This window comes from Longimicrobium sp. (assembly GCF_048594345.1).
GTDB lineage: Bacteria > Gemmatimonadota > Gemmatimonadetes > Longimicrobiales > Longimicrobiaceae > Longimicrobium.
This window is the reverse complement of record NZ_JBMDXM010000251.1, coordinates 1-51,200: the sequence shown is the minus strand read 5'-3', so window position 1 is coordinate 51,200 and position 51,200 is coordinate 1. Positions and strand designations below refer to the sequence as shown.

General features: G+C 68.8%; 38 protein-coding genes and 1 tRNA gene. 29 read left to right on the top strand and 10 right to left on the bottom strand.

Annotation, left to right across the window (positions count from 1 at the left end; genetic code table 11):
• Nucleotides 1-1,149 precede the first annotated feature (1,149 nt).
• From ACOJUJ_RS26880 to ACOJUJ_RS26855, 6 genes are all read left to right on the top strand, one after another.
• Nucleotides 1,150-1,230: transfer RNA gene (locus ACOJUJ_RS26880), tRNA-Leu, on the top strand.
• Between the two features lie 40 nt (nt 1,231-1,270).
• On the top strand, nt 1,271-2,596 hold the full coding sequence (gene tig, locus ACOJUJ_RS26875) for a trigger factor (protein ID WP_420130018.1): 1,326 nt from the start codon (nt 1,271-1,273) through the stop codon (nt 2,594-2,596).
• Nucleotides 2,597-2,640: 44 nt separating this feature from the next.
• Nucleotides 2,641-3,285, top strand: a complete 645-nt coding sequence (gene clpP / locus ACOJUJ_RS26870; protein ID WP_420130017.1) for an ATP-dependent Clp endopeptidase proteolytic subunit ClpP — start codon at nt 2,641-2,643, stop codon at nt 3,283-3,285.
• Nucleotides 3,286-3,337: 52 nt separating this feature from the next.
• Nucleotides 3,338-4,579 carry an ATP-dependent Clp protease ATP-binding subunit ClpX gene (gene clpX / locus ACOJUJ_RS26865; RefSeq protein ID WP_420130016.1) on the top strand — a complete coding sequence of 414 codons (1,242 nt, stop codon included), beginning with the start codon at nt 3,338-3,340 and terminating at the stop codon, nt 4,577-4,579.
• A gap of 189 nt (nt 4,580-4,768) precedes the next feature.
• Nucleotides 4,769-5,524: a ribosome biogenesis GTP-binding protein YihA/YsxC gene (yihA, locus tag ACOJUJ_RS26860; protein WP_420130015.1), complete on the top strand. Its 756-nt coding sequence runs from the start codon at nt 4,769-4,771 to the stop codon at nt 5,522-5,524.
• A gap of 67 nt (nt 5,525-5,591) precedes the next feature.
• Complete coding sequence (locus ACOJUJ_RS26855) at nt 5,592-5,978, top strand: hypothetical protein (protein WP_420130014.1); 387 nt, start codon at nt 5,592-5,594, stop codon at nt 5,976-5,978.
• A 418-nt stretch (nt 5,979-6,396) separates the two neighbouring features.
• Here ACOJUJ_RS26855 and ACOJUJ_RS26850 read toward each other — a convergent pair whose 3' ends face one another.
• The 3 genes from ACOJUJ_RS26850 to ACOJUJ_RS26840 form a co-directional block, all read right to left on the bottom strand.
• Nucleotides 6,397-6,873 carry a DUF6174 domain-containing protein gene (locus ACOJUJ_RS26850; protein ID WP_420130013.1) on the bottom strand — a complete coding sequence of 159 codons (477 nt, stop codon included), beginning with the start codon at nt 6,871-6,873 and terminating at the stop codon, nt 6,397-6,399.
• 1,273 nt (nt 6,874-8,146) lie between these two features.
• Nucleotides 8,147-8,719, bottom strand: a complete 573-nt coding sequence (locus ACOJUJ_RS26845; protein WP_420130012.1) for a DUF402 domain-containing protein — start codon at nt 8,717-8,719, stop codon at nt 8,147-8,149.
• A complete protein-coding gene (locus ACOJUJ_RS26840) occupies nt 8,712-10,982 on the bottom strand; it encodes an NADP-dependent malic enzyme (RefSeq protein WP_420130011.1) in 2,271 nt (756 codons plus the stop codon). The genes ACOJUJ_RS26845 and ACOJUJ_RS26840 overlap by 8 nt, the downstream gene beginning before the upstream one ends.
• A gap of 846 nt (nt 10,983-11,828) precedes the next feature.
• Here ACOJUJ_RS26840 and ACOJUJ_RS26835 point away from each other — a divergent pair.
• The 22 genes from ACOJUJ_RS26835 (at nt 11,829) to ACOJUJ_RS26730 (ending at nt 40,200) form a co-directional block, all read left to right on the top strand.
• Nucleotides 11,829-13,019: a S8 family serine peptidase gene (locus tag ACOJUJ_RS26835; protein WP_420130010.1), complete on the top strand. Its 1,191-nt coding sequence runs from the start codon at nt 11,829-11,831 to the stop codon at nt 13,017-13,019.
• An 831-nt stretch (nt 13,020-13,850) separates the two neighbouring features.
• Nucleotides 13,851-15,026 (top strand): S8 family peptidase, encoded by a 1,176-nt coding sequence (locus ACOJUJ_RS26830; protein ID WP_420130009.1) that lies wholly within the window; start codon nt 13,851-13,853, stop codon nt 15,024-15,026.
• Between the two features lie 567 nt (nt 15,027-15,593).
• Nucleotides 15,594-16,784 carry a S8 family peptidase gene (locus ACOJUJ_RS26825; protein ID WP_420130008.1) on the top strand — a complete coding sequence of 397 codons (1,191 nt, stop codon included), beginning with the start codon at nt 15,594-15,596 and terminating at the stop codon, nt 16,782-16,784.
• A 564-nt stretch (nt 16,785-17,348) separates the two neighbouring features.
• Complete coding sequence (locus tag ACOJUJ_RS26820; protein ID WP_420130007.1) at nt 17,349-18,848, top strand: S8 family peptidase; 1,500 nt, start codon at nt 17,349-17,351, stop codon at nt 18,846-18,848.
• A 1,082-nt stretch (nt 18,849-19,930) separates the two neighbouring features.
• A complete protein-coding gene (locus tag ACOJUJ_RS26815) occupies nt 19,931-21,430 on the top strand; it encodes a S8 family serine peptidase (RefSeq protein ID WP_420130006.1) in 1,500 nt (499 codons plus the stop codon).
• Between the two features lie 774 nt (nt 21,431-22,204).
• Nucleotides 22,205-23,365: a S8 family peptidase gene (locus tag ACOJUJ_RS26810; protein ID WP_420130005.1), complete on the top strand. Its 1,161-nt coding sequence runs from the start codon at nt 22,205-22,207 to the stop codon at nt 23,363-23,365.
• Nucleotides 23,366-23,441: 76 nt separating this feature from the next.
• Nucleotides 23,442-24,596, top strand: a complete 1,155-nt coding sequence (locus tag ACOJUJ_RS26805; RefSeq protein WP_420130004.1) for a S8 family peptidase — start codon at nt 23,442-23,444, stop codon at nt 24,594-24,596.
• An 80-nt stretch (nt 24,597-24,676) separates the two neighbouring features.
• The gene (locus tag ACOJUJ_RS26800) at nt 24,677-25,837 is read left to right on the top strand and encodes a S8 family peptidase (RefSeq protein WP_420130003.1); all 1,161 of its coding nucleotides are present in this window, start codon (nt 24,677-24,679) and stop codon (nt 25,835-25,837) included.
• A gap of 138 nt (nt 25,838-25,975) precedes the next feature.
• Nucleotides 25,976-27,127 carry a S8 family peptidase gene (locus ACOJUJ_RS26795; RefSeq protein ID WP_420130002.1) on the top strand — a complete coding sequence of 384 codons (1,152 nt, stop codon included), beginning with the start codon at nt 25,976-25,978 and terminating at the stop codon, nt 27,125-27,127.
• 29 nt (nt 27,128-27,156) lie between these two features.
• Nucleotides 27,157-28,311: a S8 family serine peptidase gene (locus ACOJUJ_RS26790; RefSeq protein WP_420130001.1), complete on the top strand. Its 1,155-nt coding sequence runs from the start codon at nt 27,157-27,159 to the stop codon at nt 28,309-28,311.
• 79 nt (nt 28,312-28,390) lie between these two features.
• Entirely contained in the window at nt 28,391-29,548 is a 1,158-nt protein-coding gene (locus ACOJUJ_RS26785) for a S8 family peptidase (protein WP_420130000.1), read from the top strand.
• A gap of 73 nt (nt 29,549-29,621) precedes the next feature.
• The gene (locus ACOJUJ_RS26780) at nt 29,622-30,737 is read left to right on the top strand and encodes a S8 family peptidase (protein ID WP_420129999.1); all 1,116 of its coding nucleotides are present in this window, start codon (nt 29,622-29,624) and stop codon (nt 30,735-30,737) included.
• 548 nt (nt 30,738-31,285) lie between these two features.
• On the top strand, nt 31,286-32,008 hold the full coding sequence (locus ACOJUJ_RS26775) for an SDR family oxidoreductase (protein ID WP_420129998.1): 723 nt from the start codon (nt 31,286-31,288) through the stop codon (nt 32,006-32,008).
• The gene (locus ACOJUJ_RS26770) at nt 32,005-32,637 is read left to right on the top strand and encodes an HAD family acid phosphatase (RefSeq protein ID WP_420129997.1); all 633 of its coding nucleotides are present in this window, start codon (nt 32,005-32,007) and stop codon (nt 32,635-32,637) included. The genes ACOJUJ_RS26775 and ACOJUJ_RS26770 overlap by 4 nt, the downstream gene beginning before the upstream one ends.
• A gap of 187 nt (nt 32,638-32,824) precedes the next feature.
• Nucleotides 32,825-33,388: a hypothetical protein gene (locus tag ACOJUJ_RS26765; protein WP_420129996.1), complete on the top strand. Its 564-nt coding sequence runs from the start codon at nt 32,825-32,827 to the stop codon at nt 33,386-33,388.
• A 124-nt stretch (nt 33,389-33,512) separates the two neighbouring features.
• The gene (locus ACOJUJ_RS26760) at nt 33,513-33,665 is read left to right on the top strand and encodes a hypothetical protein (protein WP_420129995.1); all 153 of its coding nucleotides are present in this window, start codon (nt 33,513-33,515) and stop codon (nt 33,663-33,665) included.
• Between the two features lie 167 nt (nt 33,666-33,832).
• On the top strand, nt 33,833-35,263 hold the full coding sequence (locus ACOJUJ_RS26755) for a class II fumarate hydratase (RefSeq protein WP_420129994.1): 1,431 nt from the start codon (nt 33,833-33,835) through the stop codon (nt 35,261-35,263).
• Between the two features lie 242 nt (nt 35,264-35,505).
• On the top strand, nt 35,506-36,021 hold the full coding sequence (locus ACOJUJ_RS26750) for a hypothetical protein (RefSeq protein ID WP_420129993.1): 516 nt from the start codon (nt 35,506-35,508) through the stop codon (nt 36,019-36,021).
• A 15-nt stretch (nt 36,022-36,036) separates the two neighbouring features.
• Nucleotides 36,037-36,261 (top strand): hypothetical protein, encoded by a 225-nt coding sequence (locus ACOJUJ_RS26745; RefSeq protein ID WP_420129992.1) that lies wholly within the window; start codon nt 36,037-36,039, stop codon nt 36,259-36,261.
• 127 nt (nt 36,262-36,388) lie between these two features.
• Entirely contained in the window at nt 36,389-37,246 is an 858-nt protein-coding gene (locus ACOJUJ_RS26740) for a tryptophan 2,3-dioxygenase family protein (protein ID WP_420129991.1), read from the top strand.
• 341 nt (nt 37,247-37,587) lie between these two features.
• Nucleotides 37,588-39,369, top strand: a complete 1,782-nt coding sequence (locus tag ACOJUJ_RS26735; RefSeq protein WP_420129990.1) for a methyl-accepting chemotaxis protein — start codon at nt 37,588-37,590, stop codon at nt 39,367-39,369.
• An 87-nt stretch (nt 39,370-39,456) separates the two neighbouring features.
• A complete protein-coding gene (locus ACOJUJ_RS26730; RefSeq protein ID WP_420129989.1) occupies nt 39,457-40,200 on the top strand; it encodes an MBL fold metallo-hydrolase in 744 nt (247 codons plus the stop codon).
• A 15-nt stretch (nt 40,201-40,215) separates the two neighbouring features.
• On the opposite strand, the gene ACOJUJ_RS26725 is transcribed toward ACOJUJ_RS26730, so the two are convergent.
• The 4 genes from ACOJUJ_RS26725 to lpdA all read right to left on the bottom strand — a co-directional run bounded on the left by ACOJUJ_RS26725 (nt 40,216) and on the right by lpdA (nt 43,688).
• Nucleotides 40,216-40,824 (bottom strand): hypothetical protein, encoded by a 609-nt coding sequence (locus ACOJUJ_RS26725; protein WP_420129988.1) that lies wholly within the window; start codon nt 40,822-40,824, stop codon nt 40,216-40,218.
• Nucleotides 40,808-41,068: a hypothetical protein gene (locus ACOJUJ_RS26720; RefSeq protein ID WP_420129987.1), complete on the bottom strand. Its 261-nt coding sequence runs from the start codon at nt 41,066-41,068 to the stop codon at nt 40,808-40,810. Before ACOJUJ_RS26720 ends, ACOJUJ_RS26725 begins: the two co-directional genes overlap by 17 nt.
• 120 nt (nt 41,069-41,188) lie before the next feature.
• Entirely contained in the window at nt 41,189-42,142 is a 954-nt protein-coding gene (locus tag ACOJUJ_RS26715) for a hypothetical protein (protein ID WP_420129986.1), read from the bottom strand.
• Nucleotides 42,143-42,299: 157 nt separating this feature from the next.
• Nucleotides 42,300-43,688: a dihydrolipoyl dehydrogenase gene (gene lpdA / locus ACOJUJ_RS26710; RefSeq protein WP_420129985.1), complete on the bottom strand. Its 1,389-nt coding sequence runs from the start codon at nt 43,686-43,688 to the stop codon at nt 42,300-42,302.
• 296 nt (nt 43,689-43,984) lie between these two features.
• On the opposite strand from lpdA, the gene ACOJUJ_RS26705 reads away from it, so the two are divergent.
• Nucleotides 43,985-44,464 carry a hypothetical protein gene (locus ACOJUJ_RS26705; RefSeq protein WP_420129984.1) on the top strand — a complete coding sequence of 160 codons (480 nt, stop codon included), beginning with the start codon at nt 43,985-43,987 and terminating at the stop codon, nt 44,462-44,464.
• 400 nt (nt 44,465-44,864) lie between these two features.
• On the opposite strand, the gene odhB is transcribed toward ACOJUJ_RS26705, so the two are convergent.
• The 3 genes from odhB to ACOJUJ_RS26690 all read right to left on the bottom strand — a co-directional run.
• The gene (gene odhB, locus ACOJUJ_RS26700) at nt 44,865-46,172 is read right to left on the bottom strand and encodes a 2-oxoglutarate dehydrogenase complex dihydrolipoyllysine-residue succinyltransferase (RefSeq protein WP_420129983.1); all 1,308 of its coding nucleotides are present in this window, start codon (nt 46,170-46,172) and stop codon (nt 44,865-44,867) included.
• Between the two features lie 125 nt (nt 46,173-46,297).
• Nucleotides 46,298-49,165, bottom strand: a complete 2,868-nt coding sequence (locus ACOJUJ_RS26695; protein WP_420129982.1) for a 2-oxoglutarate dehydrogenase E1 component — start codon at nt 49,163-49,165, stop codon at nt 46,298-46,300.
• Between the two features lie 562 nt (nt 49,166-49,727).
• Nucleotides 49,728-51,200: N-acyl-D-amino-acid deacylase family protein (locus ACOJUJ_RS26690; protein WP_420129981.1), on the bottom strand; the 1,473-nt coding region annotated here is incomplete at its 5' end.

The window sequence follows — 51,200 nt, the reverse complement described above, 5'->3', positions numbered from 1 at the left end:
CGCCGAGCCAGCCTCGCGATCGCCGAGACGAGATCCTTCGGTCGCGCGTAAGCGGTTGAGTGGATTCAAGTTGAGGAGGCGCGCTCCCTCAGGAAATCAAAATATTGCGTTGTCTGAAGATCAGATTCTTAAACACACTCTGAGAGAGGCGCCGCTCTGAACCGTCGGTGACGCGCGGCAGCCCGTGCGCCGACCGAAGGATCTTCATCCGAAGCGAGACGAAGCCTGCCTTACTCCCAAGGCTCGTCAGAGCCCCCCGTCCGCCCCCGCCTGTCATCCTGAGAGAGGCGCCGCTCTGAACCGTCGGTGACACGCGGCAGCCCGTGCGCCGACCGAAGGATCTCCATCGGAAGCGAGACGAAGCCTGCCTTACCCCCAGGCTCGTCAGAGCCCCCCCCTCCGCCCCACGTGTCATCCTTGGAGGATGTTAAAAGACCTCGACCCTCCCGGTTATCGAGGGAGGCGCCGCTCCACAATCTGCTGATACAACGCTTTGATGCCGACCGAAGAACCTTGCCTGCAGAACCAGGAGCCTTGAACGGCTCCCCCGGGTCCGCGCGACCCGACAAAGATCCTTCGGTCGCGCGCAAGCTCTTGTGGACATGATGGTTCAGGCGTGCGCTCCCTCAGGATGACAGTGTACTTCTGGAGGAACAACTGAGATTACTCAACACCCTCTGAGCCTGAGCCTGAGGAAGGTGCTCACCATGAGCCCGCGGTAACGCTCCGCAGCAGCCCGTGCGCCGCCCGAAGAATCTCTTTCGGAAACGGTGGGGCCCCTCGCGCCAGGGCCAGTCGTAGCCGACGGGACGGTGCGCCCATCCGGCAGATTCTTCGGTCGGCGCACCGGGCACTGGTGCGCCGGGACAGAACCGGGAGGGCGCTTCGCTCAGAATGACAGCGATCCGCAGGATCGTGTCGGTGGGACTCGGATCCTGGATTTGTATGTCCGCGTCCGGAGGCCGGAGCCCCGGCGCGCGAACCGGCGGAACCCGGGGTGTATCAATGCCGTGAACCGCGACGCGCGGAGGGCTGGCGCGCGGGCGTTCCGACACGCAGTATGCGCCACAGACGGGATTCTTGCCGATCGATGGCAACCTTTGGTTGACCCCCCTGTGGGCACGGTCTATATTTTCCCGTTCGTCCCGCGCGAAAGTGGCGGAATGGTAGACGCGCTGGTCTTAGGAACCAGTGGCTCAGGCCGTGGGGGTTCGAATCCCCCCTTTCGCACCTCGCCAACAACAGGTTCTTTCAGCAGATAGATAGCCGGATGGCCGAGCATAGCACCGCCCCCGTGACCGAGGTCCGCGTCGACGTTCAGGAGCCCACCTCCTGGAGCCGCCGCCTGTCCATCACCGTGCCCAGCGAGCGCGTGCGCCGCGTGCGGCAGTCCGTGTCCGCCAAGATCGCGGGCAACGTCCGCCTTCCCGGCTTTCGCAAGGGCAAAACGCCCGCGTCGCTGGTCGAGCGCCAGTTTGGCCCCGCCATCGAGCAGGAGACGGTGGACCGGGTGATCCAGGAGACGTACCGCGAGGCGCTCGATTCGCACGAGTTCCGCCCCATCACGCAGGGGCAGGTAGAGTCCGTGCACTACCACGGCGACGGCGGCGACCTGCACTTCGAGGTGGAGTTCGAGGTGCAGCCCGTGCTTGACCTGGCCCGCACCGACGGCTTCGACGTGGTGCGCCCCGCCGACGCCATTGGCGACGACGAGGTGGACGCGCTGCTGGAGCGGCTGCGCGGCGAGCGCGCGCACCAGCACTCGCTCGAGGAAGGCGCAAAGCCCGACTACGGCGACACGGTGCTCGTCCACATCACCGACCTGGACGAGGCCGGCGAGGGCGAAGGTGAAGCGGCCGAGGGGAGCGAATACCGCTTCGAGCTGGGCGAGGGGCAGGCCATCCCCGACATCGAGGCCGCCATCATGACCCTGGCCCCGGGCGAAGAAGGCGAGTTCACCGTCACCTTCCCCGAAGACTTTGCCGACGAGGCCCAGCGGGGCCAGCAGCAGCGCCTGCGCATTCGCGTGGTCGAGGCGCGCCGCAAGGAGCTTCCCGCCCTGGACGACGAGTTTGCGCAGGGGCTGGGCGACTTCGAGTCGCTGGAGGCGCTGCGCACCCGCGTGCGCGCCGACCTGCAGAACGACGCCACCAAGCGCGCCGACAGCGCCCTTCGCGACGCGCTGGTGCAGCAGATCGTGGAAGCCAACCCCTTCGACGTTCCGGCGTCGATGGTGGACCGCTACCTGTCGTACATGATGGGCGAAAACCCGGACGCCGAGGGCGGCCGCCGCACGCGCAGCCCCGAGGACGAGGAACGCTTCTCGCAGCTGCGGGCCATCATGCGCCCCCAGGCCGAGGCGATGATCAAGCGGATGATGGTGGTGGAGCACATCGCGGAGCGCGAAGGGCTGCGCCCCACCGCCGACGACGTGGATGCCCGGGTAGAGGCGTTGGCCGAGCAGCACGGCCGCACCCCCAGCGAGCTGTGGGTGGAGCTGGAGCGCTCGGGCCAGATGCAGGGGCTGGAGGCCGAGATCCTGGAGGACAAGGTCTTCGAGCACCTGCAGTCGCGCAACACGGTCGCACAGGCCTGACCGGCCGCGCCGCCCAAACAGAATACGCCAGGAGACCAGCAGAGATGGCCATCTATCCGCCGTACGTGATCGAGCGTTCCAGCCGGGGAGAGCGCAGCTACGACATCTTCAGCCGCCTGCTCATGGACCGCATCGTGTTCCTGGGCAGCGCCGTGGACGACACGGTGGCCAACATCATCATCGCCCAGCTGCTGTTCCTTGACGCGGACAACCCCGACAAGGACATCTACCTGTACGTCAACTCGCCGGGCGGCGTGGTGACGGCGGGGCTGGCCATCTACGACACCATGCAGTTCATCCGCTCGCCGGTGCACACCATCTGCATCGGCAGCGCGGCCAGCATGGGCGCCATCCTGCTGGGCGCGGGCGAAAAGGGAAAGCGCAGCGCGCTTCCCAACTCGCGCATCATGCTGCACCAGCCCTCGGGCGGCAGCCAGGGCAGCGCGGCCGACATCGAGATCGCGGCCAAGGAGATCCTGGGGCTGCGCCACCGGCTCAACGAGATCCTGGCGCACCACACGGGCCAGTCGGTGGAGCAGGTAGAGGCCGACCTGGACCGCGACCGCTTCATGTCGGCGGAGGAGGCGAAGGAGTACGGCTTGATCGACGAGGTGATCTCGCACGGGGTGGGCGGCGCCAGCCTGGTGGCGGTGCGGCACGCCGAGGCTGAGACGGGGACGGGCTCCTGACCGGAGCCCCACCCTTACCCCCTCCCCTCTTTCTCAACACGCAGGCCCAGCAATGCCCAGCGACAAGCACCTACGCTGTTCGTTTTGCGGAAAGTCCAAGGACTCGGTAAAACGCTTCATCTCGGGGCCCTCGGTTTACATCTGCAACGAGTGCATCTCGCTTTGCAACGAGATTCTGGCCGAGGAGGAGATCAAGGAGGCCACCAGCGCCACCACTCCGGTGCCCACGCCCACCGAGATCAAGGAGGTGCTGGACCAGTACGTGGTGGGGCAGGAGCAGGCCAAGCGGTCGCTGGCCGTCTCCGTGTACAACCACTACAAGCGGGTGAACAACCACGGGGTGATGGACGAGGTCGAGCTCGACAAGTCCAACATCATGCTCATCGGCAGCACCGGCGTGGGCAAGACGCTGCTGGCCCAGACGCTGGCCCGCGTGCTCCACGTCCCGTTCACCATCGTCGACGCCACCACGCTCACCGAGGCCGGCTACGTGGGTGAGGACGTGGAGAACATCCTGGTCCGCCTGCTGCAGGCCGCCGACTTCAACGTGGCGGAGTGCGAGCGGGGGATCATCTACATCGACGAGATCGACAAGGTCGCCCGCAAGAGCGAAAACCCGTCCATTACCCGCGACGTGAGCGGCGAGGGCGTGCAGCAGGCGCTGCTCAAGATCCTGGAAGGCACCACGGCGTCGGTGCCGCCGCAGGGGGGCCGCAAGCACCCGCAGCAGGAGTACATCCAGATCAACACCCGCCACATCCTCTTCATCTGCGGCGGGGCGTTCGACGGGCTTGAAAAGATCATCGAGGCGCGCACGGGCAAGCGGCAGATCGGCTTTGGCGCCAAGGACGGCGGGCGTGACCTGGTCAAGCACGCGGACCCGTTCCAGAACGTGGAGCCCGAGGACCTGCTGCGCTTTGGCCTGATCCCCGAGCTGGTGGGCCGCCTTCCGGTTACGGTCACGCTGGAGAACCTGGACGAGAACGCGCTGGTGCGCATTCTGACCGAGCCCAGGAACGCGCTGGTGAAGCAGTACCAGAAGATCTTCCAGATGGACGGGGTGGGGATCACCTTCGACCCCGGCGCCATCCGCGCCATCGCGCGGCTGGCCATCGAGCGGGGCACGGGCGCCCGCGGGCTGCGCGCGGTGATCGAGTCGCTGATGCGCGACATCATGTTCGACATCCCCTCGCGTGAGGACGTGCGCGAGGTCGTCGTCACGCCCGAGTGCGTGACGGACGGCGTGCCGCCGCTGCTGGTGCTGGCGGCGGAGCCGCGGCGGAAGGAAGCGTGAGGCAGTACGAAAGTACGGGGTACGAAGGTACGGGAGATGATTCAGCGCGGGGGCGGCTTGGGTGCCGCCCCCGCGCTTCTTTGCCACGCCGGAGGCTTCGCATTGGACGATGGGCCTCTACCGTCGTAGTTTGCGCCCTTGTTGATCGTGCAGTTCCGTACCTTCGTACTTTCGTACTCTCGTACTTCCGTGAAGATCAAGTCCGTGGAATTTGCCGGGGCCATCGGGCAGCCGGGGCAGGCGGCGCCGGAGTCCGCGCGCGGCATGCCGCAGGTGGCGTTCTCCGGACGCAGCAACGTGGGCAAGTCGTCGCTCATCAACCGGCTGCTGGGACGCACGCGCACGGCCATCGCGCGCGTGTCGGCCACGCCCGGCAAAACGCAGGAGATCAACTTCTACCGCGTGCGCAGCGACCTGGGCGACTTCTTTCTCATCGACCTGCCCGGCTACGGCTTCGCCAGGGCGCCGGAGCCGGCGCGCCGCAAGTGGGAGGCGGTCATCCACGCCTTTCTCTCCACCTCGCCCGACCTGCGCGGCGTGGTGCAGCTGGTCGACATCCGCACCGGCCCCACGCCCGACGACCTGCGCTCCGTGGACTACCTGGGCGAGCTGGGGCTGCCGGTGCTCTTTGCGTTCACCAAGTCCGACAAGCTTACGCCCATGAAGCGGCAGGCGGCGTTCACAACCGCCGTCCGCGACCTGCAGATCCAGCCCGACCAGGCGATCGCCTTTTCCTCCCTCAAGGGCGACGGCCGCGAAGAGCTGCTGGATACGCTCGGCGCCCTGCTCTTTCCGGAGCCGGAGGAGGGCGAGGGTGCCGATCCGTCCGCGTCTGGGGACGACGAGGACGGCGATGCCGATCCCCCGGCTTCCGACAATGCGGAAGGGACGGGTACGGGGCCGTCGTCAGCCCCTGATGAGGGCGGCGAGGCGGCGGCGTCCTGAACGCTGCACAGGGTTTGGCACAGGTGCTGCGAGAGGCACCGGCCACACTCGATACGAGGAGAGGACCATGAGGGGAATGATGCGGACGGCGGCCGCCGCGATCGCGGCGCTGACGATGGCGGCCTGCGCGGCCAACACGGCCGGTGAGGGCAACGGAGAGGGCGGCGAAGGCGAGATGCTGCGGGTACGGGTGGAGAACAACGGAACCATCCCGTCGCACCTGCGCATCACGCTGATCCCCGAGGCCGGCGGCGCAGCGATCCGGGTGGGCACCATGTCCACGCTGGCTTCGGAAACGCTGACGGCCAGGATGGACGAGATCAACGGCACCTACCGGCTGCGCGCCGAGGGCGGCACCGGAAACGTGCTCGTTTCACCGGCGGTAAGCCTGCGGGGGAACGAGACCATCATCTGGGACATGCGGCTGAACGCCGTGCGCCAGGACACCCAGTAGGCGTTTCCGGATGAAGGAAGCCCCGCCCGCCGCTGGAGTCGGGCGGGGCTTTTTTCGTGTCTCCGAACGCCGGTCACCCGCCGCAGCTGACCACCCGGCAGCCGGGAAGCGTGAGCAGCGCGGCGAACGCCATCATGCGCAGCAGGGCACGTACCTTCATCGTCATACCATCTCCCGGATTTCGATGTGCAGTGAGGGGAACGATTTTCACGCGGAGGCGCGGAGAAAACAGAAGAGGCGCGGAGGGAACGCCAAACGCCTCCGCGCCTCATCAGTTCCTCCGCGCCTCCGCGTGACGTTTTTCCGTCGTTCCTCTGATTGCCAACGAACTGCGAGAAATGGTATCACTCCAGCGTGGCGCGGAATCGGGATCGTCGAATGGACGTCCGCTCCCGGCAAGCCGCGCGCCGGGTGCGGCTCAGGGCGTGGGCGTGAACTGGCTTACGAAAACGAGCACCTGCTCGTCTCCGCCAACCTGGTAGTCCACGTTCACGACGTTGGGAAAGCCGTACTCCTGGTCGTATCCCACCTGCAGCACGTCCGCGTCCTGGCTGATGGCCTCGGCGATCAAGGCGAACAGCTCTTCGACGGTGTCGTACGGGCCAAAGATGCTGGCCGGCGCGGGGGTACGGTCGTCGGGGTCCTCGTCCCAGTACTGCAGCGACGTCACGGCGCCGTTCTGCACCGTCACCAGCACGGGCTCCAGCTGCGACGCGGGCGCGCAGAAGCACTGCAACTCAAGGATGTACGTGTACGACGACACGTTCTTGCTGTCCCACTGCGTGCGCGCCTGGTTCAGCTTGTCGCGCTGAAAGCTGTCGTCGTCGCCCAGGCAGCCGGCAAGCGCCGACAGCAGCAGCAGGGGGACCATCATCCACCGGGTACGCGTCTTCATCTCGGTTCCTCGCTCGGGTGCGGTGTGCGCCTCACGCGCCGCACGTCAGTGTTGCTCTTCAGGCCCGCCATTACCGCCCGCCACCCATCCGGTTCCGCGAGCGCTGCGTTCGGTCACACCCGACGCCGCAGGAGCGGGGCCACGGCGCGGCGGTTCCTGGTGCAACGCGCCACCGCGCGGGGTTGTGACGAAACGGCCGGACGATGTCAGCGCGAGGCCGGGCTACGCGTTGGGCGGTTGAAGCCGCGGCTGGAAAATCACGAAGTCCGCCTGCGCGGACGGTAGCCGCGGCCGCGCGCCGTCTCCGCCGGGCCCTCTCCCCCGACCGGCCTTTTGCTCGTTCCTCGCAACGGCGGTCGACCCCTCCCCCAACTTCGAGGGAGGGGTGTGTGCGGGGCGGTTCGACGCGCATCGCTGGTCGTCGTGCGCCTGACTCTCCACGCCGCGACGGGCGTTGCCGACACGAGCGGGTGAAGCCCCGCCGGGCGAGCTCCGCGAGCCTGGGGCGGGGCTTATCGCTTTCCCAGCAGCGGATTCATCCGCTCATCACCGGGCCGCACGACATCGGCGCGCGATCCGGCTCCGGATTCGGCGGTTGAACTAGACTTTGGCACTTTGTAGGGTGAAGCTGAGGAGCGTTTCCGAGCGTTGCAGAGGGCTGAAGGATTAAACGGACGTCGGTGCTGTTGACCACGATATCCGTTTAATCGAACGAGCGCGGCCCGCCTTTCGAGACCCCTCCGCGAGCGAGGAGGATAAAGGGAAGCAGTCGCTTAACCCTTGGGTCATGTGAGGCGCCCGATCTGAACGGGGCTTGTTGGGTTCTATCGAACGATACGACCACGGCTGGGGCTAGGTCATTTGCCTTTGTTTCACAAAGTGCCAAAGTCTAGTTGAAGCCGCGGCTGTAAAATCGCGAAGTCCGCCTGCGCGGACTGTAGCCGCGGCCGCGCGCCGTTTCCGCCGGGCCCTCTCCCCCGACGGCCTTTTGCTCGTTCCTCGCAACGGCGGTCGACCCCTCCCCCAACCCCGGGGGAGGGGTTGATCATGGGGACCGATTCGACGCGCATCGCTGGTCGTCGTGCGCCTGACTCTCCACGCCGCGACGGGCGTTGCCGACACGAGCAGGTGAAGCCCCGCCGGGCGAGCTCCGCGAGCCCAGGGCGGGGCTTGTGGCCGTTCCAGCCCCCGGCTTTAACGGGGAGTGGCGGCGCGCGGCACGCCCGGTCACGTGCCTCCCCACCCCGCCTCATCCACTCGTCACGACCCCGCCTCACCGCCCATCCCGAGCCCGGCCACGCTGCGCGCGCGCCCTCGCGATGCGCAGCGTCCAGTTGTGCACGGGCCAGTCTGGCCACGCCCCGCGTGCCGCGTCGCGGGCCAGGCGCTCGGCCTCGGCCAGGGCACGCGCGGCGTTCGCGGGGTCGAGCCAGCCGGCGGCGACGGCGGCGTCGAACTCGTCGCGGTCCAGAGTCTGGACGTCGCCGTCCGCGCCCATCCACACGTCCAGAAACAGGTCCGCCGTCATCCACTCGGGGCCACTCATCTCCACCGGCGTCAGCACGTTGGCGTAGAAGCCGGTAAAGGTGCCGTCCGCCAGGTGAAAGCGCCCCACGTCGTGCCACACGCCGCCGCGGTACGTGAACCAGACGATCGGCGATCCGGGCTCCAGCACCACGCGGCCGCCGACCTCCATCGGCCGCTTCAGCGCCGCCTCGGCGAGAAAGGTGACCACGCACTGGCCGTCGTCATCCACCACCGTCTGCTCGAACACCTCCAGGCGGTCCGGAAGGCGATGGTAGTGGATGGTGACGGGGTCGCCGGACGCGTAGCGCGGCTCAGACACCGGCGTGGCGCCCGGCGTGCTCCTGCGCGTCCACCACGGCCAGCGCGGTAAGGTTCAGCACGTCGGCCGCCTCGCTGCCGCGCTGCAGCACGTGGATCGGGTGGGCCATCCCAAGGAGGATGGGGCCGAACGCCTCGGCGTTGCCCATGCGCCACATCAGCTTGTAGGCGATGTTGGCCGCGTCGAGATTGGGAAAGATCAGCACGTTGGGCTGGTTGACCAGCGTGCTGAACGGGTAGTTCTCGCGCCGGAACTCGCCCAGCAGGGCGGTGTCGGCCTGCAGCTCGCCGTCGATCTCCAGCGTGGGCGCGCGTTCCTTTACCAGCTCGGTGGCGCGGCGCACCTTGTCGCTCTGCGGGCTGCGCACCGAGCCAAAGTTGCTGAACGAGAGCATCCCCACCCGCGGCACCAGCCCCAACCGCTTGACGAAGTCCGCCGCCAGCAGCGCCGTCTCCGCCAGCGTGCCGGCGTCCGGGTCGATGTTGACCGTGGTGTCGGCAAAAAAGACGGTGTCGTGCTCCAGCACCATCATGTACAGCCCCGCCACGCGCCGCACCCCCGGCGCCGTGCCAATGACCTCCAGCGCGGGGCGGATGGTTTCGGGATAGTACATGTCTTCGCCCGCCAGCAGCCCGTCGGCGTCGCCCTGCAGCACCATCATGCAGCCAAAGAACACCGGCTCGCGCATCCGCTCGCGCGCCTGCACCAGGGTTACCCCCTTGCGCTGGCGGCGGCGAAAGAACTCCTGCGCGTACTGCTCCCGCCGCTCGGGATCCGCCCACGGGTCCACCACCTCGGCGCCTTCGATGCTCACGCCCAGCATTTCCGCCCGGTCGCGGATGACGTCCGGACGGCCCAGCAGGATCGGCCGCGCAATCCCCTCCGCCAACACCAGGGCGCAGGCGCGGATGATCCGGTCGTTCTCGCCCTCGGGGTACACGATGCGGCGCGGGTCCTTGCGCGCGCGCCGCATGATGTCGCGCATGACCTCGCGGCCGCGGCCCAGGCGCGCGATGAGTTCGGCGCGGTACTGCTCCACGTCGATCTGCACGCGCGCCACGCCCGTCTCCATGGCGGCCTGCGCCACCGCCGGCGCCACCCACAGCATGATGCGCGGGTCGAACGGCTTGGGGATCAGGTAGTCCGCGCCAAAGCGGAAGCGCTCGTTGCCGTACGCCTTTTCCACCGATTCCGGGACGTCCAGCCGCGCCAGCTCGGCCAGGGCGCGGGTGGCCGCCATCTTCATCTCGTCGTTGATGGCTCGCGCCCGCACGTCCAGCGCACCGCGAAAGATGAAGGGAAATCCCAGGACGTTGTTGATCTGGTTGGGATAATCCGTTCGCCCCGTGGCCACCATGGCGTCCGGGCGCACGGCCAGCACGTCCTCCGGCAGGATCTCGGGGTCGGGGTTGGCCAGCGCAAAGACGATGGGCGCCTGCGCCATCCCGTCCACCATCTCCCGGGTCACCGCGCCCGCCACGGACAGGCCGACGAACATGTCGGCGCCGCGCAGCGCATCCTCCAGCGTGTGGATGTCGCGCGTGGTGGCGAAGCGGCCCTTGTATCGGTCCAGGTTGCCGCGGTCGGCGCGGATGACGCCCTTGCTGTCGGTCATGGCGATGTTCTCGCGCCGCACGCCCAGCGACACGTAGTGCTCCGCCGTGGCAATGGCCGCCGCGCCCGCGCCGGAAAAGACGACGGTGAGCTCCTCGATCCGCTTGCCGCTGATCTGCAGCGCGTTGAGCAGCGCGGCGCCGCTGATCACCGCCGTGCCGTGCTGGTCGTCGTGGAACACGGGGATCTGCAGCCGCTCCTTGAGCGTTTCTTCGATGTAAAAGCACTCCGGCGCGCCAATGTCTTCGAGGTTGATGCCGCCCACGGTGGGCTCCAGCATCTCGCAGAAGCGGATCACCTCGTCGGCGTCCTTGCTGGCGACCTCGATGTCGAACACGTCGATGTCGGCGAAGCGTTTGAAGAGCACGCCCTTGCCCTCCATCACGGGCTTAGCCGCTAGGGGGCCGATGTCGCCCAGCCCCAGCACCGCGGTGCCGTTGCTGACGACGGCCACCAGGTTGCCGCGGGCGGTGTAGCGGAACACCTCTTCGGGATCGCGATGGATTTCGCGGCACGGCTCCGCCACGCCGGGGCTGTACGCCAGCGACAGGTCGCGCTGCGTGCTCGCCGGCTTGGTGGGGACCACGGCGATCTTGCCGCGCCGTCCCTGGCTGTGGTAGTCCAGCGCGTCCTGCCGCTTGTTGGACATGCTTTGATCTGCCTTGCGTTTGCGTTGGGCCGGGTGGTGCGTTGTGCGAGGGTGACAGACTGGGGCGGGGGGAGGGGGGTGTCAAGCGATGGAGGTGAACGGGTGAACGGGTGAGCGGGTGAACGGGTGAGCGGGTGAGCGGGTGAGCGGGTGAGCGGGTGAGCGGGTGAACGGGTGAACGAGTGTGAGGGTGTGAGGGTGTGAGGGTGTGAGGAGGGCGCGACCCTCGGGGGCCCTCTCCCCCGCCAGGCCTTTCGCTCGTTCCTCGCGACGGCTGGCGACCCCTCCCCAACTTCGGGGAAGGGGTGGTGGAGACAAGAAGGAGTTTCGGCGCGGGATCGACTTCTCCCCTCTCCGTGAGGAACGAACGGGGAGGGGTCGGGGGAGGGGCACCGTCGGGCGCCAGTTCGACGTCCGTCGCCGAGCCTCGATCCATCGGCAACACCAACCTCCCCCAGGTTTTTTGGGGGGAGGTGCGAGCCTGAGCGAGCGGAGGAGGCGCCGGCGGACGCCAGTTCGATCCCCTTCGCAACGCACCAAACTCCCCACTCCGCCCCTGTCCCGTTCCGCACGGCCCCGTCCGCCCTTCGTACTCTGCTACGCCAGCAGATGGGGCGCAGGTGCCCCGCAGTGTACCGGCGGTGGCGCACCTGTTACGGCATCGGGCCGCCTGCCGGGTCAGCGAACAGCCGCGTGGATGCTGGCGTTTTCAACGTCAAGCGGATGCGGAGGATGCGGCCCGCCATGTGCGGCAGGGGGGCCGCTCTCTCCGCCCGCGGCAGCCGTCCGCGGGCAGTCCGCCGCGCGCCCCCTGCACGCGTGGCCCTACTGCATTGGAGGACCCCCATGAAGCGCAGTCTCGCCCTGCTGTCTCTGCTGGCGCTGGCCGCCTGCTCCGACCACACCGACGTTCCCACGGCCGGCGCTCCCCCCGCCCCCCTGTCCTCGGCGTCGGCGGACGGCGGGTACATCGTGGTGCTGCGCGAAGGCGCCAACCCCACCTCGGTCGCGGCGGTGTCGGGGATACGGCCCACGTCCATCTACACGGCGGTGCTCAACGGCTTTGCCGCGCGGCTGAACACGGGCCAGCTGAACGCGCTGCGCCACAACCCCGCCGTGGCCTACATCGATCCCAACGCGCGCGCGGAGCTCATGGCCACGCAAACGCCGGTCACCTGGGGGCTGGACCGCATCGACCAGCGCGACCTGCCGCTGAGCAACACGTTTACCTACGACTACACGGGCAAGGGGGTGACCGCCTACGTGCTGGACACCGGCGTGAACACCAAGCACCGGGAGCTGTACCCGCGGGCCGCCTACCTCCCCAACGGCGCGTACGGCGACTTTGTGGGCGACGGGCACGGCAGCGCCGAGGACTGCCACGGCCACGGCAGCCACGTGGCGGGCACCATCGGCTCCACCACGTACGGCGTGGCCAAGCTGGTGAGCATTCAGGCGGCGCGCGTGGTGGACTGCGGCGGAAACGGCACCGCCTCGATGGTGATCAACGCCATGGAGTGGATTCGCCGCTACGGCGTGCACCCGGCGGTGGTGAACATGAGCCTGGGGTACGGCGACGTGCAGTCGGTGCGCGACGCGGCCACGCGGCTGGTGAGCTCCGGGTTCTTCGTGGCGGCGGCGGCGGGCAACGGCAACTTCGCGGGCGTGCCGCAGAACGCCTGCCTGCAGGCCCCCGCCGGCGCCCCCACGGTGATGACCGTGGGCAGCACCCGCAGCGACGACCGGGAGTCCTCGTTCAGCAACTACGGCCGCTGCGTGGACATCCTGGCGCCGGGAAGCAGCGTAACCTCGCTGTGGGTAGGCAGCTACACGGCCACCAACGTCAACAGCGGCACCTCCATGGCCACGCCGCACGTCGCTGGCGTCGCGGCGCAGTACCTGTCGTACGCGCCCGCCACCACGCCGGCCGACCTGACCACCATCCTGCTGCACTGGTCCACGTACGGCCGCATCACCCTGCACAGCGCCAGCGCATCCGGCAGCACGCCCAACAAACTGCTGTACACGCCCTTCTGACGGTCTATCGGTAGCGCACGGAGCCCCGCCGGATCTCGACCGTAATCCAGCGGGGCTCCGTCTTTTTGCTGGCTGCTCCCTGTTCCCTGCCGTCCCCGGACCGCTCCGGAGCCGGCCGGGACAACGGTACTGCTGTTGTCCCGTCCGTCTCCTCCGCGGCGGCGGTGAGCCTCCTCGGCGCGTGCGGCATCCGCGCCACCCTCCGCTTCCGTGCCCGCGCCTGCGGGGTCTCCCCGCCGGCAACGGGAGCCTCGCGCATCCGCCTCCCTGCCCCACCCTCCAACATCCACCGGCGCGAGTCTCCCGTTGCACATCTTCTGGTGGATGATTCCCCATCCGCCGATTTTCGCGCGCTTCCGCCGCATCTACGTCGATCCACCGGCTCCCGGCGCTCGCATTCTCCTCGCTGTCGCGGGACAGCCTCGCGTAAAATCAATCTTCCTAATGACTTCGACCTGCGAGTGAATTTGCGGGTGTCAAAACTGTGCACCTGGGCATCCGCCGCCCCGGGAGGTGACACAGAATGGTGCACCACCGCCCCGTCCGGTGCGAAGCCGGCGGGCGCTGAACACTGTTCGGATTCGGCTAAACCTGTTTACTGCAGTGGCTTACCAGAATACGCCAGTTTGGCCCAGGGGGTGCAAACATACGATTTCGCTCAGAACAACATCGGGCTCTCCCAGGTGGCGGAGCAGGGCGCCGTCAGGCGGGGAGCGAGTGGACGAGGCCGGCCGCGAAAGCGCATTCCGGGCCGTTGCAGAGATAGCCTGAGCCCCACGGGAGCGGCACCCCCGCCGCCCCGGACAACCATCCCTGTCGGGAGAAGTCCAGATGAAGCGCAGCCTTACCCCCCTTGCCGTGGCGGCCCTCGGTCTTGCGGCAGCCTGCTCCGACGCCGGCACCCCCACCACCGCGGCCCCCGAGGGCGGCGCCCCGCTGCTCACCGTGAGCAACGGCATCGCCAACGAGTACATCGTGGTGCTCAACCAGGGCGCCAACGCCCGCTCCGTGGCCGCCGTGGCCGGGGTGAGCCCGCGCTTCGTCTACACCACCGCCGTCAACGGATTCTCGGCCACGCTCAACGCCGGCCAGCTGAACGCGCTGCGCCACAACCCGGCGGTTGCGTACGTGGAGCAGGACCAGCCGGTGCAGGCCAGCACCCTGCAGACGGGCGCCACCTGGGGCCTGGACCGCATCGACCAGCAGAACCTGCCCCTGAGCACCACGTTCAGCTACATCAACACCGGCCTGGGCGTCCGCGCCTACATCGTCGACACGGGCATCCGCACCACCCACACCCAGTTCGCCGGCCGCGCCACCTCGGGCTTTGACGCCATCGACGGCGGCGCCGCGGACGACTGCAACGGGCACGGCACGCACGTGGCCGGCACGGTGGGCGGCACCACGGTGGGCGTCGCCAAGGCCGTGAGCCTGGTGGCCGTCCGCGTGCTGGACTGCGCGGGCAGCGGCACCAACGCCGGCGTGATCGCGGGTGTGGACTGGGTCGCCAACAACCACGTCAAGCCGGCGGTCGCCAACCTGTCGCTGGGCGGCGGCGCCAGCACCGCGCTGGACGCGTCGGTGAACAACGCCATCAACGCGGGCGTGACCTTTGTGGTCGCGGCCGGCAACGGCAACACCGGCGGCAAGGCGCAGCCCGCCTGCAACTACTCGCCGGCCCGCGTGCCCAACGCCATCACCGTAAGCGCCACCGGCAACACCGACGCCAAGGCCTCGTACGCCAACTACGGCACCTGCGTCGACATCTTTGCCCCGGGCAACAGCATCCTTTCCGCCTGGTACACCAACGACACGGCCGGCGCCACCATCAGCGGCACCTCGATGGCCAGCCCGCACGTGGCCGGCGTGGCCGCGCTGTACCTGCAGAGCAACGGCACCGCGTCGCCGGCGACGGTGACCAGCGCGCTGATCGCGGGCGCCACGCTCAACAAGGTTACCAGCGCCGGCAGCGGCTCGCCCAACCGCCTGCTGTTCACGGCGTACTGAGACGGACGGCCGGTTCGTTCGGCCAGCTGGATGAGGACGGAGCGCGGGGGCGGCTGGTTGCCGCCCCCGCGCTTTGTCGTGAACGGGTGAAGGGGTGAACGGGTGAAGGGGTGAGCGGGTGAACGGTTGAGCAGATCGGAAAAAGCCCTGCACCACAAGGCTCAAAAGGTTCGCACATCGCGACGCCACGCTGCCCCTTTTTGGTGCGTATGCACCATCCTTTCAACCTTCCATCCAATGTCCACGATGACCATGTCGTTGTGAGAAAGGCACATACGATTTACGCAACTGCGGCCTGTACATTGCTTTCTTTTGATTCCGCCACACTGGTGAGGACATCCCTGGCGCAGTCGCAACGTGCCGTACCCCTGTCTCGCGCAGGGACGCGCACCGTCTCCTTCGACCGTGCCGAAACAGGCGGATAGGGGATTTCGCGCGAGGAGATGATTACCTCGCCGGTGAGGGTGGCTGGATGGAGGAGATTGGGCATTCCGGACCGCGAGCGCGGTCCATGGCCGTGGCGCGGCACCCCCGCCCGCCCGTTTACCCCCCGATGGGAGCGTTCCGATGAAGCGCAGCCTTACCCCCCTTGCCGTGGCGGCCCTCGGGCTGGCGGCAGCCTGCTCCGACGCCGTACCCACGCAGTCCATCGCCGCGCCGGACCAGAACCTGGCCCCGCTGCTCGCGGCCGCGCCCGGAACCGGCGTGGCCGGCGAGTACATCGTGGTGCTCAAGGAAGGCGCCGCGTCGCGCGGAGTGGCCGCCGTGGCAGGTGTGAGCCCCCGGTTCGTGTACTCCGCGGCCGTCAACGGCTTTGCGGCCAGGCTCACCCCGGGACAGCTGAACGCGCTGCGCAACAACCCCGGCGTGGCGTACGTGGAGGAGAACGCGGTGGTGCAGGCCTCCGTCACGCAGACGGGCGCCACCTGGGGCCTGGACCGCATCGATCAGCAGAACCTGCCGCTCAGCACCAGCTTCAGCTACCTGAACACCGGCGTGGGCGTGCGCGCCTACATCGTCGACACGGGGATCCTGCTCACCCACTCCGACTTTGTGGGCCGCGCCAGCACCGGCTATGACGCCATCACGGCGGGCGGCACGGCGACGGACTGCAACGGACACGGCACGCACGTGGCCGGCACCGTGGGCGGCACCGTGCACGGCGTGGCCAAGGCCGTGAGCCTGGTGGCGGTGCGCGTGCTGGACTGCAACGGCAGCGGCACCAACGCGGGCGTGATCGCGGGCGTGGACTGGGTGGCCAACAACCACATCAAGCCGGCGGTGGCCAACATGTCGCTGGGCGGCGGCGCCAGCACCGCGCTGGACAACGCGGTCAAGAACGCCATCTCCAAGGGCGTGACGTTCGCCGTGGCGGCCGGCAACGGCAACTTCCTGGGCTTCGCGGCCAACGCCTGCAACTACTCGCCGGCGCGCGTTCCGGAAGCCATCACCGTGGGCGCCACGGAAAAGACGGACAAAAAGGCGTCGTACTCCAACTACGGCACCTGCGTGGACATCTTTGCCCCGGGCAGCGGCATCACCAGCGCCTGGTACACCGGCGTGACCGCCACCAACACCATCAGCGGCACCTCGATGGCCAGCCCGCACGTGGCCGGCGTGGCCGCGCTGTACCTGCAGAGCAACCCGCTGGCGACCCCCGCGGGCGTGGCCAGCGCGCTGATCGCGGGCTCCACCCCCAACAAGGTGACCTCGCCGGGCACCGGCTCGCCCAACCGCCTGCTGTTCACGGCGTACTGAGCCGCACCGGCCGCCGTCCCCGAGCTCGGACGGACGGCGCGGGAATCGGTGGATGAAAACGAAGCGTGGGGGCGTTCAGGGTGCCGCCCCCACGCTTCTTTTGATTGGGCCGATGCGAGCGGACGCGATGGCCCCTTGGTGACGACATCCTGCACCGAGGAATGCACCGAATTGGTGCGGATGCACCATCTTCTTACGCGATCCCGGAAGGTCATCTTTCGCTATGTCGTTGCTACGGGAGCAGATGCAAATCGGGTTCGCGCGGCCCGGCACCTGCTGTACAGCGCTGCCACGCACACCAGCGGGAACCGTTCGCGCGGCCGGGGCAGCATGTCTCCGGCACGCGGCGCTTCCGTCCCCCCGGATTTCCGACGGTTCCCGCGACAAGCGGCGGATAGGGAAAGCGGTTCGCGCCGACAACCCGGACTACCATGCCGGGCCGGCGCGGGGCCGCGCGGTACGCAGGTCACATTCAGGAAGGGCATTCCGGGCCGTCCACAGGCCCGTCACCCGCGGCGCGGCACCCCCGCCGCCGCCGCCACCCCACCGCGTTGGAGGAGCCTGATGAAGCGCACCCTCACCCCCCTTGGCCTTGCGGCGCTCGTCGCCGCGGCGGCCTGCTCGGACGGCGGGCAGACCCCGCTGGCCGCGCCCGATGGCGGCACCGCACCCCTGCTTTCCGCGGCGCCCGGAACCGGCGTGGACGGCGAGTACATCGTGGTCCTGAAGGAAGGCGCCAACCCGCGCTCCGTGGCCGCCATCAGCGGCGCCGGCCCGCGCCACGTCTACACCGCGGCGCTCAACGGCTTCAGCGCCTCGCTCAACCAGGGCCAGGTGAACGCGCTGCGCAACAACCCCGCGGTGGCCTACATCGAGCAGGACGCGCGGGTGCAGCTCAGCACCACGCAGACGGGCGCCACCTGGGGGCTGGACCGCATCGACCAGCGCAACCGCCCCACCGACGGCAACTACAACTACACGCCCACCGGCGCGGGCGTGCACGCGTACATCATCGACACCGGCATCCTTACCTCGCACACCCAGTTCACCGGCCGCATCGGCAACGGCTACGACGCGGTAACGTCGGGCGGCGGCGGGATTGACTGCAACGGCCACGGCACGCACGTGGCGGGCACGGTGGGCGGCACCACCTACGGCGTGGCCAAGGCGGTGACGCTGCACCCGGTGCGCGTGCTGAACTGCTCCGGCAGCGGCACCAACGCGGGCGTGATCGCGGGCATGGACTGGGTGGCCAACAACCACGTCAAGCCGGCGGTGGCCAACATGTCGCTGGGCGGCGGCGCCAGCACGGCGACCGACGACGCGGTAAACCGCATGCACAACGCCGGCGTGACGGTGGTGGTGGCGGCGGGCAACGAGAACCAGAACGCCTGCCACGTGTCGCCGGCCCGCGCGGCCAACGCCCTCACCGTCGGCAGCACCACCAACACCGACGCGCGCTCGTCGTTCAGCAACTACGGCAGCTGCGTGGACGTGTTCGCGCCGGGCAGCAGCATCACCAGCTCCTGGTACACCAGCACGTCGGCCACCAACACCATCAGCGGCACGTCGATGGCCAGCCCGCACGTGGCGGGTGTGGCCGCGCTGTACCTGCAGGGCGTTCCGGCGGCGACGCCGGCGGCGGTGGCCAACGCCATCATCACCACCGCGACCACGGGCCTGGTGACCAGCGCCGGGACGGGCTCGCCCAACCGCCTGGTGTACTCGCTGCTCACCGGCGGCGGCACCACGCCTCCGCCCACCGGCACCACCTACACGGGGTCGCTCAGCGGCACGGGCGCCAACTCGTACCAGCCCAGCACCACGGGCTACTCGGTGACGGTGTCGGGCGCGCACACGGCGACGCTCACCGGCACGGGCACGGACTTCGATCTGTACCTCCAGAAGCAGAGCAGCACCGGCTCGTGGAGCACCGTGGCCAGTTCGCTGGGCACCACGTCTTCCGAAACCGTCAACTACAGCGGCACGGCCGGCACCTACCGCTGGCGCGTGTACTCGTACAGCGGCAGCGGCACCTTTACCCTGGTGACCACCAAGCCCTGATCCGGCTTCGCCGAACGCACCACCGGCCGCCCGGCGCACCACGCGCCGGGCGGCTCCTTTTTTCGCATGGCGACGCAGGCTCCCGGACCCACCCGCCGCCCTCATGGATCCCATCCGCTCCATCCCTGACGCCACGTCCAGCCGCTTTCTCTCCCGGTCCAGCCCGCGCCAGCCTCTTCTCATTCCTCACGGTTCCTGTGCACGCGTGGCGAATCCGGGTGAACACCAGCTGCGCCTTCAGAACCGGAAATGTCACACGGGGTCAACGGGGTCAACGGTAAAGATCAAGAACCGTGACCCCGTTGACCCCGTGTGAGACAGGTCTTTTCCCATGATCCGGGGTTCGGGTGCACGATGAACAGCGATATTCGGGATCATACCGAATCCGCACATCCACTCATTATTCCCAACTGCAGGTTCTCACGCAGAGGGAGCAGAGGAAGCAGAGAAAAACGGGAATTTATCAGGCAGTTCTCTGCTTCCTCTGCTTCCTCTGCGTGCCAAATCTCTTTTGCGGATTCGGTACCAGAGATCCCGTCTTCATCATCACCATCCAGCCACGCCCCCCGCCGCCCCGTCGCCCGTTCCTCCCGCTCCGATTCTCGCGCCGCGTCCACGAGCCGTCCCCTCCTAACGCCACCGCGCGATCCAACGCGAAGGCCGATACGTAGCGGCACGGTGCACTGGTCTGGTGCACCGTAACGGTGCGAAATCACCAATCCGCCTGCCCGCACAATCCGGCCATATCCCGGCCAAGCCGTTGGCGGACAAGCAGATGTTCCCCCGCCGCTTCCACGGCCCAACCCGTGCTCTACGGGCTCACACTCACGTCAGCCGAGGCGGCCGCGCGCACCGGGTCAAGTGACCACCCGGCACGTGGCTGGCCCGTCGCACGAGAATGCATCCGTCGCGCACAAATCGTCGGATGTGGAACGCGTCCAAGTCCCCGTAAGCCAGGGGCAGCGAGGCGGCGAAGTCTGAAGTTCAGGTTGCAGAGGGCATTCCGGGCACGCGAACGCGGCCCGTCTTCGCGGCGCACGGCACCCCCGCCGGCACCGCCATCCCACCCTGCTGGAGGACTGATGAATCGTTCCCTCACCCCCCTTGCTCTTGCGGCGCTGGCCTTTGCGGCGGCCTGCTCGGACGCCGGCGAGGCGCCCCTGGCGTCGCCGGGCGGCCGCACCGCCCCCGTGCTCTCGGCTTCCCCGGGCCGGGGCATCGACGGACAGTACATCGTGGTGCTGAACGAAGGCGCGAACCCGCACACGGTGGCGGCGGTCACGGGCGCGGCGGCCGGACACGTCTACACGGCGGCGCTCAACGGCTTTAGCGCCAACCTGACGCAGGGGCAGGTCACCGCGCTGCAGCACAACCCCGCGGTGGCGTACATCCAGCAGAACGGAACGGTGCAGGCCAGCGCCACGCAGAGCAACGCCACGTGGGGCCTGGACCGCATCGACCAGCGCAACCTGCCGCTGAACAGCACCTACACCTACACGCCCACCGGCGCCGGGGTGCACGCGTACATCATCGACACGGGCATCAAGACGGGGCACACGCAGTTCACCGGGCGCATGGGCAACGGCTTTGACGCCGTGACCAGCGGCGGCACGGCCAACGACTGCAACGGCCACGGCACGCACGTGGCGGGCACGGTGGGCGGCACCACCTACGGCGTGGCCAAGGGCGTGACCCTGCACGCCGTGCGCGTGCTGGATTGCGCCGGCAGCGGAACGGACGCGGGCGTGGTGGCCGGCATGGACTGGGTGGCCAACAACCGGGTGCTTCCGGCGGTGGCCAACATGTCGCTGGGCGGCGGCGCCAGCCAGGCGATCGACGACGCGGTGAACCGCATGCACAACCGCGGCGTGACGGTGGTGGTGGCGGCGGGCAACGAGAACCAGAACGCCTGCAACGTGTCGCCGTCGCGCGCGCCCAACGCCATCACGGTGGGCAGCACGACCAACACCGACGCGCGCTCGTCGTTCAGCAACTGGGGCAGCTGCGTGGACGTGTTCGCGCCGGGCAGCAACATCACCAGCGCCTGGTACACCACCACGTCGGCCACCAACACCATCAGCGGCACCTCGATGGCCAGCCCGCACGTGGCGGGTGTGGCCGCGCTGTACCTGCAGGGCGCCACGGGCGCGCTGCCGTCGGCGGTGGCCAACGCCATCATCACCACGGCGACCACGGGCAAGGTGACCAGCGCCGGCACGGGCTCGCCCAACCGCCTGCTGTTCTCGCTGCTGACCGGCACCACCACGCCTCCGACCGGCGGCACCTTCACCTACACCGGCTCGGTCAGCGGCTCGGGCGTGAGCTCGTTCCAGCCCGGCACCAGCGGGTACGCCTCGACGGCTTCGGGCACGCACTCGGCCACGCTCACCGGCCCGTCGGGCACCGACTTCGACCTGTACCTGCAGAAGTACAACGGCTCGTCGTGGGTTGACGTGGCCTCCGGCACCACCTCCAGCAGCAGCGAGACGGTGTCGTACAGCGGGACCGCGGGCACCTACCGCTGGGAGGTGTACTCGTACAGCGGCAGCGGCTCGTACTCGATCACGACCACGCGTCCGTAAGCGAGTTTCCACCCGCTCCACGGGCCGCCCGGCGCACCACGCGCCGGGCGGCCTTGTTTCGTCCACATCCACGGCGAACCGTTCCAGGCTCGGTAAGCCGTTGCCGCACACCGCGATCATCAAACAATTGTTACCCGTCGTTTATATTGATGGCTACGCCGCGGCCGTTCTCCACAATGCATGATCCCGAATCCGCAAGTACACGCGTGATTTTCAACTGCGGATTCTCACGCAGAGGAAGCAGAGGAAGCAGAGACAGATGGTGATTTGTCTGACGAGTATCCGCGTTCTCTGCTTCCTCTGCTTCCTCTGCGTGCCCAATCTTTTACGGGATTTTGGGATAGAGATCAACAAGGAACCCACCGGGACTGCGTTCAACCAGTGGCCCTACAAAGCTCTTTTATGGACGTAGCGTTATGGGACAGGTGCCTCAATTTGGTTCCGTGCGCACCATTCTGCACCACGCGCAGCGATGTCTCTTTTGGCCACTTGCCTTACGCCGCAACGACTTACCCCTGATGCGCGGGATGGCGCGCCGCGTGCCTTGTTGTATCCCGCCTTTTCAAACGGATTTCGGGACCCGCACCCCAGCGCCGCGCGCGTCGTTTCGCGAGCGGCGACGGGCATCCCCGCCGCGCCCCCACGCGGCCGTGGACGGACCGGTATACGGGATTTCCTGCTCCCGCCGGACCGTATGCCCGCGCCCCGGATCCACACCCTGTGCGGCCCCCGCCGCGCGCGGCCTTTCTCCCCCAGGCACCCCACGAGGACGCCATGAAGGCCATTCGCCCCACCCTTTCCGCCGCGGCGCTGCTGGCGCTGGCCGCCTGCGGTGACCAGTCGCCCGTCGCCGCCCGCGCCGCCGATGCCGCACCGCTCAAGGCCGCCGCGCAGGGCCAGGGCGTGGACGGCTCGTACATCGTGGTGCTCAAGGAAGGCGCGGACCCGCGCTCGGTGGCGGCGGTGGCCGGGGCGAGCCCGCGCCACGTCTACACGGCGGTGCTCAACGGATTCGCGGCGTCGCTGAACCAGGGCCAGCTCACGGCGCTGCGCCACAACCCCGGCGTGGACTACGTGGAGCAGGAGCAGACGGGCGGCATTCAGGTGACGCAGCTGAACGCCACCTGGGGGATCGACCGCATCGAGCAGCGCAACCTGCCGCTCAGCACCACCTACAACTACACGTCCACCGGCACCGGCGTGCGCGTGTACGTGATCGATTCGGGACTGCAGGCCAACCACCCGCAGTTCGGAACCCGCGCCAGCAACGTGTACGACTACGCGGGCGGCAGCGGGGCGGACTGCAACGGGCACGGAACCCACGTGGGGGGGACCATCGGCGGCACCACCTACGGCGTCGCCAAGAACGTGTACCTGCGCGGCGTGCGGGTGGTGGACTGCGGCGGCTACGGCGGGACGGCGGAGGTGATCGCGGCGATGGACTGGGTGCGGCTGAACCACATCAAGCCCGCGGTGGCCAACATGTCGCTGGGCTACCCGTACTCCACGGCGGTGAACACGGCGGCCACCAGCATGATCAACGCCGGCGTCTTTACCGCGGTGGCATCCGGCAACGAGAGCCAGAACGCCTGCAACGTCTCCCCCGCCAGCGCGGGCGGAACGCTGACGGTCAACGCGTCGGACCGCTACGACGCGCGGGCCGGCTTCAGCAACTACGGCGGATGCACCGACATCTACGCGCCGGGCGTGAACGTCACCAGCAGCTGGATCGGCAGCGCGACCAACACCATCAGCGGAACGTCGATGGCCAGCCCGCACGCCGCCGGCGTGGGCGCGCTGTACAAGGCGTCCTTTGGCGACGCGGCCTCGTCCACCATCGTGACCTGGATCATCAACCAGGCGACGACGGGCGTGATCACCAGCAACCCGGCGGGGACCCCCAACCGCCTGCTGTACAAGGCCAGCACGATGTAAGACCGGCGCGCGCCGCCCGGCCCCCTTCCGTACGGCGCGCCGCTCCCCTTCTCCCCTGATTGATGACGAGGACGCCATGAAGGCCCTGCGCTCCACCCTTCCCGCCGCGGCGCTGCTGGCGCTGGCCGCGTGCGCCGACCAGTCGCCCGTCGCCGCCCGCGCCACGGAGGCCGCGCCCCTGCTGGCGGCCCAGGCCGGCGGCATCGACGGACAGTACATCGTGGTGCTGAACGAGGGCGCCAACCCGCGCTCGGTGGCGGCGATCGCCGGGGTAAGCCCGCGCTTCGTCTACACGGCGGCGCTCAACGGCTTTAGCGCGGCGCTCAACGCGGGGCAGCTGAACGCGCTGCGCCACAACCCCAGCGTGGCGTACGTGGAGCAGGACGGCCGCGCGGAGACGTACACCACGCAGTCGCCGGTCACCTGGGGGCTGGACCGCATCGACCAGCGCAACCTGCCGCTGAGCAACAGCTACACGTACACGGCCACGGCGTCCACCGTGTACGCGCACATCATCGACACGGGGATCCAGGCCAACCACCCGCAGTTTGGCACCCGCGCGGCGTCGGCGTACGACTACGCGGGCGGCACGGGCGCGGACTGCAACGGGCACGGCACCCACGTGGCGGGGACCATCGGCTCAACGACGTACGGCGTGGCCAAGCAGGTGCGGCTGCGCGGCGTACGGGTGATGGATTGCAACGGCAGCGGGTCGTTTTCGCAGATCATCGCCGGGGTGGACTGGGTGCGCCTGAACCGCACCAATCCCGCGGTCGCCAACATCTCGCTGGGCGGCGGCCTTTCGTCGGCGCTGAACACGGCGGTCACCAACCTGTCCAGCTCCGGCGTCTTTGTGGCCGTGGCGGCGGGGAACAGCAACGCCGACGCCTGCAACTTTTCGCCGGCCAGCGCCCCGGCGGTGTTCACCACCGCCTCGTCGGAAAGCAACGACGCCAAGCGCACCAGCAGCAACTGGGGCACCTGCGTGGACGGCTACGCACCGGGCGGCAGCATTACCAGCACCTGGATCGGAAGCGCCACCAACACCATCAGCGGCAGCTCGATGGCCAGCCCGCACGTGGCCGGCGTGGCGGCGCTGTACAAGGCGACCTACGGCAACGCCAGCTCGGCGACCATCGACTCCTGGATCAAGACCAACGCGACCGCGGGCGTGATCACCGGCAACGTGACCGGCACCCCCAACCGGCTGCTGTACAAGGCGGCGCTCTGACCCCCGTCAGAAACGCCGCACCCGCGCGCCGCTGCACCCCCGCGACGGCCGCACCCTCATCCCCATCAGGGACGATTACCATGAAGATGAGCAAGACCGCAGTAACGCTGGGCGCCGTGCTGGCGCTGGCCGCGTGCTCCGACGAGACGCCGGTGGCCGGCCGCGCGACGGCCGCGGCTCCGCTGATGTCGGCGGCGGCCAACGGCATCGACGGCGAGTACATCGTGGTGCTCAAGGAGGGTGCGAACCCGCGCTCGGTGGCGGCGGTGGCGGGCGTGGAGCCGGCCTTCGTCTACTCGGCGGCGCTGAACGGCTTTGCCGCGTCGCTCAACCAGGGGCAGCTCACCGCCCTGCGCCACAACCCCAACGTGGAGTACGTGGAGCAGCAGCAGCTGATGTCCGTCGACATCACGCAGAGCGGCGCCACCTGGGGGCTGGACCGCATCGACCAGACCAGCAACACGCTCAACGGCACCTACATCTACACCAGCACCGCGGCCAACGTGACCGCGTACGTGATCGACACGGGCGTGACGCCCGGCCACACCCAGTTCACCGGGCGCGCCTCGAGCGTCTACAACGCGGTGGGCGGCAGCAACGACGACTGCAACGGGCACGGCACGCACGTGGCCGGCACCATCGGCGGCACCACGTACGGCGTGGCCAAGGCCGTGCGCATCCGCGGCGTGAAGGTGCTCAACTGCTCGGGCAGCGGCTCCACGGCCGGCATCATCGCCGGTGTCGACTGGGTGCGCCTGAACGCCACCAAGCCGGCGGTGGCCAACCTGTCGCTGGGCGGCGGCTACTCGTCGTCCACCAACACGGCGGTGAACAACCTGGCCAACAGCGGCGTGTTCGTCGCGGTCGCCTCGGGCAACAGCAACGCCAACGCCTGCAACTACTCGCCGGCCAGCGCGGCCAACGTGACCTCGGTGAACGCCAGCACCAGCGGCAACGCCAAGGCCTCGTTCTCCAACTACGGCAGCTGCACGCACCTGTACGCCCCGGGCCAGAGCATCACCAGCGCCTGGTACACCAGCAGCACGGCCACCAACACCATCAGCGGCACCTCGATGGCCAGCCCGCACGTGGCCGGCGTGGGCGCGCTGTACCTGGCCGGCAGCCCGTCGGCCTCCAACGCCACGGTGCGCAGCTGGATCATCAACAACGCCACCGCCAACGTGATCTCGGGCAACCCCTCGGGCACGCCCAACCGCCTGCTGTTCAAGGGCTCGCTGTAAGTCACCGGACGCGGCACCCGCGCGCCGCTCTTCCGGGAGCGGCGCCGTACCCGCCGACGCCACACCGGCGCGCCGCTCCCCTGGGGCGGCGCGCCTTTCCGGCGCCCAAGCGCTCTCCTTTCACGAGAGTATTTGAAGATGAAAACATCCGGAATCGTTCTCACCGCGTGCGCGGCGCTGTCGCTGGCCGCCTGCGCGGACCGGTCCCCCGTCGCGGCGCGCGCCCCGGACGCGGCTCCACTGCACGCCGCCGCCCGCGGCATCGACGGACAGTACGTCGTGGTGCTGAACCAGGGCGCCGATCCGCGCTCCGTGGCGGCGGCCGCGGGTGTGAGTCCGCGCCACGTCTACACGGCTTCGCTGGTGGGATTTTCCGCCGCGCTGAACGCGGGGCAGCTGAACGCGCTGCGCCACAACCCCAACGTCGCGTACGTGGAGCAGGACCAGCAGGTGCGCGCGGCGGCCACGCAGACGGGCGCCACGTGGGGGCTGGACCGGATCGACCAGGCCGGCCTGCCGCTCAGCGGTACCTACACGTACACGGCCACGGCCAGCAACGTGAACGTGTACATCATCGACACGGGGATCCACGTCACGCACCCCCAGTTTGGCGCCCGGGCCACGAACGTGTACGACGCGCTGGGCGGCACCGGCGCCGACTGCCACGGGCACGGCACGCACGTAACCGGGATCATCGGCTCCACCACGTTCGGCATCGCCAAGGGGGCGCGGCTGCGCGGGGTTCGCGTGCTGGACTGCACGGGAACCGGAACCGTCTCGGGGCTGATCGCGGCGATCGACTGGGTGCGGCTGAACCACCAGCCTCCGGCGGTGGCCGTGATCGCGGTGAGCGTTCCGTACTCGGCGGCGGTGAACGCGGCGGCCACCAGCCTGGTGAACGCGGGGGTCTTTACCGCCGCGGCCGCGGGAAACAACAACGCCAACGCCTGCAACTACTCCCCCGGCAGCGCCCCGGCGGTGATGACGACGATGGCCAGCACCAGCACCGACGCGCGCGCCTCGTACAGCAACTACGGAAGCTGCACGGACCTGTACGCGCCCGGCACCGGCATCACCAGCACCTGGCTGAACGGCGGCACCAGTACCCTGAGCGGCACCTCGATGGCGGCCGCCCACGTGGCCGGCGTGGCGGCGCTCTACAAGTCGATCAACACCTCCGCGTCGCCGGCTACGATGACGACCTGGATCATCAGCAACGCCATTCCCAACGTCATCACCGGCAACCCGGCCGGTACGCCCAACCGGCTGCTGAACAAGAACGTGCTGTAGCCCTCCCCATCCACGGAAAGGACGTGAGGATGAACGCGATACGAACCTCCCTCCCCTTCGCGGCGGTGCTGGCCCTGGCCGCCTGCGCGGACGCGTCCCCGGTCGCCACGAAGGCGCCGGACGCGGCTCCGCTGCACGCCGCCGCCGCCCGCGGCATCGACGGACAGTACATCGTGGTGCTGAACGAGGGCGCGGATCCGCGCTCCGTGGCGGCCGTCGCCGGGGTGAGCCCGCGCCACGTCTACACGGCTTCGCTCGTCGGCTTCTCCGCGGCGCTCAACGCGGGGCAGCTGAACGCGCTGCGCCACAACCCGAACGTGGCCTGGGTGGAGCAGGACCAGGAGATGCGCGCCACGCAGACGGCGGTGCCGTGGAACCTGGACCGCATCGACCAGCGCAACCTGCCGCTGAACGGCGTCTACAACCCCATCGGCACGCCCGGCACCGGGGTGCACGCGTACGTCATCGACACGGGCATCCTGGCGACCCACGCGCAGTTTGGCGGGCTGGCGAGCAACGTGTTCGACGCCACGGGCGGCAACGGCACGGACTGCAACGGGCACGGCACCCACGTGGCGGGGATCATCGGCGCCGCCTCGTACGGGGTGGCCAACCAGGTGCGGCTGCGCGGTGTGCGGGTGCTCAACTGCACCGGCAGCGGCACCGCGTCGGGGGTGATCGCGGGGGTGGACTGGGTGCGCCTGAACCGGGTGAACCCGGCGGTGGCGAACATGTCGGTGGGCGGCGGATTCTCGTCCGCGCTGAACACGGCGGTCAACAACCTGGCCAACAGCGGCGTCTTCATCTCGGTGGGCGCGGGCGGCGAGAACGCGAACGCCTGCAACACCTCGCCCGCCAGCGCCACGTCCGCCATGACGGTGGCCGCCAGCACCAGCACCGACGCCAAGGCCAGCTACAGCAGCTACGGAAGCTGCGTGGACATCTACGCGCCGGGAAGCAGCATCACCAGCACCTGGCACACCAGCACCACGGCCACCAACACCATCAGCGGCACGTCGATGGCCGCCCCGCACGCGGCGGGCGCGGCGGCGCGCTACAAGTCGACGTACGGCAACGCGGCCACGGCCACCATTGACACGTGGATCAAGAACCGCGCGACGCTCAACAAGATCACCGGCAACCCCACGGGCACGCCCAACCGCCTGCTGTACATCGGCCTGTGACGGCGTAAGGACGTGATGCGGACGGGGCGGCGCACCTCAGCCGCCGCCCCGCCCTTCTCCAGCGAGAAAGGACCTTCCCATGAAGCCGATTCGATTCGCCCTTCCCGTCCTGGCCCTGGCGGCGCTCGCCGCCTGCGCCGACCAGCCCTCGCCCGTCGCCGGCACGCCGGCCGACGTGGCGCCGCTGCACAGCGCGGCCGCGGGGCGCGGGATTCCCGGCGAGTACGTGGTGGTGCTGAACGAGGGCGCGAACCCCGCGGCCGTGGCGGCGGTCGCGGGGGTGCGGCCGCAGCAGGCGTGGACGGCGGCGCTCACCGGCTTTGCCGCGCGGCTGTCGCCCGGGCAGGTGACGGCGCTGCGGCATCACCCGGACGTGGCGTACGTGGAGCAGAACCAGGTGACGGAGCCGCAGTGGGTGCAGAGCCCGGCGCCGTGGGGGCTGGACCGCATCGACCAGACCAACCTGCCCCTGAACAACCAGTACGTCTACAACTCGCTCGGGCAGAACGTGATCGCGTACATCATCGACTCGGGGATCCTGACCGGGCACCCGGAGTTCGGCGGCCGCGCGGGGGTGGTGTACGACGCGTTTGGCGGCACGGGCCAGGACTGCCACGGCCACGGCACCGGGGTGGCCGGCGTGGTGGGCTCCAAGACGTACGGCGTGGCCAAGGGCGTGCGCCTGGCGGCCGTGCGCGTGCTGAACTGCAGTGGCGTGGGAACCACGGCGGGGCTCATCGGCGGGATCAACTTCGTCGCGTCCAGCCATCCGGCCATGTCGGTGGCCAACATCTCCATCAGCAACCCCCTTTCCGCCGCGGTGAACACCGCCGTGAACAACCTGTTCGCGTCGGGCGTCTACGTGGCCGTGGCGGCGGGAAACAACAGCGCCAACGCCTGCAACTTTTCGCCGGGCGCCGTGCCCGCCATCACCACCGTCACCGCGTCGCACCAGGGGGACCAGCACGTGCTGGGCAGCAACGTTGGCTCGTGCGTGGACCTGTACGCCCCCGGCCGCAACATCCCCACGGTGGGTCTGACGTCGACGCCGGTGATCGCGAACGGCACCTCCATCGCCGCGCCGCACGTCACCGGCACCGCCGCGCTGGTGTGGGCCACGTTTGGCGGCACGCCGACGACGGTGCAGAGCTGGATCCTGACCAACGCCACCCCCGGCGTGCTGGGCGGCGTCCCCCCCGGCACGCCCAACCGCCTGCTGTTCAAGGCCGCGCTCTGACCGTCCGCGCCCATGGCCCGACGGGCGTGCCGGTGCGCGCCCGTCCCACCCGTTCCCGAGAAAGTATCCAACGATGAAGACGATTTTGCCGGCTCTGCTGTCGCTGCTGGCGCTCGCCGCCTGCGCGGACCAGCCCGCGCCCACCGCCGCCGCGCACGCGGACGGCGGCGCGCCCCTCCTGGCCGCCACCGGACGCGGGCTGGACGGCCAGTACATCGTAGTCCTCAAGGAGGGCGCCGACCCGCGCTCGGTGGCGGCGGTGGCGGGGGTAAGCCCGCGCCACGTCTACACGGCCGCGCTCAACGGCTTTGCGGCGGGGCTGAACGCGGGGCAGCTGAACGCCCTGCGCAAGAACCCCAGCGTGGAGTACGTGGAGCAGGACCAGCTTTCGGAGGCGCAGTCCATCCACTGGGGGCTGGACCGCATCGACCAGCAGTTCCTGCCGCTGAACGGCGCGTACGTCGCCAACGCCACGGCCCCCGCGGTGCACGTCTACGTCCTCGACACGGGCATCACGCCCACGCACGCGGAGCTGTCTCCGCGCGTGGTGAACGTGTTCGACGTCTTTGGCGGCAACGGCGCGGACTGCAACGGGCACGGCACGCTGGTGGCGCGCACCATCGGGTCCAACACGGTGGGCGTGGCCAAGGCGGTGCGCCTGCGCGGTGTGCGGGTGCTCAACTGCAACGGCACCGGCACCACCTCGGGGATCATCGCCGGCGTGGACTGGGTGAAGATCAACCACGCCACCCCGGCCGTCGCCAACCTTTCGCTGGGCGGTGGCGGTTCGGCGGCGCTGAACACGGCGGTGAACAACCTGGCGAACGCCGGCGTCCCCATCGCCGTACCGGCGGGGAACAACAACGTGAACGCCTGCGGCACCGCGCCCGCCGGCGCCGTCTCCGCGCTCACCACGGCCGCGTCCACCGTCACCGACGCCAGTTCGTCGTTCACCAACTTTGGCAGTTGCGTGGACCTGTACGCCCCCGCGTCGGCGCCGGGGCCCGTGTCGGGCACCTCGTTCGCGTCGGCGTACGTGGCGGGCGTGGCCGCGCTGTACAAGCACTACGTACCCGCGGCCACCACGGCGCAGGTGAACGCCTGGATCGTCGGCAACGCCACCCCGGGCGTGCTGTCCGGCGTCCCCGTCGGCACGCCCAACCTGCTGCTGTTCAAGAGCACCCTGTAGCCTGACGCGTCGGCATCTTGACGCGAACCCGCCCGGCCGGTGGACCCGCTCCATCGGCCGGGCGATTTTGATGGGTACATGGCGAAGCCACCATGTCGATCAAACATTGCAGTAATGCCGGCCCTCAAAAGGAAATGGCCTCACACGGAGTTAACGGAGTCAACGGAGTTTTCTCGTGCCGTTTCCTCTGCTTCCAGCGTGCGAAGCCGGGCTTCCCAGGTGTCGGGGGCAGGCGAGCCGGTCGACAAGGGACGATCTTTTGTGAGGGCGACGGAAACGGGAGGTAGATGGAATGCGGCAGGGGGCCATGAGAATTTTTTTTGGGAGAGATGCGGATCGGTGGATGATCGGCCGAAGCGCGCGGGAGCAAGTCGATCGCACCCACTGATGCGCGATCCCGAAAACCATGCACCCACTCCACAGTCGAGGTGAGCGCTCCTTGGCCATTGCCCGCTGTCTCTTCCCCACCACCCCCCGGGCCTGCGACTTGCGGCCTCCTCTCCGCTCGAACAACGACGAGCACAGACGAACGAGCACGGGAGATCGGAATGCCGGGGACGCTGGACGGAAAGACGGCGATCGTTACGGGGAGCAGCAAGGGAATCGGCTACGCCATCGCGGAGGCCCTGGCCCGCGAGGGCGCCAACCTGGTGATCACCGCCCGCGACGAGGCGGAGGTCAACGCCGCCGCGCGGCAGCTGGACCGCATCGGCGCGGGCAACGTGGCCGCGGTGCGCGCCGACGTGCGCCGGCATGAGGACGTGCGGCGCATGGTGGAGGCGGCGCTGGACCTGGGCGGCGTGGACGTGCTGGTGAACAACGCCGGGATAGGCCGCTTTGGCACCGTGGACGAGATGTCGCCGGAGCACTGGCACCAGGTGATCGAAACCAACCTGAACGGCGTGTACTACGCCTGCCACGAGTCCATTCCGCACCTCAAGGCGCGCGGCGGCGGGTGGATCATCAACATCGGCTCGCTGGCGGGAAAGAACCCGTTCGCCGGTGGCGCAGCGTACAACGCCAGCAAGTTCGGCCTGCTGGGCTTTAGCGAGGCGATGATGCTGGACGTGCGCGAGCACGGCATCCGCGTGTGCTGCATCATGCCCGGCTCGGTGGATACGCACTTCAACAACAAGCAGCCGTCGCCCGAGAACGCGTGGATGATCCAGCCGGAAGACATCGCCCGCCTGGTGATGGAACTGCTTACGTTCCCCGAGAACGCCCTTCCCTCGCGCATCGAGATCCGCCCCACGCGCCCGGCCAAGCGTTGAGCCGCGACGTGACGGACGACGGCGGGACCCGCGATGCCGGGGATGTGGAGGTGGATCCCTCGCGCACCCGGCCCCGCGCGATGATCTGGGACCTGGACGGCACCCTGTCCGACGACAAGGCGCGCGCGCACTTCGTGGAGGTGGAGCGGGGGCGCGCGCGCGACTGGCGGTCGTACTTCGACGCCATCGACACCGACCCCCCGATCGCCGCGTCCATGGAGGTCCTGCGCGCCATGCACGCGGCCGGCATCCGCATCCTGTTCCTTACCGGCCGCCCCGAGTACACGCGAACCAAGACCGTGCGCTGGCTGGAGGCCAACGGTCTGACGGAGTACGACGCGCTGCTGATGCGGCCGGAGGGTGAGACCCGCCCCGCCGGCTTCTTCAAGGCCGAAGTGGTGAACCGGCTGAGGCGCGACTACGAACTGGTGTGCGCCTTCGAGGACCGCATCGACGTAGCGGAGATGCTGCGCCAGGCCGGCGTCCCCGTGTTCCTCTACGGCGCCGGCGCCGAAGCCGCCGCCGAAGCCCTGGAGGTGCTAGACGTGCGCCAGGACGACCTCCTATCCGGCGCCGACCCGCTGGCCGGCAAGCGCCTGCGCGCGGAAGGAGACGACGACCCGCAGTAACGGCTGCTCACGCCCGGCACATTCGGAGCGGTTTTCACCCTGTATTGCGGTAGATACTGGAAAAGCACGTGCCCGCCGCTGGGTGCTTTGGAGCGGTGCAAAGCGGCCACGCAAATTAGCTTGCGCACTGCCTTTTTCGCGGCGAACATTGCGCGGACTTTCCTCACGTCCGCGCACTCCGCCGCCGATGCCCGATACGTCATTCCAGCATGCACAGGAGCGATATGCTCGCATCCGCCAATCCGCGTACGCCCTTGCACGGGACGACGTTCTCGCCGCAGGCCAGTGTACCGCGCCAGTCCGCTTGGCCGATTGTGATCCGTACACGCTCTCCTTCTGGAGAACGACATGGTCTGGGCCGCACCCGTCCGGCTGGGGTGGTTGGGATTGGGAGCCCCTGCTTCGCCGTGCGTGGAGAAATCCGTCCGCATTCCACCTGGCGATCTGGAGTGGCAAAATTTTGTGCGGGCTCGCGGTGGGGCGCGTATCCAACCGGGATCGCGAAGGAGTTCGCCACGCGCTTTTCGTCGACTACATCGAAAGCGCTCATCCCCCGGATCATCCGCTGCGCGGGAGCATCGCCGCTCTGGCGATCGGTGCCGCGGAAGCATACGGCAAGGCCGTGGGCGCTCAGTCGCTGCGGCTGATGCAGCCGCTACCAAGCATACTCCACCTGTACGTCGGCCTGGGCTTCGGCGTTGTAAAAGACAAAGAACGAGTGTTATATTGCGAACGAAGGATCGAGCGATGATGCACCGCGCGCCCTGATAGGTCTGATGTCAATCACTGCACCTCACCCCGCTCCACGTCGCCACCGCTCGATCCGCTCCCGCACTGGTGGGGGGATTCGGCGCATACGCCGGGCATGGCTGACGATGCCGCTGCCGACGATGGAGGAGGTTGAGGAGCGGCTGCGGAACTACCGGGGCTTTATCGCCTCGCTGACGCCCGAGCAGATCGAGGCGATCCACGCTACCGACGATTTCGAGGTCCTGGGGTCGCCCAACGGGCCCAAGCGCACGTTCTGAGGCCGCCCGGCCGGACATCATACGACGAAGGCCCCGCCAGCGAATGGCGGGGCCTTTCTGCATCCACTGATTCAGGGTGAGCCGAATGGTTTGCGCACGGGGCGCGGCGGGTGCATTTTGCCGCGTCCCAAACGTGACCTCAACACGCACCGCCGCTGGATCAAGCCATGACGGATACGAACACCTCCGGCTTTCGCACCGAGCGCGACTCGCTGGGCGAGATGCAGGTTCCGGCCGACGCGCTGTACGGCCCGCAAACGCAGCGCGCCGTAGAGAACTTTCCCATCAGCGGCATCCGCTTTCCGCGCCGCTTCATCCACGCGCTGGGCACCATCAAGAAGGCCGCCGCGCAGGCCAACGCGGAGATGGGGCTGCTGGAGGCCGACATCGCCGACGCCATCGCCCGCGCGGCCGACGAGGTGATCGAGGGGCGGCTGGACGGCGAGTTCGTGCTGGACGTGTTTCAGACGGGCAGCGGCACCAGCAGCAACATGAACACCAACGAGGTGATCGCCACGCGCGCCACGCAGTTGCTGGGCGGCGGCCGCAAGGTACACCCCAACGACCACGTCAACATGGGGCAGAGCTCCAACGACGTGATCCCCACCGCCATGCACGTCTCCGGGCGCGTGGCCATTCACGAGGACCTGATCCCCGCGCTGGGCCGCCTGCGCGACGCTCTGCAGGCCAAGGCCGCCGAGTTCGACGACGTGGTCAAGAGCGGCCGCACGCACCTGATGGACGCCACGCCCGTGCGGCTGGGCCAGGAGTTCGCCGGCTACGCGTCGCAGCTGGAGCACGGCGTGCGCCGCCTGCGCAACGCGTCGGAGGAGCTGGCGGAGCTCGCACTGGGCGGCACCGCGGTGGGCACGGGGACCAACGCGGTTCCCGGCTTCCCCGCCCTGGCCATCCGCAAGATCAGCGAGAGCACGGGGCTGGAGTTCGTGGAGGCGGAGAACCACTTCGAGGCGCAGGGCGCCAAGGATGCCTACGTCTCCGCGTCCGGCGCCCTGAACACGCTGGCCGTGTCGCTGCTGAAGATCGCCAACGACATCCGCTGGCTGGCGAGCGGCCCTACGTCTGGCCTGGCCGAGATCACGCTGCCGGCCATCCAGCCGGGCTCGTCCATCATGCCGGGGAAGGTGAACCCGGTGATGAGCGAGGCGATGATGATGCTGTGCGCGCAGGTGATGGGGAACCACGTGGCGGTCACCGTGGGCGGGCAGCACGGCAACTTCGAGCTGAACGTGATGATGCCGGTGATGGCGCACAACTTCCTGCAGTCCGTCGCCATCCTGTCCAGCGGCTGCGACGCGTTCCGCGCCAACGCGGTGGAGGGGATCGGCGCCAACCGCGAGCGCTGCCGCGAGCTGCTGGAGAAGAACCCGTCCATCGCAACCGCACTCAACGCCTACATCGGCTACGACGAGGCGGCGGCGGTCGCCAAGGAGTCGGCCAAGAACAACGAGTCGGTTCGCACCGTGGTCAAGCGCCGGGGCCTGCTGAGCGACGAGCAGCTGGACACCGTGCTCAACGTACGCGAGATGACGGAGCCCGGCATCCCCGGCGGCGGCGTGGTGGGCGGCGGCGGGGGCTGACGCACCGCATCACGTGCTTGAAAGCGAAGGGCGGCCCTGCCTCGGGCCGCCCTTCTTGCTGTGCGTATCATTCTCTCAGAGCCGCGGCCGCACCCCTTGCGCGAAGTTGCTCACTCTGTACATCTTGATGCCGGAAACGAACAGAGTGCGCGATGCGTGGATTTAGAGACGGCCGATCCATTTCGTCCGGTGCTTGATCCAGCGCCCTCTGGAGACGAAGTTGAAAACGCGGGGTACGAGGGATGCGGGCGATTGGCTTTCACGGCACGAGCGAAGAAGCGGCGCAACGCATCCTGGCCTCCCGCTTCGAGATCAGCCGCAACGAGTACGACTGGCTGGGCGACGGGGCGTACTTCTTCCAGGATGCGCCCGTGCGTGCGATGGAATGGGCGCGCCAGCGGTTCGGCGACAACGCAGCCGTCATCGGCGCGGAAATCGATCTGGAAGACTGCATTGACCTGCTGGATGTGCCATGGCATGCTGAAATCGCGCGGGTCTACCCGCGCTATCTTGTAGAAGGTGAGCAGCAGGGGCGCTCATTACCACGTCAGAGTGCGGGCGCACACCGGCGGGACCGCGACGTGATGAACTACCTTATCGACCTGCTGGAGGAAAAGAATAGGGCCGTAAGTGGCGTACGAGCAGCGTTTTCTGAAGGAGAACCGGCATTCCCGGACTCGGCGCTGCTTGACCGATCGCACGTGCAGATCGCGATTCGTGCTCCGGAAGCGATTCTCCGGTCGTGGCGACTGGCATGAGCAGAGGAGGGTTATATGCTTGATCCGAAAGAGGCAGGTGCCATCTGGCAGAAGCACTTCGACACGGTGACGCCTGAAGAGTTCGTTTCCCGAGTAAAGCGCGTGAGTCCAGACCTCGCGCAGGAGATGTGGGGCGACCGCACCGTCGAGGAAATCTGCGCGGAGCGCCGACGCCCGGTGCGCAGAGCGCGGCGCGCATTCGCATCCTTCGGCCGCTCCGTCCTGCGGCTCTTCTCCTGACGAGCGGTTCCGCTGCATCATCCTTCCTAGATCATTTTCCGCGCGGCGGGTTTCGTGAACGGCCACGGGGGCGCAGATTGTCGCATCGCGCCGACGTAGCGCCGCCGTACCGTCTCTTCGCCGATCGATGAACGCCACCTCGTACACGCTTCCCTGCGGGCACACCGTCCGCGATCCTGGGCAGACCCACTACTGCACCTACCTGCGGCTGCCGGAACTGCTGGCGCTGCAGCCGCCGCCTGAGGCCACGCGGCACCCTGACGAGCACCTGTTCGTAGCGACCCACCAGTCGTTCGAGGTGTGGTTCAGCCAGCTGCGGGTAGACCTGCCGCGTGCGATCGAGGCGCTGGACCGGGACGACCTGGGGCTGGCGACGTGGCTGGTACAGCGCTTTACGGCCATCGTGCGGATGTTCTCGCCGATGATGCGCGTGCTGGAGACGATGACGCTGGGTGGGTTCTACGCCTTTCGCCACCACCTGGTCCCGGCCAGCGGCGGCGAGAGCGGGCAGTGGCACGAGATCGAGATCCTGTCCGGCGCGCGGGAGCCGGAGTTCCGCCGCTACCTGGAGTCGGAGATCCATCCCGACCCGTCCAGCGGCCCGCACTCGCGCCTGTGGACGGACGCGCTGGAGGTGCTGTGGGACGCGCCCTCGCTGGCGACGGCGGCGGCGGCGGCGTTCCAGCGGCGCGGCGTGACGGCGGCGGAGGCGTACGCGGCGTCGCACGGCCAGGGCGCGCACTGGGACCTGGTGCACCTTGCAGAGGCGCTGCTGGACTATGACGAGGAGGTGCGCTGCTGGCGCTTCGTCCACGCGCGGACGGCGGAGCGGACCATCGGGCCCGAGGTGGAGGGGACGGCGGCGTCTTCCGGCGTGCGCTACCTGGAGCGGATGGCCACGCACCGCGCCTCATTCTTCCCCTTCCTGTGGCGCGCCCGCGGCGAGCTGTGGCAGCGCGTGCAGCCGCCGGCGCCGCGCTCCTGAACCCGACGTCTGCGCGTTCCACGGCCGAATCCGGCGGGTTGAGAATCGGGGCGCCGCGCCGGTTGGCGCAATGCTGGTGAAGCGGACCGGACCGCTGCCTGCGTGGTATCAGGCGCGGATCGGACCGGTGTGGGCAGCAGCGTACGGATCATCGTGGATTCCGGCGGCGCGGAGTCCGCGACGTCCCTATCCTCCCCGTGACTCCGTGCCGATCTCGACTCTCCGAGGGGCTTCCCGCCTGAGACAGATCGTGGTACTGTAATTGTATCAGGTTTGTCCAAAGTCATCACCTGGCGCGGGGGAACGGTTCCGCGCATCCACCGCTCATCCCACGCTTCTCCATGATCGACGCGTCCCCTGCCGTCCGGCAGACTCTTGCTCTGCCAGGGCTCTCTGTCATCACGCCGCCGGACGTGCGCGGCGAAGGGCTGCTGGCCACCGGCTACCGCACGGCCGACCGGCTGCTGCGCCGCCTGCTGATCGCGCACCTGCTGCTGGTGCTCGCGCTGGCGCCGCTGAACGGAACATGGCGCGAGGCGCTGCTCTTTGGGGTGCCCATCATCACGCTGGGCTGGTTCGTGGCGTGGCGATGGGAGGGGCGGCTGGCGGCGCGGATGGGGATCGCCACGGCGCTGCTGAGCGTGTCGGCACTCATCATCCACCAGACGGGGGGGATGATCGAGATGCACTTTCACATCTTCGCCATCCTCGCCTTTCTTCTGCTCTACCGTGACTGGCGGGTACCCGTGGTGGGTGCGGCGGTCGTGGCGGGGCATCACGTCCTCTTCAACCTGCTGCAGGCGCAGGACCACGGCGCGATGATCTTCAACCACGGGACCGGGTGGGGGATCGTGGCCGTGCACGCCGGCTGGGTGGTGTTCGAGGTGGCGATCCTGGTCTACATGGCGCGGCTGCTGGCGGCGGAAACGCGCGCCGCCGAGGGGCTGGTGAGGCTGGCCACGCGCATGGGCGACGGCGACCTGACGGCGCGCGCGGACGGCGGCGCGGGCGCGGTGGGCGACGCCGTGCAGGCGGTGAACCGTGGGACGGAGCGGCTGGCGGAGTCGGTGCGCGACGTGCGCAATCGCGCGACGGAGGTCGCGGACGTGGCGCTAACCTTTACCGCCGCGGCGGACCACGTGACGGGCGCGGCGGAAGAGGTGGCGCGGGCGCTGGGCGAAGTCAGCGCCGGGTCGCAGGAGCAGGCGCTGAACACGCAGCAGATGGCGACCACGCTGGGGCAGATGGCGCGCTCCATCGGCAGCGTGGCCAGCCGCTCGCAGGGGGCCGCGCAGGCGTCGCAGCGGGCGGTGGGCGTGGCGCGCGACGGCTCGCGGGTGATCGAGGACGCGGTGGGACGGCTGCAGGCCATCCGCCAGACGGTGCTGGACGCGGCGGGGGAGATCGGCGAACTGGGAGCGTACAGCGACCGGGTGCAGCACATTACCCGGGTCATCGACGACATGGCGGCGCAGACCAACCTGCTGGCGCTGAACGCCGCCATCGAGGCCGCGCGCGCCGGCGAGCACGGGCGCGGCTTTGCCGTGGTGGCGGAAGAGGTGCGCAAGCTGGCCACGCAGTCCGGCGAGAGCGCGCGTGAGGCGGCCAACATCATCCGCGACGTGCAGGCGCTCACCGGCCGCGCGGTGAACAGCATGCAGCGCGGCACGGCCGAGGTGAACGCCGGCGCGTCACTGGCCAGCGACGCGGGTGGCGCCCTGCGCGTGATCGTGGCGATGGTGGAGCAGACGGTGGGTGACCTGGCCGGCATCTCCAGCGCGGCGGAGCAGATGGCGCAGGCCAGCCGCGCGGCGCTTTCCGGCGCGGGAGTGGACCCGGCGGCGGTGGAAGCCGGCGCGGCGGACGCGCTGGACGTGCTCACGCTGCTCTCGCGCAGCAACGCCAGCGCGGCGGAGTCGGCCGCGGCGGCGGTGGAGGAGATCAACGCTTCCATGGAGGAGATGAGCGCCTCCGCCAGCGAGCTGTCGCAGATCGCGGGCGAGCTGCAGGCGGGCGTGGGCCGCTTCCGCACGGGGGACGACGCCGAAGCGCCCGCGCAGCCGGTGGCGTTCGCCCCGCCGCGGCTGGTGAACCTCAACGCCCGGCACGCCGCCGCGGCCTGAACCGCGGCCCCGCACGGGGGTATGCCCGCCGGTCCGCCCTCGCACGACGGGGCGGGCCGGCGGTCTTCGCTTTCCCCGATCCTCCCCATGCCCAGACGACTCGCCCTCGTCCTTTCGCTGCTGCTCCTGGCCGGGTGCACCATGAACCTGCGCCAGGTGGAGGGGCCGGACGCCAACGCCATCCCCACCACCTGGCCCACGCAGAGCCTGGTGTTCGCCGCGCGCACGGCGGACGGCGTGTTCGTGGTGGACCTGGGGTGGGGCGGGGCCGACCGCGCGCTGCGGCGCGGGCTGGCGCAGATCGGCGCGCGGCCGGAGGACGTGACGGACGTGTTCGTGACGCACAGCCACCGCGATCACATCATGGCGTGGCCGCTGGTGCGCCACGCGCGCTTTCACATGATGGCGGCGGAGGTGCCGCTCTTCGAGAGCACGCTGGCGCACGCGGACGTCCCCTCGCGCGCCGTGGCCGCGGTGCGCGGGGACGTGGGGCCCTGGCCGGGCGAGGTGGCCGTGCGGTCGTTCTCGGGCGATACGACGTTCGTGATGGGAACGGACACCATCCGCGCCTTTGTGGTGCCCGGCCACACGGCGGGGAGCACGGCGTACCTGTACCGCGGCGTGCTGTTCGCCGGCGACGCCATCTCGCGCCCGTACCACACCGGCTTTGGCCCCGGGATGGGGATTTTTACCGAGGACCGGGCGCGCAACCACGCCGAGCTGGTCTCCCTCTTCGAGCGCCTGCGCCCGTACGACGTGCGATGGGTGTGCACCGCCCACGCCAAGTGCGCCCGCCCCGACGAGCGCTTCATCCGCAAAGTCCTGCGCTGACGCGAGAAGGCCACCTCACCCCGCGGGCCTTTCGCGTTCTGCGGCGGCCAGTTTCGCGTCGACGACCTCTTTCCATCGCAGCTTCGCAGCAGACCAGGGTTCCTGCAGTCCACGGGCCGCGACCTCCCGCTCGATCATCTCGAAATCGACATTCCCGCGCAATCCATAAAGAAGACTGACGATGTCTTCCAGGTGTCGCTGCGGTTGACCGTATTGATAGTAATCCAACTTCATGATGATCAGCTCCTCGGGTGGAGAATAGTTGGCTTCTCCCGATTCGCTCACCAACCGCCGCGCACGTTTGATCTGATTCTGCTGGATGGCTTCCGCAGGGATGTAGATATCCACCTTTACGCCGGATTCGTGGTGGATGATGTTGAACTGGCTGCGCTCGCGCACCGCCTGCCGGATCGCCACCTCATCGATGTAGAAGTCGGCGTGAGGAAACCTGGCCATGAACGCACTCACCTTCTCCAGCGGTAGGTCAACGACAATGTCGACGTCACGCGTGAAGCGCGGGGTTCCGTAGGCAGACGCAGCCATAGAGCCGCCGATCGCGTAAGGGAGCTCCAGATCCTCAATCTGCCGAACGGTGTAGACCTGCAGATCAATCGCTGTGTCCACGATACCTCCGGGCTACTTCCCGCTTCACTTGCATGTCTGACCAGTCAGGATGCTGGTGGCGCACACCCGCCGTCATGGTCTCGCGGGCAGAACGCATCATGTCCGCAACCGCCTTCAATCGGCGCGCCGGCGTCCATGAAGCATAGATGTCAAGCAGACGATAATCCTGACGCTCAATCCTTATCTCCTCGCGCACGCCGTTACGCGTCGTGAAGATCCCGGTTCTTGAATCCAATTCTCGCATGTGAGCTCCGCCGCGGGTTTCGTCAGTACACTATTGTACACTAATCCTAACGACAACAGAACACCGCGTCCCCCCAAACCAGCCGGACGCGGTGCCTTTCATCGAGGGACAGACCACTCCCTACCCTGCCGCTTCGGCGCGGTCGCGAACGACTTCGAGGATGTTGCCCTGGATCTGGCGCATCACGAAGTCGGTCCAGAGCGAGGCGTAGGCGTTGAAGTGCGTGCTGAGCCGGTGCGTGCTCCACAGGCGCAACTCCACCTCTCCGGGGGCGACGGGGACGATCTCGTAGGTGCCGTCCAGCACGTCGAAGTACTCGCCGCCCACGGTGACGTGCTGGTCCAGCGTCTTTGTGGGGATGCTGTCGACGGCGATGGTAAAGGAAAGGCGCTGCTGCGGCACCCAGTCGATCACCGTCTCGCGGAACAGCACGCCGCGCTCAAAGCTGGCCTCGCGCACGCCGCCCACGCCCTCGTGCGAAAGCGTGGCCTCGATGGGGCGCGGAAAGCCGATGCGGTGGATGAAGGTGGTGCGGTACTCCTCCGGCCGGATGGCGGGGACGCGGATGATCTGCTGCCACACCGTGGGCGCGTCGGCCTGGATGCGGATGCGGTTCTCCACCACGCGCCGCGACTGCATCTGCGGCAGCCGCTGCTCCAGCGGACCCGCCATGTACGGCAGGGCGAGCACCGTGAGGAATGCCGTAGCGCGCAGCTGCCGGTTGCGGATGGACTGGACGATGACGGCCAGCGCGCCGCCCGCCAGCGCCATCACGAAGAAGACCGGCGTCATCATCACCACGCAGATCAGCCCCTCCACGCCCACGGCCAGCACGGTGACCAGCAGCATGGCGGTCGCGGTCACCGCGAGGAGCACCGCGGAGAACGCGCGCCGCTTCTCCGGCGGCGCGCCCGCGACGGCCGCGTATCCCACGGCCAGCGGCACCAGAAAGATGAAGGTGAAGGTCATCGGCTCCGCGATGGGGAGCGATTCGCTGAACGCCAGCCGGCCGATCAGGCCGTACACCACGGCCCCCACCAGGGTGGAGACGATCGTGCGCTTGTTGAGGAGCATCGTGGAGGCTCCGGATCTGGAGACGAAGGAGTAAACGCGGTTTTGAACGCGTTCATTTGAACGAGTTCAAGATGGTGCGGATCGATCCCGAACGCAAGAAAAATCGCCGCGACCCGGGTAGAGCGCGGCGATTCGCCTGTGGTGGCGCGGAAAAGCGTCAGATGTGGATGGCGCGGCCGCCGGCGGCGAGGGCGGCTTCCTTGACCGCCTCGGGGAGCGTGGGGTGCGCGTGCACGGTCATGGCGATGTCCTCGGCGCTGCTGTGGAACTCCATCGCCAGCGCGGCCTCGGCGATCATGTCGCTGGCGCGCGGGCCAAGGATGTGAAGGCCCAGCAGCCGGTCCGTCTTTGCGTCCGCGATCACCTTCACCATGCCGTCGGTCTCGGCCATGGCGCGGGCGCGGCCGTTGGCCTGGAAGGGGAACTTGCCCACGCGGTACTCGCGCCCGGCGGCCTTGGCCTCTTCCTCCGTCATCCCCACGGACGCGATCTCGGGCCAGGTGTAGACCACGTTGGCCACGGCGTCGTAGTTGATGTGGCCGTGGTTTCCCGCGGCAAACTCCACCGCCGCCACGCCCTCTTCCTCCGCCTTGTGGGCCAGCATCCGCCCGCCGATGGCGTCGCCGATGGCATAGACGCTGCCGACGCCGGTGTGAAAGTGCTCGTCCACCTGGATGACCCCGCGCTCCAGCCGCACACCCGCCTCCTCGAAGCCCATCCCTTCCGTGTACGCGCGCCGCCCGACCGCGACGAGCACGTAGTCGGCCTCGATCGGCTCCTGCCCATCCACCGAGACGACCACCTTGTCGCCCTTCCGCTCCGCGCCCGTAACGCGCGTGCCGGTGCGCAGCTCGAAACCCTCTTTGCGGAAGATGCGGTCGGCGGCGCGCACGATCTCGGCGTCCATGCCGGGAAGGATGGTCGGCGCCATCTCCAGCACGGTCACCTTGGCGCCCAGCCGCAGCCAGACGCTCCCCAGCTCCATCCCGATCACGCCGCCGCCCACAACGACCAGGTGCCCAGGGACTTCGGGGATGGTGAGCGCGCCCGTGCTGTCGATGATGCGCTCGTGGTCAAACTTGAGGAACGGCAGCTCCACGGGGACGGAGCCGCTGGCCAGGATCACGTGCTTCGCCCGCAGCGTACGCGCGCCGCCCTCACCCTGCACCTCGACCGTCTCGGGCGAAGTGAGCCGGCCGAAGCCGCGCACCCACTCGATCTTGTTCTTCTTGAACAGGAACGCGACGCCATCCGTGTTCGCCTTGACCACCGCGTCCTTGCGGGCGTGCATCTTCGCGACGTCCATCGTCGGCTCGTCGACGGTGATGCCGTGCAGCTTCGATTTATGGCGGATCTGGTCGAACAGCTCGGTGCTGTCCAGCAGCGCCTTGCTGGGGATGCACCCCACGCGCACGCAGGTGCCGCCCAGCGCGCTTTCCTTTTCCACGCAGGCGGTCTTGAAGCCCAGCTGCGCGGCGCGGATGGCGGCCACGTAGCCGCCTGGCCCGCCGCCCAGGACGATGAGGTCGAACGTATCTTCAGCCATCGGAAACCGAGTGCGTGAGTGCGGAAGTGCGTGGGTGCGGGAGTTGGTCCCGCCGCACGGATCCTTTTCGTGTGCGTTGATATCCCGCACCCGCTGCGGGTGCGGCGGACGGAAGCATGGGGCGCGGCGCGGCGTCAGGCAAGGCGCGCGGATGCATCCGGACGCGGGTGAGCGCCCGTATCCACCGATTGAACGACGACCCTCACGCGCTGCGGCGTTTGCCTCATCCTTGCATTGCGTGGATGGGGATCTCGGCGCAGGGGTGAACAAAGGTTACAAGCGATGGGGGGCTACCGGTGCAACTGGTTCTGCGTTATCTGGAATTGTGGCTGAGCGCGCTGGGTGTGGCGGTGATCCTGTTCCTGCCGTCGCTGGTGGGCGTATCGCGCGAGAACTACTGGCACGTGACGGCGCTGGTGGCGATCTCGGTCGGCGTGGTGCACGGGCTCATCTTCTGGAGCGTGCACCGGCGGCAGCGGATGGTGCGCGACCGCACGGTGGCGCAGGTGCGCGCCATGCTGCGCGACGACATCCACAAGCAGGTCGCGGCGCTGCTGACCATGGATTCGCGCGCTACAGACCGGCAGCGCGTGCAGCTGGACGGCGTATTCGATTCCATGATCCTGCTGGACCACATGCTTGAGTCGCTTTCCACCGAACGGCTGCGCGACTGGACGGGCTCGGATGAAGGGCGCGTGGAGATCGAGAAGGGAACGCGGCAGGCGCCGTCCGGACGCGCGCCCGGCCTGCACGTGCACCGCGATTCACAGAACTGACACCGGCGCGCCCATCTTGCCGAGAGGAGCCGGCGGGCTTTCAGGGAATGGCCTCACACAGAGTTAACAGAGTCAACAGAGTTGAGTCCGGTCTAAGAAGTCACGAATGCCGTTCTCCACGTCAACGTGGAGAAAAATGGGTCTCAAGAATGCTCTCAGACGGCCGATCGTGACTTCAGGATAGTGCGCAGGACCCTGAAATCTGGGGTGTCGACCGCCAATGCGGACTGTTAGACCGGACTCAGAGTTTGTTCATCGCGCAGGACAAACTCTGTTGACTCTGTTAACTCTGTGTGAGGAATTTCTTTTCCGTCCCTCCCAAACACGAAGAACCCGCCGCCAGGCGACAGGCCCTTCGTCTCATCCACGTACGCACTCACGCACTACCGCACTGCCGAGCTCAGCCCTCCAGCAGCATCGTGGTGGGATCCTCGATCATCCGCTTGACCGTCACCAGAAAGCGAACCGCCTCGCTGCCGTCCACGATGCGGTGATCGTAGGTCAGCGCAACGTACATGATGGGCCGGATCTCGATGGCGCCGTTCACCACCACCGGGCGCTCCACGATGTTGTGCATCCCCAGAATGCCCACCTGCGGCGGGTTCAGGATCGGCGTGGAGAGCATGGAACCGAACACGCCGCCGTTGGTGATGGTGAAGGTGCCGCCCTGCAGCTCGTCCAGCGCGAGCTTGCCGTCCTTGGCGCGGGTGCCCAGGTCGGCGATGGTCTTTTCCAGCCCCGCGAAGCTCAGCCGGTCGGCGTCGCGCACCACGGGCACCACCAGCCCCTCCTCCGCGCCCACGGCGATGCCGATGTCGTAGTACTGCTTCAGGACGATCTCGTCGCCCTGGATCTCGGCGTTGAGCCGCGGAAACTGCCGCAGCGCACCGATCACCGCCTTGGTGAAGAACGACATGAAGCCCAGCTTGATGCCGTTGCGCTTCACGAAGTCGTCCTGCCGCGCCTTGCGCAGGTCCATGATAGCCTTGAGGTCCACCTCGTTGAAGGTGGTAAGGCTGGCCGTGGTCTGCTGCGCCTCCACCAGACGCCGCGCGATAGTCTGCCGGCGGCGCGACATCCGCTGCCGCTCCTCGCGTCCCCCCGCGGCCGCGGGCGCCGGCTTCGCGGGGGCCGCGGATTGCGCGGGCGCGGCGGGCTGGGCCGGAGCAGCGGGCTGAGCCGGTGCGGCCTCGGCGGGCTGCGAGGCGCGGGCGCGGCCGTCCTCGATCACCTTGAGCACGTCTTCCTTGGTCACGCGCCCGTTGGGGCCGCTGCCACGGATGGTGGCTACGTCCAGTCCGTGCTCCGCCACCAGCGCGCGCACCGCCGGCGACGTCTGTGCGTCCGCCGAGCCGCCGGCCGCGGCCTCCGCCGGAGCGGCAGCCTGCGCCGCGGCGGCGGGCTCCTGCGCCTTTTCCTCGTAGCGCGCGGAGGCGGTCTGTCCCGCGGCATCCGCGGGCGTGGCGCCGTCCGCGGCCTCAAGCGAGCCCAGCAGCTCGTTCACGCCGACGGTGTCGCCCTCGTTCTTCTGGATCTTGCCCAGGACGCCGGCCGCCTGCGCGGCGACTTCGACGGTGATCTTGTCCGTCTCCAGCTCCACCAGGATCTCGTCCTTGGCGACGGAATCCCCCTCCTTCTTGGTCCACCGGCCCACCGTGGCTTCTACGACGGACTCACCCAGGGGCGGAACTCGGATCTCAACGGCCATTCGTCTGCTCCGGTACGTTCTGCATCGAAAGAAGAAGGGCAGGCTACAGGCGGCAGGTCGCAGCCTGCAACGGCACGTGCCGTCGCAGGCTGTTCCCTATTCCCTGTTCCCAATTCCCTGCAGTTTCACTTGCGCTTGCCGATCAGCTTCTCGCCGCCGCGCGCGGGCGACCCCACCTCGGGCGCGCCGCCCAGCGCGGCGAACACGATGCGGTTCTGCTCCTGCTGGTGGCGGTGCTGATAGCCTTCCGCCGGGCTGGCGCGATCCGCGCGGCCCACGTAGCGGACCGGCACGTCCAACGCGTCCACCAGCCGCGGCGCCACGTACGTCCACGCGCCCATGTTCCGCGGCTCCTCCTGCACCCACACGATCTCCCGCAGGTTGGGATACGTGGCCGCGAGCGCGGCGATCTCCTCCACCGGGAAGGGATACAGCTCCTCCACCCGGGCAATGGCCACGCGGTCGATCCCCTCCACCGCCGCGCGCTCCTTGCGTTGATCGTCGCTGCTGCCCACCAGGTCCACGTACACCTTCCCCGAGCACAGCAGCAGCCGCGTCACGCCCTCCGCCCGTTCCGCCGCGACGGGATCCGCGATCACCGGCTGAAAGGTGCCCTGCGCCAGCTGATCGATGCTGGACGCGGCCAGCGGGTGGCGCAGCAGGCTCTTGGGGCTCATCACCACCAGCGGCCGCGGGTCGGCGTGCAGCATGGCGGCCTGGCGGCGCAGCAGGTGAAAGTAGTTGGCCGACGTGGTGCAGTTGGCCACGCGCAGGTTGTTCTCCGCGCACAGCTGAAGAAAGCGCTCCAGCCGGGCGCTGCTGTGCTCCGGCCCCTGGCCCTCGTAGCCGTGGGGAAGGAGGAGTGTAAGCCCTGAGCGCTGCTGCCACTTCTGGTACGACGCGGCCAGGTACTGGTCGATGATGACCTGCGCGCCGTTCACAAAGTCGCCAAACTGTGCCTCCCACAGCACCAGCGCTTCGGGATCGCCCACGCTGTAGCCGTACTCAAAGCCCACCACCGCCATCTCCGAGAGCGGCGAGTTGTGGATCTCGAAGCTGGCCTTTGCCTGCGGCAGCGTGTGAAAGACGTTGAGCCGCGCCCCGGTGTTGGCGTCGCGCAGCACGGCGTGCCGGTGGCTGAAGGTGCCGCGCTCCACGTCCTGCCCCGTCATCCGCACGGGCGTGCCCTCCGCCAGCAGCGACGCGAACGCCAGCGCCTCGGCGTGCCCCCAGTCGATGTTGCGCTCGCCGTTCTCGGCCTCGCCACGCTTCTGCAGCACCTTCTCCAGGCGCGCGTTGGGCGCGAAGCCCTCCGGCCGGGTCAGCAGGGCGCGATTCAGCTCCAGCAGCGTGTCCTTTGCCACGGCCGTGGCGCGAGGCGGCTTGCCGTTGCGCGAGGGCGGCTCGTCGTGCACCGTCACCTTTGGCGCTTCGCCCAGCGACTCCAGCTCGCGCCCCAGCTCGTCCAGCACCCGCTGGTAGGCCGCGTCGGCCTCCGCCTGCGTCATCACCCCCTCGTCCACCAGCCGCCTGGCGAACGCCTCGCGGGCGGTGGGGTGGTCCTTGATGATGCCGTACATCACGGGCTGGGTGAAGAGCGGCTCGTCGCCCTCGTTGTGCCCCCAGCGTCGGTAGCCGACCAGGTCGATCAGGAAGTCCTTGCCCCACCGCTGCCGGTACGCGTACGCCAGGCGGGCCACGGACAGGCACGCCTCGGCGTCGTCCGCGTTCACGTGCACCACCGGCACCTCGAAGCCCTTGGCCACGTCGCTGGAGTAGCGGGTGGAGCGCCCCTGCTGCGGGTCGGTGGTAAAGCCGACCTGGTTGTTGGCGATGATGTGGATGGTGCCGCCCACCGTGTAGCCGGGGAGCGACTGCATGTTGAGCGTTTCGGGAACGGTGCCCTGCCCCGGGAACGCCGCATCGCCGTGGATGACGACGGCCACGCCGCGCGCGCGCTCCAGCCGTGGCGCGCCGGGCGCCGAGGTGTCGTCCTGGGCGGCGCGCGTCATCCCCACCACCACCGGGTTCACGAACTCCAGGTGGCTGGGGTTGGGCGAAAGGCGCACGCGCACCGTGCGGCCGCGCACCTCGCGCTGGTCGGCCCACCCCATGTGGTACTTCACGTCGCCGGAAGGCTCGTCCGAGTTCTGCTGCTCGTCCTTGCCCACGGCCTGCTGCGCCACCTTGAAGCCGGCCAGCATCATCGCGTACGGCTTGCCCAGCACGTGGGTGAGCACGTTCAGCCGCCCGCGGTGCGCCATGCCGATCAGCACGTCGTCCGCGCCCGCGGCGGCGGCTTCGCCAATGATCTCGTCCAGGATGGGGACCATGGCGTCGGTCCCCTCGATGGAAAAGCGCTTCTGCCCGAAGAACGCGCGGTGAAGGAAGCGCTCGAAGCCCTCTACCTGCGACAGCCGGTCCAGCAGGGCGCGCTTGCGCTCTGCCGGCAGCGGCCGCGAGTAAGCGCCGCTCTCGATGGCCTCGCGAAGCCAGGCGCGCTCGTCCGGGTCGGGCAGGTGCAGGAACTCGTATCCCACGGTGCCCATGTAGATGCGCCGCAGCCGCTGGATCTCGTCCAGCGCGCTGGCGGAGCGCGGGTCGTGGCCGTAGACGGTGCGCGGCGGAAGCTGCGCCAGCTCCGCCTCGGTAAGGTTGTAGCGGGCGATGTCCAGCACCGGGTCGGGCGCGGGATTGGCGCCCAGCGGGTCCAGGCGCGCGGCGGTGTGGCCGCGCGCGCGGATGGTGCGCCCCAGCTCGCGCGCGGAGAACAGCCGGTCCAGGTCGGGCGTGGCTCCCGGCGCGGACGCAGCCGGTCCGGACGCCGCGGGCGGCGGAGCTCCGGCGGCGTCGAGCGCCGCGAGGTCCGCGGGCGAGATGGATGCAAAGTATGCGCGCCACCCCTCGTCCACCGAGGCGGGATCGCGCTGAAAGCGCTCGTACAGCTCGAGCACGTAGCCCGCGTTGGGGCCGTGAAAGCGAAGCTCTGCCATGGGTCCAGCCCTCGTGGTGGCGCATCACGCGTGTGCGGATGCGCCCGTAAGCCCTGCCGCCCTTTCTGGCGGGCGGAGGGCAAGCCGGCCTGAATTTATGCGGCGGCGGCCCCTGCCGCCACCAGCACGCCGCGTCCGCGGAAACGCGTGACGCACGGCGCGGACCGGACGCGCGTCAACGGGGCGCGCGGAGGGGGCGCGGCGGGGGCCTCTCGACTGGTGGAAGCGGGTTGCCGTGGCAGGATTGTGGCTCGACGAATGACATCGAACGGGCGTCCGCCGCGGTGCCCCTCCCCCGGCCCCTCCCCGTTCGTTCCTCACGGAGAGGGGAGAACAGATCCCGCTTCGGTAAGGTGCGTCGCACCTCCCTTCCCCACGCAGTTTGCCGCAGTTTGTGGGGGAGGGTCGGGGAGGGGGCCGGCTCACCATCCCGCACCGCATTCTCCAAAACACTCCGAACCGTACGTTCGCGCCTCCCCCTCTCCGTGAGGAACGAACGGGGAGGGGGCCGGGAGGAGGGGCACCCCGCCGCCGCAGTTCGATGCCTGTTGGGTTTCCCCGCTTACCGCCCGCCGCCCCGCCGCAGCGCCCGCCCGGACCGCTCCCCCGTCACCTGCGCGTCGCGCAGCACGGGGACGCCGTTCACGATCACGTGCTCGATCCCCACGCTGGTCTGCACCGGGTCCTCGAAGGTGCCGCGGTCGCAGACGGTGGCCGGGTTGAAGATGGTGAGGTCCGCGAACATCCCTTCCTTGACCACGCCACGGTCGTCCAGCCCCACGCGCGCCGCCGGCAGCGAGGTGAACTTGCGGATGGCGTCCGGCAGCGTGATCACGTTCCGCTCGCGCACGTAGCGGCAGAGGATGCGGGGGAACGATCCGTACGCGCGCGGATGCGGCTTTCCCTGCACCGTGCTGTCCGCCGCCCGCGCCCCCGCATCGATTCCCACCATGATCCACGGCTGGCGCATGGCGTATTCGATGTCCTCCTCCGACATGGAGAAGTAGATGGCGGACGTGGAGGCTTTGTCCGCCAGCAGGATGTCGAACAGCGCGTCAACCACCTCCTGCCCGCGCGCCTCCGCCACCTGGTTCAGCCGCATCCCCTGGTAGCGCCGCAGGCTGTCCTCGCCCACGCCCGCGATCATCACCCCCTGCGGCCCGCCCGCCGACGCGCCGATGTTCCAGTCCGTGCCGCCCGCCGTAAGCTCCGTGCGAAGGCGCGCACGGGTGGCGGGATCGGAAAGGCGCGCCAGCAGCGAGTCGTTGCCGCCCGCGTGCGCCCAGTTGGGGATGATGGCGTCCAGCCCGGTGCCGCTGGCGGGGTACGGATACTGGTCCGCCGTCACGTCCACGCCGCGCGAACGGGCAGATTCGATGGCGGCCACCGCCTGCGGCATCTTCCCCCAGTTGGGGTGTCCGGACGCCTTCAGGTGGTGCACCTGCACCCACGTCCCCGCTTCTTCGCCGATGCGGATGGCCTCGTTCACCGCCTCAACCAGCCGGTCGCCTTCGGAGCGGATGTGCGACGCGTACCCGCCACCGTACCGCGCCGCCACCCGCGCCAACTCGATGATCTCCTCCGTGGTCGCGTACGAAGCGGGCGCGTAGATCAGCCCGGACGAAAGCCCCATCGCGCCATCCTCCATCGCGTCCGCGACCAGGGCGCGCATGGTGTCCAGCTCCGCCGGCGTGGGCGCGCGGTCCGCGTCCCCCATCACGTAGCGCCGCACCGAGCCCACGGTGACGAAAGTGCCCAGGTTGATGGCGGGGCGGGCCGCCTCCAGCGCGCGGAAGTAGCCGTCCAGGTCGCTCCACGGGACCGAATCGCGCCCCAGTTCGCACAGCGTGTTCCGGTTCACCGGAACCACGCTGGTCACTTCGCCGGTGATTTCGCTGGTGATCCCCTGCGTGATCTTGCTGACGGCGCGGCCGTCCCGCAGCAGCGGGTACTCCGAGTGCCCCAGCATGTCGATCCACCCCGGCGAGACCACCAGCCCCGTCGCGTCGATGGTGTCGCGCGCCGTTGCGCCACG

Coding starts and splice junctions, on each gene's coding strand:
- tig (WP_420130018.1), top strand. CDS start 1,271: ATGGCCGAGCATAGCACCGCCCCCGTGACCGAGGTCCGCGTCGACGTT.
- clpP (WP_420130017.1), top strand. CDS start 2,641: ATGGCCATCTATCCGCCGTACGTGATCGAGCGTTCCAGCCGGGGAGAG.
- clpX (WP_420130016.1), top strand. CDS start 3,338: ATGCCCAGCGACAAGCACCTACGCTGTTCGTTTTGCGGAAAGTCCAAG.
- ACOJUJ_RS26855 (WP_420130014.1), top strand. CDS start 5,592: ATGAGGGGAATGATGCGGACGGCGGCCGCCGCGATCGCGGCGCTGACG.
- ACOJUJ_RS26850 (WP_420130013.1), bottom strand. CDS start 6,873: ATGAAGACGCGTACCCGGTGGATGATGGTCCCCCTGCTGCTGCTGTCG.
- ACOJUJ_RS26840 (WP_420130011.1), bottom strand. CDS start 10,982: ATGTCCAACAAGCGGCAGGACGCGCTGGACTACCACAGCCAGGGACGG.
- ACOJUJ_RS26835 (WP_420130010.1), top strand. CDS start 11,829: ATGAAGCGCAGTCTCGCCCTGCTGTCTCTGCTGGCGCTGGCCGCCTGC.
- ACOJUJ_RS26830 (WP_420130009.1), top strand. CDS start 13,851: ATGAAGCGCAGCCTTACCCCCCTTGCCGTGGCGGCCCTCGGTCTTGCG.
- ACOJUJ_RS26825 (WP_420130008.1), top strand. CDS start 15,594: ATGAAGCGCAGCCTTACCCCCCTTGCCGTGGCGGCCCTCGGGCTGGCG.
- ACOJUJ_RS26820 (WP_420130007.1), top strand. CDS start 17,349: ATGAAGCGCACCCTCACCCCCCTTGGCCTTGCGGCGCTCGTCGCCGCG.
- ACOJUJ_RS26815 (WP_420130006.1), top strand. CDS start 19,931: ATGAATCGTTCCCTCACCCCCCTTGCTCTTGCGGCGCTGGCCTTTGCG.
- ACOJUJ_RS26810 (WP_420130005.1), top strand. CDS start 22,205: ATGAAGGCCATTCGCCCCACCCTTTCCGCCGCGGCGCTGCTGGCGCTG.
- ACOJUJ_RS26805 (WP_420130004.1), top strand. CDS start 23,442: ATGAAGGCCCTGCGCTCCACCCTTCCCGCCGCGGCGCTGCTGGCGCTG.
- ACOJUJ_RS26800 (WP_420130003.1), top strand. CDS start 24,677: ATGAAGATGAGCAAGACCGCAGTAACGCTGGGCGCCGTGCTGGCGCTG.
- ACOJUJ_RS26795 (WP_420130002.1), top strand. CDS start 25,976: ATGAAAACATCCGGAATCGTTCTCACCGCGTGCGCGGCGCTGTCGCTG.
- ACOJUJ_RS26790 (WP_420130001.1), top strand. CDS start 27,157: ATGAACGCGATACGAACCTCCCTCCCCTTCGCGGCGGTGCTGGCCCTG.
- ACOJUJ_RS26785 (WP_420130000.1), top strand. CDS start 28,391: ATGAAGCCGATTCGATTCGCCCTTCCCGTCCTGGCCCTGGCGGCGCTC.
- ACOJUJ_RS26780 (WP_420129999.1), top strand. CDS start 29,622: ATGAAGACGATTTTGCCGGCTCTGCTGTCGCTGCTGGCGCTCGCCGCC.
- ACOJUJ_RS26775 (WP_420129998.1), top strand. CDS start 31,286: ATGCCGGGGACGCTGGACGGAAAGACGGCGATCGTTACGGGGAGCAGC.
- ACOJUJ_RS26765 (WP_420129996.1), top strand. CDS start 32,825: ATGCCCGATACGTCATTCCAGCATGCACAGGAGCGATATGCTCGCATC.
- ACOJUJ_RS26760 (WP_420129995.1), top strand. CDS start 33,513: ATGCCGCTGCCGACGATGGAGGAGGTTGAGGAGCGGCTGCGGAACTAC.
- ACOJUJ_RS26755 (WP_420129994.1), top strand. CDS start 33,833: ATGACGGATACGAACACCTCCGGCTTTCGCACCGAGCGCGACTCGCTG.
- ACOJUJ_RS26750 (WP_420129993.1), top strand. CDS start 35,506: ATGCGGGCGATTGGCTTTCACGGCACGAGCGAAGAAGCGGCGCAACGC.
- ACOJUJ_RS26745 (WP_420129992.1), top strand. CDS start 36,037: ATGCTTGATCCGAAAGAGGCAGGTGCCATCTGGCAGAAGCACTTCGAC.
- ACOJUJ_RS26740 (WP_420129991.1), top strand. CDS start 36,389: ATGAACGCCACCTCGTACACGCTTCCCTGCGGGCACACCGTCCGCGAT.
- ACOJUJ_RS26735 (WP_420129990.1), top strand. CDS start 37,588: ATGATCGACGCGTCCCCTGCCGTCCGGCAGACTCTTGCTCTGCCAGGG.
- ACOJUJ_RS26730 (WP_420129989.1), top strand. CDS start 39,457: ATGCCCAGACGACTCGCCCTCGTCCTTTCGCTGCTGCTCCTGGCCGGG.
- ACOJUJ_RS26720 (WP_420129987.1), bottom strand. CDS start 41,068: ATGCGAGAATTGGATTCAAGAACCGGGATCTTCACGACGCGTAACGGC.
- ACOJUJ_RS26715 (WP_420129986.1), bottom strand. CDS start 42,142: ATGCTCCTCAACAAGCGCACGATCGTCTCCACCCTGGTGGGGGCCGTG.
- lpdA (WP_420129985.1), bottom strand. CDS start 43,688: ATGGCTGAAGATACGTTCGACCTCATCGTCCTGGGCGGCGGGCCAGGC.
- odhB (WP_420129983.1), bottom strand. CDS start 46,172: ATGGCCGTTGAGATCCGAGTTCCGCCCCTGGGTGAGTCCGTCGTAGAA.
- ACOJUJ_RS26695 (WP_420129982.1), bottom strand. CDS start 49,165: ATGGCAGAGCTTCGCTTTCACGGCCCCAACGCGGGCTACGTGCTCGAG.